Source organism: Paracoccus cavernae, assembly GCF_042430175.1.
GTDB lineage: Bacteria > Pseudomonadota > Alphaproteobacteria > Rhodobacterales > Rhodobacteraceae > Paracoccus > Paracoccus cavernae.
In genome coordinates, this window is record NZ_JBHMDZ010000017.1 from 1 (window position 1) to 55,470 (window position 55,470).

Sequence of the window (55,470 nt, forward strand, 5' to 3'; positions counted from 1 at the left end):
TTCATCGATATCGATACATTGCTCTCGGCCGACGAATTTGCGGATAGCGATCATTACACGCGAACCGGCTACTTCAAGATCGCCGATTTCGTAAACAAACGCGCCGCCGAGATACTGGAAATTGTCCCGATCAAAGCCGTGGTCTGAAATGAGGCGTTACAACCGGCCACAGGATCGCTAGAGGCCTCGGCAGCCTGCGGCAGAGTGTGGCCGGCCATCACTTGGACCATGCAGAATGGGGCGACAATCCGGGTGGCGTCGGGCTTTTGCGGCGTCAGCCCCGAGGTATTTGGAACGACCTACTGACACCACTCACAAAACCATCTGGAAACAGTCCGCCGCACTACGGATAGCAGCCATGCTGCGCGCCAACCTGTGCTCTAAACTAGATACAGAATGGACGAGTTATCTAAGTGACTGATTTTTATGGCGCACCCAAGAGAACCGCAATCAATCCGCAATTTCAATGACCTGAACGGTATCGTACTGCAAGAGTGTGGCACCAGTAATCAAGGCGTTACGGCGGAAAGTGTATCACCTCACGCCCGCCCCATACCCCCGCGGGCGACCGGTCAACACATCCCAATTGATCGGGCGGCGCAGGCAACCGCGCACATGACGCCTGCCGGGCTTCTCGCGCTTCACGACCAGTTCCGTCACGGACGACGAGAGTCGGCTTGACGATAGCATCGCTCTGGCGGCTGCGTTCGGAGCCGAAGCCTTCGTGCACCATGCGGGCTGCGAGGGCGGCGCTACCAACGCCTTGACGTATGCCTTCCTGACCGCACTCATCGACCCCATGTCGCCCGATCTGGACTACCTGCGCATGGACCCTGCCGCAGCGATTGCCGCGCGCGCGAAAGGCGGTGCAGCATGAGCGCCGTGGATAAAGCGCCGGAGATGCCCAACTGGGAAGGCTTCGGCCTTGCCATCATGGAGGATTGGGGTGCGCACTGCGATACCGAAGCGTCTGTCCGGTTTGATCTCGCTATCAAATTCGGCATCCTTCGCCCCATTGCTGGTGGATTTGACCCAGACACCCATGTCGATGATCACGGGGATGCAGAACGGGGCGACCCGTGGTTCGAGCTGAACCGCCGCGCCGATCTCACCGCCCCCTCTGCGCCTGCCGAGGTCGAGGGGCTGCGAAGCATCATCGCCGCGAGCAACAATGTGATCGACGGGCTGACCGCCGAGAATACCGCGCTCCAGTTCGAGAACGCCCGCCTGACCGCCGAGCTTGCGGCGGAGAAGGCGAAGCGCGGGGCGCGGCTTGAGACGGCGGCAGAAGCTTTGGCCGCTAGAAAATACCAAGACGCGGATGAACATGCGGAACATGCTTGGAATGCCGCGCTAGATCGCGGGATTGTTGAAATCCGCGCTCTCGACCCCGACGCCACTGCTGCCCTTGACCAGATCGTCAAGCAGGCCGTGGACGCAGAGACGCGCGCGTGTGCGGAGGTGTGTATGCGGGAGGATATAGGCGTCACTTATGAGTGCTGTCACGCCGCCATCCTCGCCCGCCTCGACCAGCGCAAGGAGGCGGGGGCATGATGAATACAGACGGGGTATTCGCCCTTTTCCTTATCATCACTAACCCCGGCTACTCGGGCGCAACGAAGCACATCACAACCCAAGAGTTCCAGAGTCGGGAGTTGTGCGAATGGGCCAAGGGGGAGATTTTGTCTTTGCTGGGCAAGCCATATAGAGCGGAAGACCCCGTTGGCGTTTGCCTTCCAGTGGAGGTGCGCAAATGACCCCTACCCCGACCGCCGCCGCGCGGGTAAGCGGAACGATCAAGGCGCTGGAATGGACCGACAGACCAGACGCATCGTGGGCTAATGGTTTCGAGTACCTCATAGAGCTGTCGCACAACGGGAGCTGGTACTTTGACCATCTTGGCCCGTTCGAGACGAGAGAGGCCGCCAAAGCCGCCGCGCAGGCCGATTACGAGGCCCGCATCCTCGCCGCGATCCAGCCCGACCCTGAGCCGAAACCGGTGGCGTGGCTTTTCGAAGGGAGTGCGTTCGAGACGGAGGCAGAAGCCAAGCACGCCTGCAACTGCGCCTTGCTGACTTTTGACCGCATCCTACCAGTCTACGCCACCCCGTCCAGCGCGGGCATGGTGAGCGTCGAGGCGGCGGCGAAGCCTGCGGCTGAAATCATCACGCCTGTCGAAAGGACTTTCCTGATCAATATCGCGATGGAAGGTACTGATGCCGATTTCCGACGATATCGGTATCGCTTCGCGAGAGCCCTGCGCGCCCTTGCTGGGGAGGGAGGGCGGTGACGCGCTCAAATCGCGGAATTTTACTTCATTGACATGGATACCGTCGTTCGCAATCAATTGCCGGCACAACCTTAAGGTGAGGTAAGAATGCCCGGACGGATCTTGGACGCATGGAACGTGGAGCTCACCGAGCTTGCTTACCTAAACATTCCCGGATGGACTTTTGACGACAACGCCTATGGCTCCAACGGCCCCCCATATGACCTGACACCACACCTAATACAGGTCGAGATCAACGACGTTGACGAAAGCGGAACGATCACCGTGAACACTGGGGACACGATCACCGTTAACGGCGTCCCTGAACAGATCGGCCTAATTTACTATGGCGATACCGTCGTCATAGACGGCGTGACGGTACAGACCGTCAGCTTCTACGTTGGTCAAGGGAATGCCGTTCCGATCGTCCTCCCCATTTTGAACGGAAAGGTTTCCAGCGCCTTTGGCGGCGACATTACATCTTCCCAAGGAACCGGTTCATTTGGCACGCCAATTCCTTACACGCAATTTGCATGCTTTTGCAAAGGGACGATGATCGCTGCAGAGCAGGGCTTCGTCCCGATCGAAACAATTAAGGTGGGCGATCGTGTCGTAACAAAGGACAATGGCCTGCAAGTGATCAGGTGGATTGGCTCAGCGACAATCGGCGGAAGCCGAGCCGAAATCCCTGACAATCTGCGACCAATTCGTATCGCATCAGGCGCACTCGGCCCCAATGTCCCTAGCGAAGATCTGTTGGTTTCGCCCCAGCACCGCATTCTTGTCCGTTCAAAAATAGCCCGCCGTATGTTTGGCGCCGAGGAGATTCTGGTCGCGGCCAAAAATCTTCTACAACTTGAGGGCATCAACACCGCTAACGATCTGCAGGTCGTTGAATATTTCCACTTCCTCCTCGATCAACATGAAGTTGTCACCTCAAATGGCGCAGAAACCGAGTCTCTTTATACAGGACCAGAGGCTCTCAAGTCAGTTGGGCCGCAAGCAAAGGAAGAGATACTGGCGATTTTTCCTGAACTCGCACAGGCCGACCTCCTGCCAAATCCAGCGCGAATGATCCCTGCCGGAAAGAAAGCCCGGAAGTTGGTCGAACGTCACGCGGTCAACCTCCAACCGTTGTCTTGACCGAGGCCGAAAATCCGGCCGCGCCCGCTCGCTACGGCAACCGGCGCGTGTCGGCACGGGATGTTCCAGCAAAAACAATGGCTAGCTATCCATTAAATAGCTCAGCGATATTTCCATTTACCTGACGAAAAAATCAGATGCACGCGACCTAACTTTGTACACTAAACTAAAGGTGTAGGTTATCGATCTGTTGGTTTCGAAGCGTGTTTAACGAGTGCAGGCAGACACTCACTGAAGGCCCTGGTCAACCAGTGTTGCGATCCGCTGGTTGACCAGACAAGCCTTTTCATCCCCGACCCAACCCTCCATAAACACCTCAGCTCGCAAGTTCCCTACACTTCGAGCGTGGCCAGTCGCTTCAGGGGTTTGCGTTCATTGTGGTGACTGGCCAGCACTCGCTAGTCCTTGACCCAGCCGGGCGTCGTGTCGATCACCTCAACGATTCCGCCCTTCGGCCCGGGCTCGCCGCACCATGCGCAATGGCAGCTTGCGCATGGCGATACAGAAGCCCTGCCCGCGAATTGTTTACATCAATAACAAGGACTAAGCGCTGGCGAACGGGATTTGTCGACTCATTCGTAGCAAATCGGCGCGGACTACCCTATATGACACATGCATCTTATGTTTTTCGGACCTGTTCCTTTCGGCTCAGCTTTCGATCGTTAGCTCTGCCGGACCGCTGCATTCCGTGGGCGGTGTATAAAGGAATATCACAATGGCCAATGGCACCGTGAAATGGTTCAACTCCACTAAAGGCTTCGGCTTTATTGCCCCGGAAACTGGTGGCGCCGATATTTTCGTCCACATTTCCGCAGTCGAGCGGTCCGGTCTGTCCGGCTTGAACGACAACCAGAAAGTGTCGTTTGAGGTCGAAAAAGGCCGCGACGGCCGCGACTCGGCGGTCAAAATCGAGACCCTCTGAAATGAACTGGAAGACCCGCTTAGCGCGGGTCTTTCTGTATTAGGGCATTGCCGTTCTACCATCGCCAGAACACCCGCACCCAGAGCGCTCAAGGCCGTGTAGAGGGTGCCATCGTTTCCCCCTACCTGCATTCGGCAAACCGAGATCGAGAGCGGGAACACCCAAAGCCGTATAGGCAAAACTACCTATGCAAAAACACACATATCTAAGTCGACAAATCGCGACACCTAACCTTGTGCAGTAGACACAAGGCGTGGTCGTTAGATTTTTGTTTCACCGTGTTTTCGAGTAACGATCCGATTTCTTGGCCAACCTGCAGTTCCAATCCGGTAGCTTGGCCAGCTAATGCGTTTAGGCGGCCTTAGAGATTGCACCAGTAAGATGTGCTAGAGCAGCAGCAGCCATTTCGGGGCTGACGCCCTCCGGGCGATAATCAGAGCCCCCGCCAGCAATCTGCTGCAAACGCGAAAGAAGTGCAGCCAATGACACCTCACGACCGTCCGCTACCTTCGCGCAAATCAACCGACCGACTGTGAAGGCAACCATGTCGGGATTTGTTACGTAGTCTAAATCGCCAAATTGACCAACCAAAGCAACCTCCTAAGGTGTTGAGACAATACTCTCCTCACGATAGCGATTGGGCATGAATACGCCAGTCGCTTCAAGAATGCTGCGGCTGGCCACATCTCGAACCCGTTAATCCTTGATCCAACCGGACGTTGTATCGTTTACCTCAACGCTCACCCCCTTCGCCCCCAACCTACCGAACCATGCGCAACAGGAACGCTCCAAGAACTGATCGCGCGGGATGAGCGGACTGCCGACCGGCGCGTAGCGGACATGGCCGCACTCGCACTCGCACTCGCACTCGCACTCGCACTCGCACTCGATGTGGTAGCGATAAGGGAGCGCCTGGGAAGAAGCCACAGCTGACCGGCTCACCAGCGCCATAGCGGAGGACCGGCCTTTGAAAGCGGGCTCACCGGATTGGCAATGCGCCGAACGTCATCGATCACCGTCTGGGGGATGGTCATCTCAACTTCGCCTCGCGCGCGACAGACCTTGCACCGCAGGGCAAACTGTAGATCGCGGATGCGCATGTTTGGCGTCGCGACCGTCCGAAGGCGAAAGTCGCCCTGATAGATATAGGTCTTGCCGCAGCCGGTGCAACGGATCTGCAACGCCACCCCTTCCGCTATCAGATCTCGAATCGTTATGCCCGCCACGCCGAGAACATACAGTGAACATGTTAAGAGATCCAGCGGTAGCGATGCGGGGCCTTGCCGCCGTTCGCAGGCGCGGTACAGAAGCAAGCTTGTATGACCGCACGATCGCCCCCTGGGGCGGAGTGCCAACGGACAGCGTTGCGCCATTACATCATCAAATCGGGCGTGCGGTCACTCAAACGGCGCGCAGTGATCTCAGACACGAGGGCCTCGAGTTGGCTGGCTTTTTCATACCAGGGATTGTTAGTGCGATCTGGCTGCGTCATTTGTCGACATGACTTAGATAATTACCTCGTGTAGACATGCCCCTTATGTCCCGCTAACCTGCAAAAAATTTTCTCCAGCCTGTAATTCATGAGGCACATTATGGCGAGTGAAACCGATGTCGCCCACAGCGCGCCATCTTGGTTTGTAGGACCAGGCGAGACGGACTCTTTGGCATGGATCGCTATTGCAGTACTTTTTCTGGCGATCTTTGGCCTTATTTCCTTGTACGCTGCATTTGATCGTTGGGCCGAACATCGCTCAAAGGGCACGCCGCTTGCAAAGACGATTCCTACTATGCTGACGATAGCGCTGATTTACGAGGTGTTCCCAGTTGACCACTTCAGTCTGCTGTTGCCACTTAGCGCAATCTTAATCTCGCTTATGGCGGATTGGTCACGCTTTCATTCATTGGTAGATGTGCGCACGTTCGTCACTGCAGCGGCGGCTCCGACGGAAGCTGAGTCCGCATCTGTCGCACCAAATACAAAGCAAGTTCAAAGTACAACCGCGGCGCCAGAGCCACGGGATTCTGTTAGTGAAACTGCCGGGACTGAGCTGCAACACGTTGAAGCCACAATTGCCCCTGCCGTACCCGAGAAGGGGAACTGAACTGTGCTCGAACTGCTGCTGACGTCTTTCCCAGTCATCATTCGCTACTTCCAGCTCAAGCGACGCGGCGAGGCGATGTCCGTCTGGAACATGAGAACCGCGTTCTTCCTTTGGGGCATCATGGCCTTTGCCCTGTTCGTGATGATTTTTTACTTCCACCCGAAATCTTACTCGGGTGTGTTACCATTCCGCACGGTCTCGGTGGTGGCCCAGACAAACGGCCCTGTGACAGAGGTGAATGTCCGCAATGGCCAGCGCGTGTCGAACGGCGACTTGTTGTTTCGGATCGAGAATAGTGCCCAACTTGCGGAGTTGAAGCGGGCTCAAGTTGGCTTGGAGGCGCTGAAAGCTGACGAGGCCAAGGCAGGAAACCAGCTCTCTGCTGCAGAGGCGAGCGTCGTTGAAGCAGCTGCCTCACTGGAGCTAACGCGAGAAGACCTGGAACAGGCTACCCTGCTTGCTGATCGCAAGGTTGGCACACAAGATGCGGTTCGCACTCTCCAGGCCGAAGCAACTGTCGGCGAAGCTCGCCTGGCAGCGGCGCAGGCCCAAATTGCTCTGGTACAGACAGAGCTGAATGACAGCATTCCGGCGAGACGTAAATCCGCTGAGGCCGCGCTGGAGGCCGCTCAGGCTGCGCTGGACAAAACCGAAGTCCGCAGCTTCACGGACGGTGTGGTAACGCAAATGGTGCTGGGCGCAGGAAGCCCGGCTTCGCAGCTCATTCTTAGCCCGGCAATGGTCATCATTCCTGACCGCGATCCAGAGGTTCCGGTACGAATCACAGCGGGCTTTCCCCAAGTGGCTCGCGCGGCGCTTTATGAAGGAATGCCTGCTGAAATTGCCTGCGGCGCGAATATGGGCCTGACATTCAAAAATAGCGTTTTGCCAGCGCATATATCCTCCATCCAACCTGCGGTCGCTGCAGGGCAACTTGTTCCTGGCGGACAACTGGTCGAGCCGCGCGCAGCCATGACCCAAGGCTCGCTGCTCGTCTATTTCGAACTGGTTCACCCCGAACATGCCTCGATCATGCTCGATGGCAGCGGCTGTATCGTCCAAACCTATACCAACAACCTTCCCGGCTTTGGTGGCCATGTTATTTCTGCCACCGGAGTTATTAAGGCGATCGGCTTACGACTGAAGGTATGGGGAGCGTTGATTTCCGGAATCGGTCTGTCAGGTGGCGGCGGGCATTGATCGTCGTCGTATCTTCTGTAGAGCTTTAGCAAGGGCTGGTTTGCCCTATCGTTGTGCCGTGCTTGAACGGTGGCTACGAGGAAGGGCGCATCGCGCTTCGACCGCAGGCAGACGTCCCCGCGCTCCACTGCATTTGCGAACGGCTAGGCCATGCCCGAGCTTAGACGAATGTCGGTGATGGGCTCCGACGTCGATCTTGCCGTTGCCGATCCTATCTCCCACAGGCCGGCGGCGGTGGCGGTGGCGGCAGCGATGCAGGGAGAGCTTCCATTTGCAGGCACAGCATGGGTGTCAGCCGGAGCTGCCACATGGTCGTCCAGCGGGGCGGACTGTAGACTTCGCGCCACAAGGCACGAATAGCACCCAAGGACCTCGGGGCTATTCTGTCGACCCAATGCGCCCGCTCATTGGTACATATGCGACAAGGATGATATGCCGCTCTGGCGGAGGCGCTTTCATGACTAACACTACATTTCGGACCAGATGGCGCGTGCTGATCCCGGCAAGCTTGAGCCTGACGGTGTTCATTCTCATCGCCATTCTGGCTTCTCCCCTGCACGAGCTAATGGGCGAGCGGCTGAAGCCTATCTTGACCACTGACCTTATCCGGCAAGTCGCCGGTTCGCTCTCGCTGTTTGCTGGGGCGCGGCTGATCATGCTGTTTCTGCGTCAACGGCTGCAGATCCGAAGCAAGGGCCAACGGCCCGTTCCGAAGGTGGTCTTGGATGTCCTCAGTACGGTGATCTACACGCTGGTCGCCATCGTTAGTTTGTCGCTGTTCCTGCGTGACGACCTCTCTGGACTGTTGACGGGATCGGGGCTGGTCCTGGCGGTTCTAGGCTTTGCCATCCGCAACGTCGTGGCAGACATTTTCTCGGGCCTCGCGCTCAGCATCGAGGCACCGTTCAGGATCGCCGACTGGATTCAGATCGACACTTTGGGGCGGGGCCGTGTCGTCGAGATCGGCTGGCGGACCTCGCGCCTGGTCACAAGGGACAGCACCTACATTATTCTGCCAAACAGCCAGATCTCGCGGCAGAAGATCACCAATTTCAGCGCACCGCGCGAAGAGTATCGTGACGCGATCGAGATGACCCTTCCGGCGGAAATTTCGGTCAGCGAAGCACGGAACCTGATAAAGCTGGCACTGCGCGGAGTCAGATCTCTGATCGCGGATCGAAAGACCGATATTCACGTCCTGCGCTATAGCCCGCAGGGCATAACCTATCAGGTGAAATATTGGGTCCCCCGACATGATCGGGAAACGGATTGTCGCAACGAGGTCTTCATCGCCATCGACCGCGTCCTTCGAGAGCGCGGCATCCGCATCGCCATGGCACCACTGAGCCCATTGCCTGAAGCGGATGCGAATGAGGCGCCAGTTAACGACTGAACGGGCAATGATCTCTTGCAGGCTTTAAATATCTATAGCAACCCGTGCCTTTTCCGTCGGCTTTCTAAAAATTTCACTTCGTACAGCGAGGATTCTCTGAGCCCGACGGGCGAGCCTATCAGGCACCTTGCCCCCAATTGTCGAGCAAAGTGGGGCAACTGTGGCGGAGGTGCGGCGTCTGTTATGCGGACAAAGCTGACCTTCGGTATGTCCCTGCCTGCATGGTGATGCGGCAGGGAATCTCGCTTATTCGGCCAAGATGCGGGTGATCAGGTCGTAGGTAGCGCGCACTCGGGCTTCGTTAGGATAATTGCGGTTCGCGAGGACCACGACGCCCAAATCCTCGCTTGGCACCATAGCGACGTAGCCACCGAAGCCATTAGTGGACCCGGTCTTGTTCAGGATGACGTCGTGATCGCGCGCCACTTTCATTTCATCCATCGGTTGAGGTTCAAGGATGAAGTCGTAGCCGTTCCCCTCCACCATTAGTTCCGGATCGACCGGCCAAGTATATGCTTCCCAGATCATTGACTGCGTGAACAGTCGCGTCTGAAACTGCCCCACCTGTGTGCGGGCCGCTGCCTCGCGGATCTCGGGCGAGGCATTGCCTTGCGCAAGCTCTACATCCAGCAAAGTTAGCATGTCGCGGGCCGACGATTTCACGCCATAGGCCTCGTCGTCGAGCACGCCGGGCGTCACGCGGATTGGCGCATTTGTCTTGCGGTCGTAGCCGAAGGCATAAGAACCCATCGCATCTGCTGGGACATCAACCCATGTGCTCGTCAGCCCGAGCGCGGGAAAGAGGTTCGTTTGCAGAGCATCAGCATAGCTCATGCCCATCGCGTCGGCAGTAATGTAGCCCAGTAGTCCGATGCTGATGTTGGAATAGCTGCGCGCACCCGGCTCCGGCGACTGCCAGTCCTCCAGCCAATCGATGAGCTGATCAACGTCTTTCGCCTCATCCGGCACCTGCAAGGGCAGACCGCCCGAATGGTGCGTTGCAAGATCCGTCAGGGTCAACTCCCCTGCCGCGGAGCCTTGCAAGGACGGCAGATAACTCGCGACCGGGGCATCGAGCGACACCTTGCCCTGTGCCTCGGCCATGGCGGCCAACGTCACGTTGAAGATCTTGCTGATGGACCCGAGTTCGAAAAGGGTGTCGGGAGTTACGCTCCGTCGATCCTCGCGCGATGCCAGACCCGTCTGATAGAAGCTGTGCTTTCCGCCATGGGTGACGCCCACGATAAGGCCGGGAATATCATATTCCTTGATGGCGCTTTCAAAGGCTGCAGCGGCTTCATCTTCGAGCTGCTGACCGCTGTCTTGCGCGAGTGCTGGCGTCACCGAGGCCGTCATGAGCAGGATGGAGAGGATCGAAACGTGGTTCATGTCTTGTCCCATGTGATTTTTGGAGCAGACATAGCCGATCTCAACCGCAAAGGGCAGACGAGCTGAAGGGTCACATGCCTCAATGTCTGGTTTGGGCTCTTCGCGATCGCGCTATACAGTCCGTAGCGTCCCGTCCCGCAGGGGCCGCTGGAGCGCCTTTGCCTGATCCCATGGCAAACAGAGCCACGCCGCCCATTCGTCCGGTTCGGTCAGGACCACCGGCATTGCTTTGGGATGAATAGCGCCGACCTCCGCATTCGGCGGGCAGGTCAGGAAGCCGAACAGATCGTCCACCGTTGCTGTTCTTGACCTTGCGCACCGAGGTCCAGCCCTGAGTCTGGATGCCCGCGAAGAACATCGGCTGCCCATCGACCGGCACGAACCAGACGGGCCTGTGATCGGCCGCAGGCTCGGAGAAGCGGACCACTGGCACGAGACAGCGATGGTCCGGTCCGAGCCAGCGCCGCCAATGCGGGCTGCTGGTGTTGCGGATATTGGTCACCCCCGGATCGCGCGCGGTCTTGAGGTACATCGGCGGCGTCGGCATGCCCCATCGGGCCCGTGCCACCGCCAGCTCGTCGCCGTCATGCCGGACGATCGGCGCGGTGCGGTCGGGATAGACATCCTCCGGCCACGGCTCGTTGCCGGTCAGATCGCGCAGCGGCTCGCGAAATAGCTGCGCGACAAGATCGGCGGACTTCGCGGTCTGGTAGAGGTTGCACATGGTGTCAGAAGACGTTGAAAAAATAGAGCAGGATGATCACGAAGATCGGGACGCCGAGCAGCCAAGCAATAATGCCTCTCATCTCTTTCTCCTCATACACTGATAAGGAAACAACGAGATAGCGGCGACAAAGTTCACAACATGTCTTTAATTAAGCATGACGATTGCGCCATTGAGCAAGGTCGCGAACACAACCCACGCCGCGTAGGGCAGGAACATTAACGTTGAGGCTGGGTCAACTTTTCTCGCCCGCACGATGAACAGAACAATAGTCGCCAGCAGGAAGAGAATAATGACCAAGCCCAAAGCAGGTTTCTCAGCACCGAAGAAAGCCGGTGACCACAGAAAGTTGAGAAACATCTGCGTTACCCAAAGTGCCTTTAAGTCCGCCCTCATCGAGATGAACCACGAACGCCAACCCACGACTGCTATCAGCACATAAAGCACAGTCCAGACCGGCGCGAATATCCAGTTGGGAGGGTTGAACCAAGGCTTACTCAGACCCGCATACCAAGCTCCCGGGACATTCAGATATCCAATGATCAGCCCGAGGCCGACGACGGCAAAAATGAATAATGCCAGATACTTCGAACGAGACATATGCGCATTCCTTCATTTGGTAGCTCGTAGATCCTTCCAACCAAGTTACATAGATAAATGTCCACAGGTTGAGGACCGAAATATCGGAATGTATCAAAATCAGGAAAGCAAGTCTTTGCTACCAGCCTTCCAGACGAGCCCTCACCGTTCTTTCTTCCGCGCTCGTTGTGACGCAGCGCACGGTACCGTCATCGTGAATAAGAGAAATACGGCACCCACCAATCCCACATTTCAGCTTTTTCAAGCGCCAAGGGGGAGTGCTAAAAAGTAGAGTGCGGCGAGATTCTGCATCGGTAATTGCGATAGTTTTGTTCATTCGCGGCTCCTCTGCAACAGGTGGCCATGCGACGACCGTTTCGCGCCCTTAGAATGAAGAAAAGTTTTGTGGGGGTCAATCGCTGGCAGCCGCCTGCCGTTGGTTTCGTCGCCCAAATTGTGTTCGTACCTGCTCCGATAAAGCAATGTTGTTAAAATCCCGAGCGCTGCCACTTCGAACTACAAGCCTATGTGCCATGTATTCATGCTTGCGAGTTTACTGCGAGGCTGACTATCGACACTCTGCAAGATCTCTTCTTGCAGGAGACGCGATGGGTAGACCTGTTGGATTGATGGCCATCGCTGCGAAGTATTTTAAGTCGCTGAATCAATGTAAGAATACTACAACAAATGTAGCGCAGAGCAGCAACGCAACACTGCCGTGCCCCCTTTTCTGACTTTTGACTGTCGGAAAAAACTCCTGCGCTCACCAAAAGTTCAGAAACCACATAAACTACTATTTATAAACAAAAATAGCCATCTTTCCTAGTCTGACAAAACCCGCTCAAAACCGTTTTCGGAACCGCTCTGCACTTCCCCCTGTTGTTTCCCCGATTACCGCAATCACACAGCCAAGGAGGAACCCATGAACTGGGACATCATTCAAGGAAAGTGGGAGCAGCTCAAAGGCGGCGTCAAAGAAAAGTGGGGCGACCTAACCGATGATGAGCTGACGGAAATCTCGGGCAAGCAGGACAAGCTCTCGGGCAAGCTGCAGGAAAAATACGGCTGGACCAAAGAGCGCGCGAATGAAGAGATCAATCGTTTCTTCGCGGATAAAGACCGCGCGTAAGAGTGCCCTTGCCCCGTAAAAGAATTGAGGAGAAATCCGATGAAAGACCGTATCCTGTACCCGCTCATTGCCACCGTCATGCTCGGCGGCACCGCCTTTGCGCAAGGCACGGGTGAAACGCCAGGCACCACCGCGCCCGCCGCGACTGAGCCTTCCGGCGCAGAGGTTGCTCCGGATCCCGCGGCCACCGTGCCTGATGCAAGTACCGACACGGCATTGACACCGATGGGCACGCCTGCCGACGTGGTGATCACCGTTCCGGAAGGCTACGCCTTGACCGAAGTCGCCACGATGACGGCTGATCAACTGAAGGGCGTCGACATCTATGATCCGAGCGATACAAAAATCGCCGAAGTTGCAGATGTCGTAATTGGAGCCGACAATGCCGTCACGGGGATCGTCACGGATGTCGGCGGCTTCCTGGGGATGGGCGAACACCGCGTGTCTTTGGCGCCGGACAAGGTCACCATCTATAAAAATGCCGATGGCGATATGCGCGCCTATGTTTCAATGTCGAAGGACGAGCTGAAGGCTCTTCCCGCTTACGAGGCACCAAACCCTTAAAATGCTTAAGAGGGGCGCGACAGTTGTCGCGCCCCTCGTGCTTTGCCAGTCTCTGTAGAACAGTGGACAGCAATGCTATTGCCGTACCGCCTCTCGCAGCTTCGCCTGCGCGAGACTGTCCAGAACCTCAGCCCGCGCATCCAGAGCAATCACCGCATCGGGCACGCTGATCTGCACATGCTTGAGGATTTCGGCCACCGCTGCCTGCCCGCCAAAGCCGCGCTCGAGCGCCAGCCGCGCGCCGTTGAGGAGCGCCGATTGCAATGCCTCGCGGTGGCGGGCCTCAATGTCGATGCCCCATTTGCGGCGCGCGGTATTGGCGGCCCAGCCAATCAGCGAGGCCAGCAGGATCCCGAAAATTTCCAGAAGATGCGGCAGCAGTGCCGCTTTGATGATGTCCATGATCACTGCCCCTTGTTGAGTTTTGCCCAGGTCTGCGCACCGACGATCCCGTCGGGCTTCAGGCCGTTGAGCTTTTGAAAGATCCGCACCGCGGCATCGGTGCGCTCGCCGAAATCACCATGGTTGCGGTCAGCGAGCCGGTCGATTGGTCAAGGCCGATCGAGACATGCCCGCCACCCCCACTATTCGCAGCCTGATCCGCCATGCGCTTGCTGATGTCGTTGGGGATGATCTGGGTGCCTTTCGGCAAGTTGAGGATCTCGCCGCCCCGCTCGTTCACGCGCGTCATCCCGCCGCGCCAGTTCGGCGTGCCATTGGCATTGGCACCGATGCCGATCCACGAAAGGAACGAACCGGACATGGCGTCACCACCCAGCCCTTTCCAGATACTGTCGAAACCGACGCTGGCGACCATTTCGGCGAGCTTGGAAATGATATTGCTCAGACTGTCGCGGAAGCTGGCACCCTTTGCCACGAAATCAGTGAAGGCGGATTTGACCATGTCTCGCCATTCCTCCGTGGCGTCCTTGAGCTGCTTCATGCCCTCGATTTGACGAGTAAGATTCGCGATTTCCTTGCCCGAGGCCGAGCCGGCCGAGACCTTGGCCTTGTCGAGGTTGTCCCAGATTGTGGCATCGGTCTCGCTCATCCAAAGCGTGGTCTTGAGCTTGGCCGCTTCCTCGCGCAGCGATTTGAGCACGGTCTGCAACTCGGACATCTTCTGCTTGGCTCCTGGGCGACGACGCGCACCACAGCAATCAACGCGTCGATCACCATGCGCAGCGCGCTTCCCTTGGTCATGAGCGACACGAAGGTCTGGGCAAGAGACTGGATCACCGGTGCGAAGGCCGCGCCCATCTCGTTGCGCAATCCTCGCATGACGACCCCGACTTCGGACAGGCTGGTCTTCATCCCTGCCCACGAAAGCATGGGCATCGCTGTTGCTCACGACCGAGGTCTCCTCGAGGACACAGTTGCGCTCGCGATTGCGCAAAGCCGCGATCACCACCGCCTCGACCACCTCGCTATCGGCGTCGAGATTGTCCTCGACCTCGTCATGGCCGATCCGTCGCAGCGCGACCTGCAACAGCGTGCCGCGCGTCGTCGTGGTCTGGGTATCGGGTGCGTTACGCTCTTGCGGCGTCAGGACGCCGATCACAGGCAGCGTGGCCGCATCGATCGAGCCGGGCCAGACCCGCATCACCGTAAAGCCCGCGAAACGCGGATGGGCGGTAAGCGCCTCGCGCACCAGCGTGCGGTAGTCGGATCGGTAATGGCTCATGGCGCAACTCCGGCATCAAGGGCATGCAGCTCGCAGATCCAGAAGGCATCCGCGCTCGGCGAGCCGTTCTTGTGGACCACGATCACGCGGAAAGCGCGCCCGTCCGGCACCGTAATGGCGTCGCCGCGCGCCACCTCCGGGGCGAGGTCACGCGCGACCCGCCATGTCGGGGCTTCGATCATCAGATCCTGCCCGTCGGCACCGGCAACCTCGATCGGGGTCTCGCGAAAGATCGAGCGGATCTCCCGCGCGGGCCCCGAACGCGGCTGAAAGGTCACGCGATCACCGAAGGCTCCAGCCAGAAGGCGGGTCATGCCGGTGAACAGCGCGGTCATCAGGCAAAAGCCGCCGCCGGCACTGCACCATTCAGGCGCACGACGCCGGAACCCGAGGGGTTCGCCGCCGCCTCGATCGCCGCACCGATAAAGATCGCCCCTGCCGCCGGCGCATTGGTGCAAAGCCCGCTGGCCGGAGTGACATAGATCGCCTGTCCGACGGTCCAGGCCTGCGCCGAAACCTTGCCGAGACGATAGACGCCTTCGAGATGGACCTCGACCGGCGCGCCCGGGTCCGCATCATGGCCGGCCACGCCCGCAAGGACACCGGCAACCACCAGATCACCCGAGGCAACCGCTTTCGGGGCGGGGATCGAGACGCTCGTCCCCTTTTGCAGATAGCTTTTCATCGTCAACTCCCGTGACTGTCATGAATGACAAAAGCCGCCCATCAGGCGGCTCTTGTCGGGAAAGCGGAAAGGTTTGGCCTTTAGGCGCCGGCGTTTTTGAAGCCGCCGCGATAGTCGGCTGCGCCGAAGCCGAAGTCGTGCTCGACCGTCATCGAGAAGCCCTGCGTGCCGAACGGCTCTTCGGTGCGCACCCGCGGCGCTTCCTGACCGTCGAGGAAGCCGTAGACCCAGCACGGTGCCCGCTCCGAGAGCAGATACCACGATTCGTCTTCGATTTCGGTGGTCACCACCGGCTTCAGCTTGCCCGAGAACGGGTTGACCGCGCCGGCATCGGTGGGCGTGATCTGCGCCACGATCATCTCGGCCTCGGTTTCCATGTCGGGACCGACCAGCAGGATCGAAGGCGCGAGGTTCAGGCGCTGGCCGTCGATCGATTCCTGCTTGCGCATCGCGGCACGGCCCTCGGAAAGCGCCGCGGCCGTGATCCCGCTGCCCGCAGCCGCGAGGTTGCCGCGCGTGGCGTCGAAGAGTGCATCGCCGTCCGACAGGCGCGCAGTCAACGCCTGAGCGTAGAAGGTACGCTCTTCGAAATGGGCGATGGTTTCGCCATAGCTCGAAAGCATGTCGTTGATCGCGCCGAGGTCGTCGTTGATCAGCATCTGGCGCGAGATGGTCAGACCGCGCGCGTAAGGCACGATCACGGCTTCCTCTCCGCTTTCGCCAAAGGTGCCCCATTTGATCTCGCCCGTCTCGCCCACCGGCAGAAGCGTCGGGAAGTCACCGGCCCGCACCAGAGGCATCGGACGGAAATCGCGGAAATTCTTCTTCTTGGCGATCGCGCGATAGGTCGGGGTGAATTCGCTGTAACGCTCGAGCAGCACCTTGTTCAGCGCATTCTGGAAGATCGCCGGATAATCCGAGGTCGAATGCGAGGCGTCCATGAAGACGTTGACCTTGTCGCCCGCCGAACGGATACGACCGCGATGCCCGATGGTGGCCGCCGCCATTTCCACGAGCGACATCTCCATAAAGGGGCGTGCCGCCGCCGTCGCCGGATCGCGGCCGACAATCTGGGCATGGAGCGCATCAGACATCGCCGCGCGGCGCGTGCTGCGCTCGTCGCGCAGGATGCGGGTACGGGCAGCGCCGGGGCGGGCTTTCGTCATCGTGTGACCCTTCTGTTTCTTGAACTCGGCAATGGCCTGCTTGGCGGTCAAGCCGCGGCTGATCCAGTTGGCTTCCATGTCGCGGCCGATCTTGCGCGAGGCGCAGAAGCGGCGGATGCCGAGCGCATTGGCCTTCGTCGCGGCCGGCTCGTCTTCTTCGAGATCCGCGTCTTCTTCTTCGGCCTCGTGGTCGAGCTCGTCGTCCTCCTCGAGATCAACCTCGTCTTCGAGATCGCCTTCGAGATTGGTCTGATCATCTTCTTCCGAGGTGATCGGCTCGTCTTCTTCCATCTGGTCTTCGTCGTCGCCTTCGACCTGAGCGGCCGTGCGTTGGGATTTGCGGCTCATCGCCTTCTCCTTCGGTTTCGGATTGGATGCCCCGGCCATCATCGACCGGATCATCGACATGCCGGCGCGCTGGCCGAGCTGGTTGCCGACTTCGCGCAGCCCTTTCGGGGCCTTGGGATAAAGCCGGTAGTCAAAGAGCGCTGCCGCAGCAGCATCGGCGCTCTCGTCGGTCGAGGTCGCAAAGCCCGCCGCAACCGCCGCAGGACCGTCGAAATAGGTTTCCGCACGCATGATCTCGCGGGCCTCTTCGGTGCCGAACCGTACCGAGCGTCCGCCAATCGACACGCGCGGCGGGTTTCGCCCCACGCCAACGCCCAAAGCATCGAGATTGCCGCGGCGCACCAAATGCCCCGACACCACCGCCCTGCACACACCTGCCGCGGCAGCGACCTCGGACTGTCGGCGGTAGATCTCGCCGCGCCACTCGTAGCGCGACGCGTTCCAGACCCCGAGACTGTCGAGATTGCCGTTCACGCGCAGATGGTAGAGAACCGTACTGCGCGTCACCCCTGCGGCGGCGGCCACGGCTTTCAGGCCGTAATAGTCCTGCCCGTTCCAATAGTAGCGGCATCGCCCACGGCCGGGCTCGCCGATGACGGGTGTATCGGCGACACATGCGGAAAGAGTGGCAGAAACTGCTGCGTTCATCATCATCACCTGTCCCTTGCGCATTCGCGCTTGTTTATAAAAATGCGGGGCGATCGAGCAGCGACCGCCCCGCCAGTGTCGCCGGCAGCGCCATGAGGTGGCGCGCGGCGGCGACACTGGCGGGCTATGGGCGCAATCTCAAAGATCGCGCCGCGCCCCCTTGATCCGTTTGAAAAACTTTTCAGACTGCCGCTTGAACCGGTCGGCATCCGCTGCCGATTGCTCGGCCACGCGGGCGGCCCGCCGGTGGCGGGCCTCGTAATAGCGTTGCGCCATGCGCCAAAGGATCCGCATCAGCGCACCTCCGGATCGATGATCTGGAACACCGTCTCGGCACCGACCAAAGCGATCACCTTGAGCACATAGCGGAAATGCGGGGCGTTCTCGCGGCGCAGCCAGTTGCGCACCGTGCGCGATGTCACCGGCCGACTGTCCGAGGTCAGCACATCCGCCGCCAATTCCGCCAGCTCGTTTTCGGATTGCGCCTCGGGAAACGCCCGCCACAACAGGCCAGCGAACCAGACACGTTCGGCCTCTTCGCCGCCGCATTTTCGGAAAGACATTTCAGAAGGTCCTGTGCTGTTGTGTCCTCGTGCAGAAGGACATTCATCAGAACGGAGAGAGGATGCAGCAGGGCGATACCTCATGCCGCATCCTCGGGAGGCCTGCGCTTGGAGGCTCGCGCGAGTGCAAGGGTAGAAAGTGTAAGTCGGCCACCTCTACGGCGCGCAGCATCGATCAGGGGCAAATCGTATTCGGCAGGAATGCGCCCCCGTCGCTTCCACGCAGCGACAGTTTGGTAGCTCATGCCAAGGTCTGCCGCGAGATCGGTCATCTTGGGCCAAATCTGAAAAATATGCTCCATGCATATTCTTGTGCACGATGCATTTTTTTTACGTCAATGCGCTACGCATACTTTTACGCTGTAGACATCTCACATGGACACCGCACACAGCAGACTAAAAGAAGCACGCCGCCAAGCCGGATACCGATCAGCAAAGGCTGGGGCTGAGCGTGTTGCACAGCCCTACCCTACCTATGCAGCACACGAGAATGGAAGCCGTGCGTATGATCGCAACGATGCGACGCGATACGCGAAAGCGTTTGGTGTACGGCCCGAGTGGTTGCTATTCGGCGAGCTCGGCGCTGAGCCTATCACCCAGACGCAAGATCCGCAGAGTCCGCTAGCGCCAATAGTAAAGGCCATAACGGATGCCCTGGACGGGCTGACCGAAGAAGAGCAGCGGATGATAGCAATTGTTGTAAAGCGTCAACGCGATCTTTTCCGGCCGGAAGAGAGCTGACCTCCAACAGCGCTAGCAGGATCAACTCCATGTCCTCTCCATCTGAGCCACCGACCATTACCCGCCTCCCTTACACTGCGCGGAACGTTAGGCGAACACAGAGCTAAGACAACCGGTTGACGGCACTGCAGGTGATAAAACTTGAGGGCGAATCTGTGGATAAGATTTCACTCTCTGGATGCTTGGCATTGCCCTGCCCGCACCTCTGCTGCCCACTCCAGCGCACGCTGTAGAGGGATTTTTCAGCTCCCACTCATCAAATGAAATATGAAAAAGGCGCGGACCTAAGCGTGATCCGAATCACGCACCAAGACCGTATCGCATATTTATATGCACATCGCATTGACATAAATTATGCGTTGCGCATAATAATATCCATCTCGACCTTGCCGGATGGAGCCAGCCCATGCACATTCCCACCGTCCTTTCCGTCAAAGACGTGGACGAACACCTCTCCGCACCGCGCCTCTTTGATCGCGCGGCCGTCGATGTCGGCGACACTCCTTGCGCCGAGATCCGCCGCGCCCTGCACGCCGGCCGCAGCCCCGCGCGCACCACGCCGCTGAACCACCCCGTCGCCACCAGCGGCCCGAGCACGCTGCTATTTGCTCTCGGCGGCATCGCGCTGGCCGTGTTGATGATCGCGATCTTTCACATCATCGCCTTCGCGCTCGACTTGTCCGATGTCCGCGACTTCGTCGCGCCCACCGCTGCCGAAGCGCGCGCCCACGGCTGGCAGGCCCTGTCCGAGAGGGCCGCGCCGTGAAGCTGTCACCTACCCAAATGATGGGACCAGACTTCGCGGCGCAGCTGCCCTTACTCGCAGTGCGCCTTCTGATCACCGAAGATCTGCTGCGCCGCGTCTGGCACGAGCTCCCCGAGCTGCGCGACACGGATCTCGGCAGCGCCATTCACACGACCATCACCTTCCCGAACGATCAGCTGATCGAGGGCGCGCGGTGATGAACTGGTGGCGCAATGAGCCAGTCGGCCCTGTCGTCACGACCGCGCTGAACTAGATGCTGCGCGGTGACCGCGCCGCCCCTGCCCATCGGGTGATGCCGACCCTAAACCGTGGCGTTGCTATAGCGCCAGATAGGGCGACCAACGCCGCGCTTATTGCGGCCGGCCTGCACAGAGCGAGCTGGGAGGATCTGCATCCTTGCCCGCGCCAAGAAACCGAGCCGGATCGACCAGACGGACGAGTCTATCCGCAAGATCCACGTAGAACTCATGGCTGATCGCGCCGCCTGACCCATCCGTCACCCGACCGTTACACCCCGCAAAAGCCAGCAAAGGCAGGCAAGTCACATGAAGAAACAGCGCCTTGTCCGGCAACCCTCGATGGACGCACGGTGGAACCGCTTCACAACTGCCGAGGAAGATCAAAGGCTTATCAAGCTAAACGAGCGGATTGATCGCTCCGCATCGATTTTGTCCCGAACCATCGCAGAGCGTCAGGCAATCATGAAGCGCGCCCAGAAGCGCGGCGACCGGGTGGTGAAGTACCACCGCGCGACCGGCGTTCGCTTGCCCGATCTGCCAGAGCTGCATCCAGATTTCATCGCAGCCTGGGCGATGGCGCAATCTCAGATTGGCTCCATACAAGCCAAAGCATCGCGTGGCGCGAGCGCGGGATCTGTCGCGGCTGTCATCAACAGTTTCCTGGCGTCTCAGGACTTTCTGTCCGGCAGCCCTGTCTATCGTGCGATTCTCAAGCGCAACGCAGACCAAATCAAGGAGGCATATGCCGACGTCCAGTTTCGCCTGATCGAATCGCGGCACATCGAAGCGGATCTTGCGAAACTCCCGCCTAACCCTGCCAACGCGCGCCTGAAGACCTGGCGCAAGCTCAGCAAATTCGCGAAGCGCACCGGCAATGGAGACAAAGATGCAGCCGCCTTGATTGCGAAGCGCAAAGAAAACATTGTCGGCCACAAAAAATGGTCGGCAGACGACATTGCCGCCTACCGCAGTCGGTGGCCTTTGAACACTGTTCAGCGCGCTTGCTTCGAGCTGGTTTACTGGACCGCGGCCCGAACCATCGATGCGGTGAAGCTCTCGCCTTCGCATGTCGGCAAGGACGGCATTCTGACCTTCATCCAAAGCAAAACCAAAGGGCCCGCCTACATCCCGTGGAATGCCCCTCTGCCTGAATTCGCCGCCTCATGGCAGGCAGAGCGCGAAACGGTCCATCTGGCTGTAGAGAACCTCAAGGGCGGATTCACCTTTCTCGCGACCTCAAATGGGAAGGTGCGCAGCCACAAGGGCCTGTCAAACGTGATTGCAGATGCCGCGAAGGAGGCCGGGCTTCAGGATTGCACCGCCCACGGGCTCAGGAAATCGCGCCTGACCGATATTGCCGAGGCAGGCGGAACCGCGCATGCGATCATGGCCTGGGGCGGCCACAAAACCCTGCAAGAGGTCGAGCAATATACCCGCGCGGCAGAGATGAAACGACTGATCAGCGGGGCTGGAACAGAACGGAACATTGTATCGAAAGCCGACCACGATACAAAAATCGCGAATAGTCTTTATTTTTCAATGGGAGATTAGGCAAATGGCGCACCCAAGAGGATTCGAACCTCTGGCCTCTGCCTTCGGAGGGCAGCGCTCTATCCAGCTGAGCTATGGGTGCGGACTGCTTTGTGATTAGCGGGAAAAACCGCGGGCTGCAATGGGGGTCAGGCGAAAAGCTCGCGACAGAATTTCAAACCGTCGATCAGCGCATCGACTTCGGCGGTCGTGTTGTAAAGACCAAAGCTCGCCCGCGCCGTTGCGGTTTTGCCGTAGAAGTCCAGAAGCGGCATCGCGCAATGGGTCCCTGCCCTGACCGCGATCCCGCGTTTGTCGAGGATGGTGGAGACGTCATGGGCATGCGCGCCCTCCATCGTGATCGAAAAGATCGCGCCCTTGTCCGGCGCGTCGCCCTGCACTTCGAGCCAGTTGAGGGCGCGGAGTTGCTCGCGGGCATAGTCGCGCAGCATATGCTCATGCGCCGCGATGTTCTCCATCCCCAGCGCTGTCAGATAGTCGATCGCAACGCCGAGACCGATCTGGTTGACGATTCCGGGGGTGCCGGCCTCGAACTTCAACGGCGCATCGGCGTAATCGATCGTGTCGCGGGTCACGGTGCGGATCATGTCGCCGCCGCCGAGGAAGGGCCGCATCTCGGTCTGACGCTCGCGCGAGATCCAGATCGCCCCCGAGCCCGACGGGCCGTAAAGCTTGTGGCCGGTGATCGCATAGAAATCGACGCCGAGCGCCGCGACATCGACCGGCGTATGGACCGAGGCCTGACTGCCGTCGACCAGCACCGGCACATCGGTACCCCGCGCCACGGCGCCGACATCGACAAGCGTGCCGGTCACGTTCGACATATGCGTCAGCGCGACCAGACGGGTACGCGGGCCGATCGCCTCGAGGACCTTCTCGGGAGGCAGGCTGCCGTCGGGCTCGGGCTCGACCCATTTGAGCACGACACCCTGACGCTCGCGCAGGAAATGCCAGGGCACGATATTCGCGTGATGTTCGAGCAGCGACAGAACGATCTCGTCACCGGCCTGCAGGCGCGGGGCGGCCCAGGCATAGCTGACCAGATTGAGTGCCTCGGTCGCGCCCGAAGCGAAAATGATCTCGTCCTCGTGGTTGGCATTGAGAAAGCGCGCGATCTTGCCGCGCACCGCCTCGTAATGGTCGGTCGCGAGGTTCGAGAGGTAATGGAGACCGCGATGGACGTTGGCATATTCCATCGAATAGGCCTGCGAGATCGCGTCGATGACGACCTTCGGTTTCTGCGCGCTGGCGCCGTTGTCGAGATAGACCAGCGGGCGGCCGTTCACTTCGCGCGACAGGATCGGGAAATCGGCGCGGATTTTGGCGATATCATAGGTCATTGGGCGATAATCTCCGGCAAGAGGCCGAACGCGGCGGCAAGGAAGGTCAAGGCAAATCCGAGGACGAACATCGTCCCGATCAGCCCGAGGATCACCATGAACGGATTGGAAAAACCGTGGAGCGCCTTGGTCAGCATCACTGTGAGGTAGAGAAAGAGCCCGAAGGCCACGATCGAGGTCAGCTGGCCCGACCCCGGAAGGACCAGCACCATCACCAGCTGGACCGCCTGCACGCCGACCAGCAGCGTCTCGATCCAGGCGGTGACCAGAAGCGCGTCGGCAAAGCTCCCGTAGCCGCCGAACATCCGCCCGACATTGGCCATCAGGAAGGCCGAGACCGTCAGGGCGACGAACTGGATGACCACCAGCGTCCCCGGTGCGGTCAGCAGCGAAAGCAGCGGACTCGCCGCCTCGGGCGGGAGCGGGATCAACATGTTCGCGATCCCGCCGACCAGCGTCGACAGGCAGACCGCCAGAGCCATCGCCATCCACCTTGCGCCCATCGGCAGGTTCAGCCCCTGTAGGGCGCGCAGGCCCTGTTCGGGCTCTTTGACGGTCAGGACGGCAAGGTTACCCAGCGAGAGATCGGTCATTTATGTCCTGCAACGGCGCGCAGACCCGCGCCCCAGATGAAGAGAAAACCCAGACCTGCGATGCTCTGGGTGATGGTCAGCGGCAGTCCCTGCCCCAGAAAGCCGCCGGTCATTCCGGCGAGAAGCATGGCCGGTGAAACGGCAAGCAATGCCCAGAACAGCGCGAGGCGCGAATCCTCGGGCGAGACGGGCCGCGGCGTCAGCTTGGACAGCGCCGCAACCAGAGCGGCCAGCGCGAAAGCGATGACCGGCATGATGAACATCACGGCGAGAACCGCCCCGCCGATCCGCGCGTCAAGCGGGATCGAAGGGTCGAGCTCAGCCGCGCGGGCATGGCCCGGAGCCTGCGCCACCAGAAAGATCAGCATGGCCACCATCAAAATGACGATGAGCACCCGATCCGGCGTGCCGCGCATCTCGCGCAGAACCGAACCGGGTTGCCACCAACTGCGCACGATCCGGGGCAGAATGCCCTTTTGGCTCATCCCAGCTCGGCCTGAGCCCGTGCGGTCAGCCATTGCTCGAGCCTTTCTCCGACGCGCAGACGCAGTTCGAGATCCTCGACCTCTTCCAACGCATCGGCGAGGAAAGAGAGCACCAGCAGAACCTCGGCGCGGGCACGCGGCACGCCGCGCGAGCGCAGATAGAAGAGCGCGGTTTCGTCCAGCGCGCCCGTGGTCGAACCATGGCTGCACTTCACGTCGTCGGCGTAGATTTCCAGCTCGGGCTTGGCGAGGAACTGGCTGTTCTCGTCGAGCAAAAGCGCCTGGCTGATCTGGTAGCCGTCGGTTTTCTGCGCACCCTGTTTCACAAGGATCTTGCCTTGGAAGATCCCCGACGCGCCGTTTTTGAGCACCTTTTTATAGACCTGACGGCTTTCGCACCGCTCGGCCGCATGGGTGATGAAGACGGTGTTGTCGTGGTGGAACGGACCGTCCTTGCCGTCGCCAAGCGCGGCTGCAGCGACATGGGCCACCGCGTCGTCACCGACGATATCGACAATGCTCTCGTTGCGCATCATGCGGCCGCTGACCGAAAGCTCGAAGGATTTGAGCAGGCCCTTGGCGGCGACGCGTGCAAAAAGATGCCCGTTTCCGACCTTGGGATAAGAGGCGCGCTTGGCCATGATGTGGTGGAAGCGCGCGCCCTCGCCGATATCGGCCTCGAGCAGGGTATTGGCGCGGGCGCCGACCATGCCGGTTTCAAGCAGCGTGATCTCGGAACCCGGCTCGAGCTTGACGAGGTTGTGCATGATCACATCGGCGGCGGCAGCGCTGCGGCGATAAATGATATGGACCGGACGCTGGACGACACCCGTGACGCGGATCAGGACCCCATCGGTTGCGGCCAGCGTGTTCAGCGCCGCGAAGGGACGCAGAACCGGCTTTTGGCCCGCAGCCTCGAGCGTGCCATAAACCGGCTTGGCCCAGTGGTCGGCCTGCGCATCGGCTGCGGCCAGCGTATCAAGCGTAAAGCCCTCGCCCGTGATCGCATCAGACGCCGAAGCATCGAAACGACCATCGACGAAGACCAGCTTCAGCCGGTCGATATCGTCGAAAAGCGGCGAGTCGCCGGCGTCGGCCGGAATCTCGATCGCTTCGGCCTTGGCCGCGTTGAAAGCGGCCGGCGGGGTGTAGCGCCAGTATTCGTCGCGCGGGCCGGGCAGCCCCATCGCCTGAAGACGCGCCAAAGCATCGGCACGGGCCGCCGCGGTGAAGCCGCCCTTGGGCAGATCCAGCGCAGCCAGTCGCAGCGACAAAGCATCGCCGCCCTTGCCTGCGGCTGCCCCTTGGGCGGCCTCGGCAGTCAGGGTTGCGAGATCGGTCATTCCGCGACCTCCGCGAGCAGTTCGGCATAGCCGTTCTTTTCGACTTCAAGCGCCAGCGCCGGCCCGCCGGTTTTGATGATGCGGCCGTTATACATGATATGGACGACATCGGGTTTGATGTGGTCGAGCAGGCGCTGATAGTGGGTGATCACAAGGAAGCTGCGGTCGGGCGAGCGCAAAGCGTTCACGCCTTCCGAGACCAGACGCATCGCATCGACGTCCAGACCCGAGTCGGTCTCGTCGAGGATGCACATGCGGGGCTCGAGCATTGCCATCTGCAGGATTTCGTTGCGCTTTTTCTCGCCGCCCGAGAAGCCGACGTTGACCGGACGCTTGAGCATTTCCGCATCGATATTGAGCGATTTCGCTTTTTCGCGCACGACCTTGAGGAAGTCGCCCGAGGAGAGTTCCTCTTCGCCGCGTGCCTTGCGCTGCGCGTTCAGCGCGGTGCGCAGGAAGGTCAGGTTACCGACGCCCGGGATCTCGACCGGATATTGGAAGGCGAGGAAAAGGCCCGCGGCCGCGCGCTCTTCGGGGTCCATCGCCAGCAGGTCTTCGCCATCGAGCGAGGCACTACCATCGGTCACCTCGTAGCCGTCACGGCCAGAAAGCACATAGGACAGCGTCGATTTACCCGAACCGTTCGGGCCCATGATCGCATGCACTTCACCTGCGGGAACGCTGAGGCTGACCCCTTTCAGGATCTGTTTGCTGCCATCTTCGAGTTCGGCGTACAGGTTTTTGATTTCCAGCATAATTTCCTCTTACATCTGGGATGGCGGCAGCCCCCCTAGCTGCGACGACCATCAAATTCGTTTGGATCCGCAAGGATCATTGGCGAGCGGCATTTCCGAAGCCGCGTCCGGTTTTGGGGTGACGCTTCAGCGGCTCGCCCCTGCTTTCTCTTTGGCACGAACAAGAAAGTTCTCGTTCACGGCGTAATGCCGGATACGGGCCTCGATCGTGTAGTCGTTTGCCTCCACCCAAGCCAGAAAGGCGTCGGCGTGACGGTTGTCGATTTCGATGAACATCGTGGGACGACGCGCTGCAACGGTCTGGGCGAGCCCCGCGAGGACCTCCATTTCCAGACCTTCGACGTCGATCTTCATGAAATCGACCTGCTTGTTCAACAACGCATCGTCGCCCCGAATAACGGATACCCCGTCCGGATCCTTTCCCGCATTGCGCACGATACGGCCGCCGCCGAGGTTGTTGGGGTTCCAGCGCATGGCCAGATTCTCGTCCATCTGGTCGGACAGACCATAGGTGAAGAAGCTGAAATCCAGCTTATCCATCAAACGGTTGAGGATCATATTGGAGATATAGATCTCTTGGGCCACCGGGTTGGGCTCGAAGGGAATGATCGAGCTCGCACCGAGGATCCGGCCCGCGAAAACACTATGGTTGCCGACATTGGCCCCGATATCGGCGAAAACGCCGCCTGCGGGGAAATGCTGCCGGATGACATCGAGGTCCTCGCGCTCGTAGAACGCCGATTTGGAATGGGCGCGCTGGACGACGTCGAGAGGGTTCACCACGTTGAACATGATCTCGACATCGTCGTGCCGGAAGACGGCGACATGCCCTTGAGGCAAATTGATCCGGCCACGGTCGAAATAGGTCCGAAGCGCACGGGACGCGTCGAACTTCTGTTCGGCCACATCCGTTTTCTCGACCGTTTTGGTATCCTCAAGCGTCATGCCTTGCCCTCCCCGTTGCCGTCGTTATCCGACCGACCCTTCAAGCGAAATCGCGACCAGTGCCTGTGCTTCCATCGCGAATTCCATCGGCAAGGCCTGCAGAACGTCGCGGCAGAAGCCGTTCACCACCAGTGCGACCGCGCCCTCTTCGTCCATGCCGCGGGCGCGGCAATAGAAGAGCTGGTCGTCATCGACTTTCGAGGTGGTCGCCTCGTGCTCGACACGGCTCGAGTTGTTGCGGACCTCGATATAGGGGACCGTATGGGCACCGCATTGATCGCCGATCAGCAGGCTGTCGCATTGCGTATAGTTGCGGCTGTTCGTGGCACGCGGGTGCATCGAGACCTGACCGCGATAGGTGTTCTGCGCCTTGCCGGCAGAAATCCCTTTGGAAACAATGCGCGAACGGGTGTTCTTTCCAAGATGGATCATCTTGGTGCCGGTATCGGCCTGCTGCATGTTGTTGGCGATGGCGATCGAATAGAACTCGCCCTGGCTTTCGTCGCCCCGCAGGATGCAGGACGGGTATTTCCAGGTGATCGCCGAGCCGGTTTCAACCTGCGTCCACATGACCTTGGCGCGGGCCTCGCGGCAATCGGCGCGTTTGGTCACGAAGTTGTAGATGCCGCCCTTGCCTTCCTCGTCGCCGGGGAACCAGTTCTGGACGGTCGAATATTTGACCTCGGCATCCTCGAGAATGACGATCTCGACCACGGCAGCGTGAAGCTGGGCGGTATCGCGTTTGGGCGCGGTACAGCCTTCAAGATAGCTCACATAGCTGCCCTTGTCGGCGATGATCAGCGTGCGCTCGAATTGGCCGGTGTTTTCCGCGTTGATGCGGAAATAGGTCGACAGCTCCATCGGGCAGGTCACGCCCGGCGGGATGTAGACGAACGAGCCGTCCGAAAAGACCGCCGAGTTCAGCGTCGCAAAGAAGTTGTCGGTCTGCGGCACGACCGAGCCGAGGTATTTCTTGACCAGCTCGGGATGTTCGCGGATCGCCTCGGAAATCGAGCAGAAGATCACGCCGGCCTTGGCCAGCTCGTCCTTGAAGGTGGTGCCGACCGAAACGGAATCGAAAACCGCATCGACCGCGACCTTGCGCGCCTCGGCAGGGGCCTCCTCGGCGCCTTCGACACCGGCAAGGATCATCTGCTCGCGTAGCGGAATGCCCAGTTTCTCGTAGGTCGCCAGCAATTTCGGATCGACCTCGTCCAGCGACTTGGGCTTCTCGATCATGCTTTTGGGGCGCGCGTAGTAGAACTGGTCCTGATAGTCGATCTCGGGATAGTTCAGCATCGCCCATTTGGGTTCGGTCATGGTCTGCCAGCGGCGGAAGGCCTGCAGGCGCCATTCGGTCATCCATTCCGGCTCTTCGTTCTTTTCCGAGATCAGACGAACGATGTCCTCGTTCAGCCCCTTGGGGGCATATTCCATCTCGATCTCGGTATCCCAGCCGTATTTGTAGCTGCCCATGTTCTGGACAGTTTCGACGGTCTCACGGTCCACGCCTTCGCGAACCTCAAGCTCCGGGGAGGTAGCCAGATCAGCCATGGTCATCCTTTCCTGCGGTTTCCCGCCCTCTGTTCCGTTCACGCCAGCGTTGCCACGAGGCAAGCCACGCGTCGGCAAAACGCATGACATCCCGTTCAGCCGTGCTCGGGCCGAACGAGATGCGGATCGCGTCGCCCGCTTGTTCGGGGTGGATCCCCATGGCCTGCAGCACACCGCTGGCCCGGACCTTTCCCGAGGAGCAGGCCGAACCTGCCGATATGGCAAATCCGGCGAGATCCATCTGCATCACCTGCGTCTCGCCACGCCACCCTGGGGTGAGCATCGACAAGGTATTCGGCAAGCGGCGGGATTCGCGCCCCAAGAATGTAACACCTTCCGCCCCGTTTTCCAGAGCGCCCAGCAACGAATCACGGGTTTGGGCCACTTTGTCCCACAAACCTTGATCCAGATCATTTTGCGCGGCCTTGGCGGCTGCCGCGAATCCCATGATCCCGATCAAATTCTCGGTTCCGGCGCGCCGTCCCTGCTCTTGTCCGCCGCCCTTGATGCGCGCCTCCAGATCGGTGCCGCGCTTCACGACCAGCGCCCCCACCCCCTTGGGCCCGCCAAGCTTGTGGGCCGAGACGAAACCGGCGGTGATCCCCAGCCAGTTGAATGCCATCGGCACTTTGCCGAAAGCCTGCGTCAGATCGCTGACGGCCAGACCTTCGGGCAGTTTCTGCAAAACGCCGGTCTCGGAATTGGCAAGCTGGAGGCTCGACCGCGCCGGATCCGCGACCGTGACGATGCCGCCCGCATCGGTGCCCAGATCGGCGCGGCACCAGGCCTTGACCGCGTCATGTTCGACACCGGAACAGTGAAAATCGCGCCCCTCCAGCGCAAGCGCAGCCGCCTCGGTCGAGCCCGATGTGAAGATCACATCCGCCCCTTCCGCCCCCAAGGCCCGCGCCACGTCTTCGCGCGCACGCTCCAGCGCCATTTTCGCCGCCCGCCCCTCGGCATGGACCGACGAGGGGTTTCCGACGATTTCGGCTGCGGCAATCATGGCGTCGCGCGCCTCGATGCGCAGCGGTGTCGTCGCGTTCCAGTCGAGATAGATCCGGCTCACAGCCCCGCCTCCGGCAATTGGCGCGCCTGCCGGTCTTCCTTGAGCGCCTCTTCCGAGCAAATTTCTTCGGCGATGCGGTCGGCCAGCTTGTCGGCCACGGCGCTTTTGGCCATGCGCGGCCAGTGCTCCGGCCCCTGTTCGGTGATCAGGATCACGGCATTCTCGCTGCCGCCCATGATGCCGGTCGAGGGGTGGACGTCATTGGCAACGATCCAGTCGCAGCCCTTGCGCAGCCGTTTCGCGGTCGCATGGGCGAGAACATCGTCGGTCTCGGCGGCAAAGCCCACGACAAGCTGGGGCCTGCCCTCTTCGAGATGGCTGATCCAGGCGAGAATATCGGGGTTCTCGGCAAATTCGAGCGCGGGAATATGGCCGCTGCCGTCCTTTTTGATCTTGCTGTCGCTTGCATTGGCAACCCGCCAATCGGCAACCGCCGCCGCCATGACCGCGACATCCGCAGGCAAGGCCCGCTCGACCGCCGCGCGCATCTCGGCCGCGGTCTCGACCGGCACGACCTCGACGCCCTCGGGCGCGGGAATGCTTGCGGGACCGGTCACGAAGGTTACGCGCGCGCCCAAATGGCGCAAAGCCGAAGCAATCGCCGTGCCCTGCGCACCGGAAGAGCGGTTCGCGATATAGCGCACCGGATCGATCGGCTCATGCGTCGGCCCCGAGGTCACGATGACATGTTTGCCCGCCAGAACGCGGCGCGAGGGCAGCTTGACCACGGCCTCGGGCGGCAGACGCAGCGGACGCTCCTCTTCGGGCTCCTCGTCGTTGCGCAAAAGCAAAGGCGCAAGCCCCGTCGCAGGTGCGGCAACGGGCCGGCCCAATTGCGCGCGGATCGCCTCGAGAATGGTCGCAGGCTCGGACATGCGCCCGTCGCCATATTCGCCGCATGCCATGACACCTTCGCCCGGCCCCACGAAAAGGATGCCGTCCTGCTGCAACTGGCGGCGGTTGCGGCGCGTCGCGGGATGTTCCCACATGCGCACATTCATCGCGGGCGCGATCAGGACCGGCTTGTCGGTCGCAAGCAAGAGCGTCGTGGCCAGATCATCGGCCAACCCCGCGGCCATCCGCGCCATCAGATTGGCGGTCGCGGGCACCACAACCACCAGATCGGCCGAGCGCGAAAGCTGGATATGTCCCATCTCGGATTCGCGGGTCAGGTCGAAAAGCTCTTGATGACAGGGGGCCTCGGCCAAGGCCGACAGGGTCAGAGGCGTCACGAACTGCGCCCCCGCCTTGGTCAACACCGGCGTCACCGCCATGCCGTCCTGTCGCAAAAGCCGGATCAGCTCGGGCACTTTGAAGGCCGCGATACCACCTCCAACGACCAGCAGAATACGATTGCCCTGCATCGCGGACCCCTCTTTTGTCACTGCATGACAGGACATAGGCCGAAGCGGGCTCCGCGACAAGCAAGCTGAGCAAAACCCTTGGGCGAAAAAGCGTGTTAACCCTTTCTTAAAATCCGCCGGATAACGCTGTTGCGAAAGCGGAGAAGCCCATGGTCGCCATCGCCTATACCCTGGCTTTCGAAGGTCTCGAGGGCCGGCTTGTCGAGGTGCAATGCGCGATCGCGGCAGGGCTGCCGGCCTTCACCATCGTGGGCCTGCCCGACAAGGCCGTGACCGAGGCCAAAGAGCGCGTCCGCGCCGCCTTTTCCGCCCTCGCCATCGCCATGCCAGCCAAGCGCATCACGGTGAACCTCTCCCCCGCCGACATCCCGAAAGAAGGGTCGCATTTCGATCTGCCGATCGCTCTGGCGGTGCTCGCGGCACTCGAGATCATCCCCGCAGAAGAGCTCGAAAGCGTCATCGCGATCGGCGAGCTCGCGCTTGACGGCCGTATCGTCGCCGTCGCGGGTGCGCTGCCCGCCGCCCTCTCCGCCTCGGAATTCGGGCGCGCGCTGATCTGTCCCGAAAGCTGCGGGCCCGAGGCGGCATGGATCGGGACGACGCCGGTCTTCGCCGCGCCGTCGCTCAGGCAGGTCACCGACCACCTCACGCATCGCAATCCGCTGCCGCGCGCGCAACCGGGCGAGGCAAGCCCGCAGGCCGGCGGCCCCGATCTGGCCGATGTCAAAGGGCAGGAGCGTGCGCGCCGTATGCTCGAAATCGCTGCGGCAGGGCGCCATCATATCATGCTGCTCGGCCCCCCGGGCGCGGGAAAGTCGATGCTGGCGCGCCGCCTGCCCGGCCTTTTGCCGCCGCTGAGCGCCGCCGAAGCACTGGAAACCTCGATGATCTATTCGATCGAGGGCAGTCTCAAGAACAAGGGAATGTCGCGCGAGCCGCCCTTTTGCGACCCCCATCACACCGCTTCCATGGCCGCAATTATCGGCGGGGGACGTGGCGCACGCCCCGGTCAGGTGAGCCTTGCCCATAACGGCGTGCTCTTTCTCGATGAACTGCCCGAATTTTCGCGCGCCGTCCTCGAGACCCTGCGCCAGCCGATCGAGACGGGCGAGGTCGTGGTCGCGCGCGCCAATGCCCATATCCGCTACCCCTGCCGCTTCCTGCTGGTCGCCGCCGCCAATCCCTGCCGCTGCGGATACCTGAGTGACCCGCGCCACGCTTGTTCGCGCGCGCCGGTTTGCGGGGCGGATTATCTGGGCAAGATCTCGGGGCCGCTGCTGGACCGTTTCGACATGCGCATCGAATTGTCCGCCGTCCCGCTCGCCGATCTCGATATCCGCACTCCGTCGGAGCCCAGCGCGCCGGTCGCGGAACGGGTCTCCGCCGCGCGCAAAGTCCAGGCTCGGCGCTACTCGGGATCGAAGGAAATCAAAACGAATTCCGATCTATACGGAAGCTTCCTCGACGAAGTCGCAACGCCGGATCCCGAAGGTCGCGATCTACTTTTGCGCGCAGCCGACAAATTCGGCTTCACCGCTCGCGGCTATCACTGGGCACTGCGATCGGCACGCACCATCGCCGATCTCGCGGGCTCCGAACAAGTCCGGAGCCCGCATATCGCGGAGGCGGTCGGCTACCGCCTGCTTCTCGTCAATGGCGGCTAAATTGCGGGGCCGTCGGCGAAGGCCAAAGCCTCAGCGAGCGGCCAGACGCCGCTCGATCGCTTCCCAAATCAGACCGGCACCATTGACTCCGTCGAAGCGCTCAAGCTCCTGCAGGCCGGTCGGCGAGGTGACATTGATCTCGGTCAGCCAACCGCCGATCACGTCGATCCCCGTGAAGATGAGGCCTTTTTCGCGCAGAACCGGCCCGATCCGCGCGCAAATCTCGGCCTCGCGCTCGGTCAGTCCGACTTTTTCGGGACGCCCGCCAACATGCATGTTCGAGCGCGCCTCGCCCGCCGCAGGCACGCGGTTGATCGCCCCGATCGGCTCGCCATCAACGAGAATGATCCGCTTGTCGCCTTTGACGACGGCGGGCAGATATTGCTGGGCAATCACCGGCTCGCGACTGCCGCTGGTGAAAACCTCCATCAAGGAGGACAGGTTCGGATCCTCTGGCCGCAGATGGAAAACACCGGCCCCGCCATTTCCGTAAAGCGGCTTGACGATGATATCGCCATGCTTTTCACGGAAGCTGCGAATATCCGCGATATTGCGGGTGATCAAAGTCGGCGGCGTGAGATCGGGAAAATCCAGAACCAGCAGCTTTTCGGGCGAGTTGCGCACCCAGAAAGGATCGTTGACGACGTAGGTGTCGGGATGAACGCGGTCGAGCAGATGGGTCGAGGTGATGTAGGCCATGTCGAAAGGCGGATCCTGACGTAGCCAGACCACATCGAAATCTGCCAGATCGACGGTTTCCCACTCGCCAAAACCGACGTGATCACCCTTTTGGCGGCGCAAAGTGATTTTGCGCCCGTAAGCCATCACCCGTCCTTCACGATAGCTCAGATCGTCGACCGTATACTGGAACAACCGGTGACCGCGCGCCTGAGCCTCGAGTCCGAGACGGAACGTGCTATCGCCATCGATCGAAACATCTTCGACCGGATCCATCTGCAAGGCGACATAAAGGCTCATGGCCATTCTCCCATCGACAATTTGTCGAGGTTGTCGCCCGAGCGATAGGGCAATGCAAGTAGGCTGGTGGGTGGATGATGCGAACTAGTTCTCGCCAAAAGCGTTCGGGATGATCCCGATCATGCCCTGGGCATCGACCAGCGCCGCATCAAAACGCATCTCTGTCAGCATACCTTCGGGCAGTCGCGAAACATAGTCGCATGCAGCCAGACAGATCCGGTCCATTTGCCGCCGCGAGATCCGCGCAGCCGCCTGATCATAACTGCCCGCGCTTTTCACCTCGACGAAGACCACGACGCCGTCCTTGGTCAGGATAAGGTCGATCTCGCCGGCGCGGGAACGATAACGGGTTTCGAGCAAAAGATAGCCCTCCGCCACATATCGGGCGGCAACCCCCTCTTCGGCCAGTCGCCCGCCCGAATAAGCGACAAGGCCGCGGATCGAGCGCGTGTGGTGGTTCAGGTCAGCCGTCGTCATCTTCACTCTCTTCCTTTGCCCCTTTGGCCAGATCGAGCGCCAAGGCATATACCTCACGTCGCGGCAGCCCCAAACGGGCTGCGACCTGTGCCGAAGCGTCTTTCACCGACATATCCTTCAGCAGCGCCACAAGAGCATTGCGGATATCCCCTTCATCGGCGGGTTTGACTTGCGGCGGGCCGAACAGGACCACAACCTCGCCCCGCAAACCCTGTTCGGGGATGTCCCTGGCAAGACCGGCTGCCGTTCCGCGCATTACCTCTTCGAACTTCTTGGTCAGCTCCCTGCAAATCACGGTATCCCGCTCCGGATCAGATTCGCACATAATCTCCAACAATTCCTTAACGCGCTTGGGGCTTTCGAACAAAACCACGGTCGCTTCGACACCTGCCCAGCTCTCGATCCAGCGGCGCTTGGCGCCTTTGGCCGCGGGGGGAAAGCCCACGAACATGAAGCGGTCGCTCGGCAGGCCCGAGACGGTCAGCCCCGCGAGCAAAGCCGAAGGCCCCGGCGCGGAATGGATGCGGTAGCCCGCCTCGGCAGCGTCTCGGGCAAGCCGGTAGCCCGGATCGGCGACGAGCGGCGTGCCCGCATCCGAGGCATAGGCCACGCTTTGCCCCTCGGCCAAGGCGCGCATCAGCGCGGGACGCGCACGTTCGGCATTATGGTCGTGATAGGCGACCACGCGCCGACCGCGCAAAGGAATGCCGTGGATTTCCATGAGATGGCGCAGGGTGCGGGTATCCTCGGCCGCCAGCACATCCGCACCGTTCAGCGTATCGAGCGCGCGCAAGGTGATATCGCGCGCCGTACCGATCGGGGTCGCGATCAGATGCAATCCCGCCTCGGGTTTCACACCCAGAATTCTGGCTGCAAGCGTATCCGCGGGTTGCGCCTGGGGCAGGCGCGAGGAGCTCCCCGAACCATCGGCCGGATCTTGCATGGGATACCCTTTCACTGTTTTGGCACAAGTTGCCATCAGCCCAATATGCCAATAACCTGCCGACGTTAAGCCTCCAGCACTGCCAATAGGGAATCACCGCAATGTCCGTCACCCAAACGTTCCGCGGCGCCATGAGCCTGCGCCGTCCCCTCGCGCGGATCGGCGCTGCGGTTTCGGCCATGTTTCTGGCCGCCTGTCAGCCCATCGGCGATAGCGCTTCCGGCCCCTCGACCGGCCAGATGATCGACCCGAGCCAGCCGGTTCCGGTCGCGCTTCTGGTGCCGGCCGGTTCGGGCAGCGCCGATCTTGAATGGTTGGCGCGCTCGCTGACGAATTCGGCAAAAATGGCAGCGGCGGATGCGCAGGGCGCAACCATCGATCTGCGCATCTATCCCGCCGGCTCCGAGCCTGCCCAGGCCGTCGCCCAAGCCAACAAGGCCGTCGACGAGGGCGCGAAAATCATCCTCGGGCCGCTCTTTGCCGATTCGACCAATGCGGTCGGCAATGCCATGGCTCCGCGCGGCGTGAACGTGCTGTCCTTCTCGAACAACCCCGATATCGCGGGCGGCAACGTCTTCGTTCTCGGCAATACGTTCGACAACGTCGCCAACCGTCTGGTGCGCTACGGCGTCAAGAACGGCAAGAAGCGCATCCTGATGGTTGCCGAAGACGATGCGGCCGGTCAGGTCGGTGCACGCGCGATCCAGCGCGCGATCGAAAAGAACGGCGCGACCCTCGCGGGCACCGCGAACCATTCGGTTTCGACCAGCGGCATCGATGCGATCGTGCCGAATGTCGTCTCGGCGGCGAATTCGGGCAATGTCGATGCGGTGTTCATGACCGCCAACCAGGGCGCGGTACTGCCCTACCTGCTCGACAAGCTGAATGCGGCCGGCGTGAACTCGGCCACAACCCAGATGATGGGCCTGACCCGTTGGGACCAGCCGACCGCGCGCCTGCAGCTTCCGGGCGTTCAGGGCGGCTGGTTCGCCATCCCCGACAATGCCCGCAAAGCCCAGTTCGACCAGCGTTACCGCGCCGCCTACGGCGAGGCGCCCCATGATCTCGGCTCGCTCGGCTATGACGGCGTTGCCGCGATCTCGGCGCTGGTGCGTGCCGGCAAGCGCAATGCGCTGACCACCGCGGGCCTGACGCAAAGCTCGGGCTTTGCCGGCATCAACGGCGCCTTCCGTCTGCGTCGCGACGGCACCAACGACCGCGCCCTTGCGGTCGGCACGGTGCGCAACGGCCAGGTCGTGATCCTCGATCCCGCACCCAAAAGCTTCAACGGCTTCGGGTTCTGATTTTGGAGCAAGGATCGCCCGACGATCTGCAACAAAGCGCCCCGGCACTGCCCGGGGCGCATTCTTTGTTCTCGCCCGATGTGTTCATCCCCCATCTGGAAACCGCTCTGGCGGGCCTCGGCGAGGCCAAGGCCATCCGCGCCACCACCGTCGCGATCCTGAGCGAGGCCCGCAACGAGGCCATGGCGGCGATCGTCACGGGCTTCATGAGCCACCCCCGCGCCGCGCGCGAAACCGTCCGTGCCATCGCCAGCCTGACCGATGCCACGGTGACCGCGATCCATCATGTCGCGACGACTTTTCTGCATCCCCAATCCAATCCGACCGAGGCCGAGCGCCTCGCCGTCCTTGCCATCGGCGGCTATGGCCGCGCCGAAATGGCGCCGCAATCGGATGTGGATCTGCTGCTTCTGACGCCGTGGAAGGTCACGCCCTGGGCCGAAAGCGTGGTCGAGAGCATGCTTTACATGTTGTGGGACCTGAAGCTGAAGGTCGGCCAATCGACCCGTTCGGTCGACGACTGCATCAATCTGAGCCGCGAGGATATGACGATCCGCACCAGCCTGTTGGAGCATCGTCTGGTCTGCGGCCATGCCCCCACCGCCGAACTGCTGCGCGAGCGCCTTTGGCCCGAGCTCTTCGACAATACCGTCCCCGAGTTCATCGAAGCGAAACTGGCCGAGCGGGCCGAACGCCACCGCCGTCAGGGCGGCCAGCGCTATGTGCTCGAACCCAATGTCAAAGAGGGCAAGGGCGGGCTGCGCGATCTCCAGACGCTGTACTGGATGGCGAAATACATCCACCGCGTCGACCGCGCCATCGAGCTCGTCGATCTGGGCTTTTTCACCCGCGACGAGCATCTGACCTTCTGGCAGGCCGAGGATTTCCTTTGGGCCGTGCGCTGCCATCTCCATCTGATCGCGCGCCGTCCGGTCGACCAGCTGACCTTCGACATGCAGGTCGAGGTCGCCCAACGCATGGGCTACCGCGATGCGGGCGGGCGGCGCGCGGTCGAGATCTTCATGCAGGATTACTTCCTGCACGCCACCCGCGTCGGCGAGCTGACCCGCGTCTTTCTGGTCGCGCTCGAAAACCGGCATCTCTACAAGGCCCCGATCCTCAATATCCTTTTCCGCAAGCGCCGCCGCATTCGCCCGGGTTTTCGCGAGGAACGCGGCCGGTTGAACGTCGTCGACGAGGCCGAATTCCTCAAGGACCCGCTCAATATCCTGCGCCTCTTCGAGGAGGCTTTGCGCACCGGCATCCTCATCCACCCCGAGGCGATGCGGCTGGTGACCTCGAACCTCGATCTGATCGACGACGGAATGCGCTCCGATCCGGAAGCCGTGCGGATCTTCCTTGATCTGCTGCTCAAACACGGCAATCCCGAACGCAGCCTGCGCCGCATGAACGAGCTGGGCGTGCTCGGTGCCTTCATTCCCGAATTCGCGCCGGTCGTGGCGATGATGCAGTTCAACGTCTATCACCACTACACGGTCGACGAGCATTCGATCCAATGTGTCGCCGCTTTGGCCGCGATCGAGCGCGGCGACCAGACCGACGACCTGCCCCTTGCCAGCGAGATCATCCGCGGCGACATCAACCGCCGCGTCCTGACGCTGGCGGTGCTATTCCACGACATCGGCAAGGGCCGCCCCGAGGATCACTCGATCGTGGGGGCCAAGATCGTGCGCCGCATCGCCACCCGCTTCGGCCTGCCCGCCGACGAGGTCGAGACCATCGAATGGCTGGTGCGCAACCATCTGCTGATGTCCGACGTGGCGCAGAAACGCGACATCTCCGACCCCCGCACGCTGCGCGATTTCGCCAAAATGGTGAAAAGCCGGCGCAGGCTCGATCTGCTGCTGATCCTGACCGTTTGCGACATCCGCGGCGTGGGGCCGGGCACTTGGAACAACTGGAAGGCCATGCTGCTGCGCCGCCTCTACGAGGAAACCGCGCGCGCCCTCGACAGCGGCCTCGAGGAGCTGAACCGCGAGAAACGCACCGGCGAGGCGAAGCGCTCGCTGCGCCACCTGCTGATCGCCAAGGGCTGGGACGCGCGCGAGATCAAGGCCGAAACCGCCCGCCACTACGAGAACTACTGGGCGGGTCTTCCGACCGACACGCAGATGGTCTTTGCCGAAATGCTGCGCGAGCCGCCGCAGGACCACGAGGTCAAGATCAACCTCCATCCCGATACCGACCGCGATGCGACGCGCGCGACCTTCGTTCTGGCCGACCATCCGGGGATCTTCTCGCGGCTTGCGGGGGCCTTGGCGCTGGTCGGCGCGAATGTGGTCGATGCGCGCACCTATACGACCAAGGACGGCTATGCGACGGCGGTCTTCTGGACGCAGGACGCCGAGGGCCGCCCCTATGACGCAGACCGCCTGCCCCGCCTGCGCCAGATGATCGAGCGCACGCTGAAAGGCGAGATCGTGGCCCGCGCCGCCTTGGCGGGCAAGGACAAGGTCAAAAAGCGCGACAGCCAATTCCGCTTTCCGACCCATATCACCTTCGACAACGAAGGCTCCGACATCTACACGATCATCGAGGTCGATACCCGCGACCGCCCCGGCCTGCTTTACGACCTGACGCGGACACTGGCCGAAAACCATATCCAGATCGTCAGCGCCGTCATCGCGACCTTCGGGGCGCAGGTGGTCGATACATTTTACGTCAAGGATGCCTTCGGTCTGAAGCTGCATCAGGAATTGCGCCGCGAGACGCTGGAAAGCCGTCTTCGTCAGGCCATCCGTGAAGGCGCCGAGCGCGCGGGGAGCTAACATCATGCAACCGATCCGTCTGATCCGGGGCTTTTTGTCCGTCGGGGCATGGACGCTCGCCTCGCGCGTCGTGGGCTTTATCCGCGACATGATGATCGCGGCCTTCCTTGGAACGGGGCCGGTGGCGCAGGCCTATCTGGTGGCTTTCACCTTGCCCAACATGTTCCGCCGCTTCTTTGCCGAAGGGGCCTTCAACACGGCTTTCGTGCCGATGTTTTCCAAGAAGCTCGAAGCGAGCGAGGATCCGCGAGGCTTTGCCGAAGAGGCCTTCTCGGGGCTCGCGCTGGTCGTGCTGGTCTTTACGGTACTTGGCAACCTCGCCATGCCGTGGTTGGTGCTCGTGCAGGCCGCCGGTTTCAAAGGGGACGAGCGCTTCGATCTCGCGGTGATCTACGGCCGGATCTGCTTCCCCTATATCCTCTTCATCTCGCTGACCGCGCTTTTGTCGGGGCTTTTGAACGCTGGCGGCAAATTCGTGGCGGCTGCGGCGGCCCCCGTCCTGATGAACTTCATCCTGATTGCCGCCATGGTCATGGCCGACCGCTTCGGCTGGGACATGGGCCTTGCGATGGCTTGGTCGACGCCGGTTTCGGGGATCGCGCAGCTGGCGACCGTCTGGTGGGCCGCCAAGCGCATGGGCTTCCCGCTGCGCCTGCGCCGCCCCCGCCTCAGCCCCGAAATGAAGCGGCTGCTCTCCATTGCGGCACCTGCGGTCCTTGCGGGCGGCGTGGTCCAGATCAACCTTTTGGTCGGCCGCCAGATCGGCTCTTTCTTCGAGGGCGCGATCGCTTGGCTGACCTATGCCGACCGGCTCTACCAGTTGCCGCTCGGCGTTGTGGGCATCGCGATCGGGATCGTGCTGCTTCCCGACATCTCGCGCCGCCTCAAGGCCGAGGATCACGAAGGCGGCCGCGCCGCCTATAACCGCGCCACCGAATTCGCGCTGTTCCTGACCATCCCCTCGGGCGTGGCGCTGGTGGTTGCCGCCTATCCGCTGATCTCGGTCCTGTTCGAGCGCGGCGCTTTCAAGGCCACCGACGTCGGGCCGACCGCAATCGCCTTGGCGATTTACGGCGTGGGGCTTCCGGCTTTCGTTCTGCAAAAGGTGCTGCAGCCGCTTTATTTCGCGCGCGAGGATACCCGCAGCCCCTTCCGCTTCGCGGTGGTCTCGATGGTGGTGAATGCGGTCTGCGCCTTGGGCCTTGCGCCGCTGATCGGCTTTTCGGCGGCGGCTTGGGGTACGACCATCGCGGGCTGGATCATGGCTTGGCAGCTTTGGCGCGGCACCCGCGACATGGGCGAGGCGGCATCCTTTGACGCGCGCCTCAAGCACCGCCTGCCCCGCATCATCGCGGCATCCGTGGTGATGGGCGTCGTGGTCTGGGGGCTGATGCTGTTGTTGGGCGACCGGCTTGCACCGGGCGGGCCGCGCTATCTGGCGCTGCTGATCCTTGTCGCGGGCGGCATGGCCGCTTACGGCGCGGCGGCAATCGCGCTTGGCGCAATCCGCCCCGCCGATCTGAAAGCGGGGCTGCGCCGCAAGCGCTGAAACAAAAACGCCGGGGAACCAACCCCGGCGTTTTTCATTCCCGCTCCCTTCGCCCCCTCAGCGCTGGCGCAGCTGGGCCATCAGATGACGGATGCCGCCCGGCACCAGAACGAAGCACAGCAAAAAGCCCGTGGCAAAGCCCGCGAGCTCGGCGATCCAGGTCATGCTCTCGCTTTGGAAGATGATGCCGAAGACCAGCTGGAACAGCAAAAGCATGCCGATCAGGCTGAAGGCACGCATGCGGTTCGCATTCTGCTGGCCGAGCCGGATCCAGAGCAGGAAGGTGAAGGCACCGACCAGACCATAAACCGCGGGATACCCCCCCATCAGCGGCTGGAAACGGACCTGCGGAAAGATGCCCGCGAAAAGCGTATAGACCAGCGCCCCGCCGATCGCCGAGCCGAAGAACAACACCACGACCGACAGCGCGCGGAACTGGTTTGCCACCATATTGCCGAGCGCCAGCGTGAAGACGATCACGAAAACCGCATTCACCAGCGAGACATTGACGAAGGAATAGGTCAGAAGACGCGCAAGCTGCTCGGGAAAAACCGTGCCGGTCGACCACATGCGCAGAAGCATCTCGGGGACATAGGCGGTCTTCTCGACGGCGATCTGCCGCATGCCGATCCCTCCGCCCCCGCCACCATTCATGAAGCCAAGCTGGCCGAGCCCGAAAACCGCTTCGACCGCGATCATCGGCAAGGCCAGAATCCAGACGATCGCGGGCACGGGATTGAGTGGCGATTCCTCGAAGCCAGAGCGCATTCAACGGTCCTTTCCAGTCTGGTCCTGTCAGGGCGGTTGCGCCCGGTACGGGCAAGGGGTAAGCCAGCGAAAGTGATTTTCCAAGCAGGTAACGCAATGACGACAAGCTTCAAACCGCGTATCTTCTCTGGAATCCAGCCGTCGGGTGGCCTGACTTTGGGCAACTATCTGGGCGCATTGCGCCGCTTCGCTGGCTTTCAGGGTACTGGCCCCGAGACGATCTATTGTGTCGTCGACCTGCATGCGATCACCGTCTGGCAAGACCCCGCCGAACTGACCCGCCGCACCCGCGAGCTTGCCGCAGCCTATCTCGCCTCGGGTGTCGATCCCGAGCAATCGATCCTGTTCAACCAGAGCCAGGTTCCGGCCCATGCCGAATTGGCTTGGCTTTTCAACTGCGTGGCACGTCTGGGCTGGATGAACCGGATGACCCAGTTCAAGGACAAGGCCGGCAAGAACAGCGAGAATGTGAGCCTCGGGCTTTACGCCTATCCCTCGCTGATGGCCGCCGACATCCTGACCTATCACGCGACCGCCGTTCCGGTCGGCGAGGACCAGAAGCAGCATGTCGAGCTGACCCGCGACATCGCGGCCAAGTTCAACCACGACTACGGCACCGAGTTCTTCCCCGCGCCCGAACCCCTGATCGAAGGGTCGGCCACCCGCGTCATGTCCCTGCGCGACGGCTCGAAGAAAATGTCGAAATCCGACCCTTCGGACGCGAGCCGCATCAACTTGACCGACGATGCCGATACGATCACGCAAAAGATCCGCAAGGCGCGCACCGATGCCGAGCCCCTGCCCGCGACTTTCGAAGGTCTCAAGGACCGTCCCGAGGCGCGCAATCTGGTCAATATCTACTCGGCACTGACCGACGAGCCGGTGAATGCGGTCCTCGGACGTTTCGAGGGTCAGGGCTTTGGTACGTTCAAACCGGCGCTGGCCGAGGTGGCCGTCGAGGTTTTGGCCCCGATTACCGCCAAGATGACGCAATTCATGGCTGACCCCGCCGAAATTGATCGTATCCTCGGCAAAGGCGCCGACCGCGCCCATGCGATCGCCCATCCGATCGTCGAGCGCACCAAAGAGATCATGGGAATGATCCGCTCGCGCTGAAGCCATCGACTGCCGGTCCTGAACAGGGCCGGCGGGCCCTTCTCTAAGCTGGAGGAATCCCTTTGGGACCCGATCCGCTGAGCCTGCTCCTGGAGGAACGCGATTGGCTTTTGGCCGACGGCGCGACCGGGACGAATCTTTACAACATGGGCCTTGCCCCCGGCGAGGCGCCGGATCTGTGGAATGAAAAGCACCCCGAAAAGGTGCTCGCGCTTCACCGAGCGATGGTCGCTGCGGGGTCGGACCTGATCCTGACAAACAGTTTCGGGGCCAATGCCTGCCGCTTGCGGATTGCCGGCGCGGCCGACCGTGTCGCCGCGATCAATCTGGCCGCCGCACGGCTGGCGCGACAGGCCGCCGACGAGGCCGGCCGCAAGGTGCTGGTCGCGGGATCGATGGGCCCGACCGGCGAGATCATGGCCCCGATGGGCCGCCTGACCGAAGCCGAGGCCGTGCGCATCTTCACCGATCAGGCCGAGGCCCTCAAAGAGGGCGGCGCCGATCTGCTCTGGGTCGAGACGATCAGCGCGGTCGAGGAATTGCGCGCCGCCAGCGCCGCCGCAAAGGCGGTCGATCTGCCCTGGTCGGGGATGATGAGCTTCGAGCCGGGCGGCTGGACCATGATGGGCGTGACCCCGCCCCAGCTGGCCGCTCTGGTCGAACGCCTGCCCCGCCGCCCCGTCGCTTACGGCGCGAATTGCGGTACCGGTCCGACCGAGCTGCTGGTCGCCGTCGCAAACTTTGCCGCCGCCGGCAGCGAGCGCCCGATGATCGCCAAGCCCAATGCGGGCGTGCCGCGCTATCAGGACGGCGGGCTGATCTATGATGCGACGCCCGAAGTCATGGCCGAATTCGCGGTTCTCGCGCGCGATCTGGGTGTGCGCATCGTCGGCGGCTGCTGCGGCACCACGCCCGCGCATCTGGCCGCGATGCGTCAGGCGCTCGAAAGCCGCCCGCGCGGCAAACGCCCGACGGCGGATATGATCTCGCAGAAAATGGCCGCGGTCGCGGCTCAGGCCACAGCGGGCTAACGCCCGCGAAAATCACCGCGGCAAACGGGCGGGGGGGCAGGCCGGGCGAGAAGCCCGTGCCTGCCCCCCCGCCCGCAATTCAGAACAGCGCCAATTGGTCGCCCGCGCGCGGCGGGGCTGCAAAGAGACTGCAATCGAGCGTCTCTCCCGCCCGCTCCAGCCCCGCGCGTTTGCGCGCCAGCCGGAAGCGCTGGTGCATGAGATCGGCAAACATCCCCTCCCCGCGAAAACGGCTGCCGAAATTCGGGTCGTTATCCTTGCCGCCGCGCATATCCTGCACCCGCGCCATGACATGCGTGGCCTTCCCGGGGTGGTGTCGCTCCAGCCAGTCGCGAAAAAGCGGCGCGACCTCATGCGGCAGCCGCAGGGGAATGATGCTGGCGTAACGCGCCCCCGCCTCGGTCGCCGCTTGCAGGATGCTTTCCATCTCGGGCTCGGTCAGGACCGGAATGACCGGCGCGACCATGACCCGCACCGGAACCCCCGCATCGGCCAGAGCACGGATCATCCGCAGCCGTGTCGCGGGCGCGGGTGCGCGGGGTTCGAGCTGTCGCGCGAGCGTCGCATCCAGCGTCGTGACGGAAACGCCGACCATGACCTGCCGCCGCGCCGCCATCGCGCCCAGCACGTCGAGATCGCGCAAAATCCCGTTGCCCCGCGTCACGATGCTGAGCGGATGGTTCCAGTCATGGAGCACCTGCAGGCAGCCGCGCATGATCCCGAGCTTGGATTCGACCGGCTGATAGGGATCGGTATTGGTCCCGAATGCGATGGGCGCTACGCGGTAGCTGCGCCGCCCGATCTCGGTTGCGAGCAGCTCGGCGGCATTGGGTTTGGCGATGATGCGGGTTTCGAAGTCAAGCCCCGGCGACAGGCCGAGATAGGCATGGCTCGGCCGCGCGAAACAATAGATGCAGCCGTGCTCGCAACCGCGATAGGGATTGATCGAACGGTCGAAAGGGATATCGGGCGATTGGTTGCGGGAGATGATGCTGCGCGCTTTCTCCTGCGTGACCGAGGTGCGCAGAAGTTCCGCCTCTTCGGGGATGTCCCAACCATCCGGTTCCCTGACCGTCGTATAGGGATCGAAACGCACGGCCGGTCGGCTGTCCGCACCGCGGGCCTTGAGGATTTCGTCAGGATTGCGTGGAGGCAGCATGGCGGTCAATCGCGAACATAACAGGAACAATTAACCGCAATCCGCGCCTTCCGGCAAGCCCTTAGCGCCCTGTCGCAGCGTCAATCCGCCGGTGCACGCATTTTTGCGCGGCCCTGCCCTTCCCCCCCGCCTGATCTGCACCCATAATTACAGGGAAGATAAGGAGTGACGAGGATGCCTCTGCCCCAATTCCTTCTGATGCTGGTCGCGGTGATCATTGCCGCGGCGGTTACGGTTTGGGTCGCCCTTTCCGCAGGTGTGCCGCCTCTGGCTTTGGGGTTGATCGCCCTGATCGCAGTCGCGGCCCTGCATCTTGCGCTTCGCGACAAAGGCGACGACGGTCACGCCAAACACGCCCATCGCAAGCATCACCACGGCAAACACCACTAAGAAAAACCCGCGTTCTGGTCCAAAGCTGCAAGGCCGCCCCTGACGCTCAGGCAGCCGAGACCTGTTTGGGGTTGTCGCGCAGCCATTCCAGCAAAGTCTCCGGGGCGGTGGTGCCATAGGGATCGCTCGGGCAGTCATCCACCCGACCCGGCTCTTCGAACCAGGCCTCGACAACGCAATCGTCGATGATCGCGGCATAGCGCCAACTCCGCGCGCCGAAGCCGAGATTATCCTTGCGTACCAGCATCCCCACCCGCTCGGTAAACTCGCCCGAACCGTCGGGAATGACCTTGACGTTTTCGAGCGCCAAAGACTTTGCCCATTGGTTCATAACGAAAGCATCATTGACCGAGAGGCAGTAAATCTCGTCGAGCCCGTGACGCTTGAGCTCTTCCGAAGCGGCTTCGAAGCCGGGAAGCTGGTAGGTGCTGCAGGTCGGCGTAAAGGCCCCAGGCAGCGAAAACAGCAGCACCCTTTTTCCCTTGAAGAAATCATCGGTCGTCATGCCCTGCCAGCGGTAGGGGTTCGGCCCCGACACCGAGGGATCGTAAATCCGGGTTTGAAAAGTGACTTGAGGCAGTCTATCACCAATCAGCATCATAAATCCTTTCGCCGCAGGATCGGGCAAGAGAGCCCAGATATCGCGGGCGTTTAATCACCTTCAAATCATTGTGGTGGTGCGCTGCCGTTGATCAAGCGACGATAAGGTTCTAAGTTAACCGGGAATTACCCGAGGGAACCCGCCATGGCCGATCTGCCGCCGCAGTTGCGTCACCCTGAAAAGGCCCACCGGCCCGACCAGGACCAGCCCAAGAAACCCTCCTGGATCCGCGTGAAAGCGCCGACCAGCGAAGGTTACAAGCAGACCCGCGACATCCTGCGCGAGAACCGTCTCTCGACGGTTTGCGAGGAGGCGGGTTGCCCGAACGTCGGAGAATGCTGGAGCCAGGGTCACGCCACCATGATGATCATGGGCGAGATCTGTACGCGCGGCTGTTCGTTCTGCAACGTCAAGACCGGCCGCCCCGATGCGCTCGATGTTTTCGAGCCGGGCCGTGTCGCCCATGCCGTCCAGAAGCTGGGCCTCAACCACGTCGTTCTGACATCGGTCGACCGCGACGATCTCGATGACGGCGGGGCCGACCATTTCGCCCAGACCATTCGCGCGATCCGTCACCGCTCGCCCAGTTCCACGATCGAAGTGCTGACGCCCGACTTTCTCAAGTCGAAACCGGGCAGCCTCGAAACCGTGGTCGAGGCGCGTCCCGACGTCTTCAACCACAACCTCGAAACCGTGCCGGGCCTTTATCCGACCGTGCGTCCGGGCGCGCGCTATTTCCACTCGCTGCGCCTGTTGCAGCGCGTGAAAGAGCTCGATCCGGCGATGTTCACCAAATCGGGCATCATGGTCGGTCTGGGCGAGGATCGTCAGGGCGTGTTGCAGGTCATGGACGACATGCGCGCCGCCGATATCGACTTCATCACCATCGGCCAGTATCTCCAGCCGACGCCCAAGCACCACCGCGTCGACCGCTTCGTCACCCCCGAAGAATTCGAGGGTTACCAGCGCGCCGCCTACGGCAAGGGCTTCCTGATGGTTTCGGCCACGCCGCTGACCCGCTCGAGCTATCATGCCGGCGACGATTTCGCCCAATTGCGCGACGCGCGACTGGCCAAGCTCGGCCGCGCCTGAGTCGCGCTCATCAACGAATCCGGCCCCGAAACCGCATCTGGATGCGCGGTTTCGGGGCCGCTTTCATTCCGGCAGGGCGGTCGGTCCCGCAGCGCGCAAATCTTGCGAAAAAGCGCAGAACCCATCTTGCGCCTCGGGGGCTTGGTGCGATAAGTCCTTGTCCAAGCTTATGCTTGCCCGAGTGACGGAATGGTAGACGTAGCGGATTCAAAATCCGCCGCCGCAAGGCATGTCGGTTCGAGTCCGACCTCGGGTACCAACTTGTTTTAAACAAGTTTTCTGCAATATCCCCAAAGAATGCGATGTCCACGCCACCGCCACCAGCGCTTGGTTCCGGGCGATTGCAGGCTTGTCTCATTTGCCGCCCCTGCCCTCGGCCGTTATTCATCGACGCTTGCGCAGGCAAGCGCGCGCGCTTTTCGTGCGGCACGCGGGCGGCGCATCAGCACCGCCATCCCGACAGTGCCACCCGCCTCAGCCGATCATCGGAGAGCCGCTGCCATAGGCATTGTTGTAATGCTGTTCGAGCCGCATCAGCGCGAGTTTGAGGACGATCTTGCCCGAACGCGCAGACCAGCCCAGACGGCGCTCCGTGCACTCGATCCCCTCGAGAAAACAGCAGACCCGCAAACACAGATCCCCCATCCCCGGCCCCAGTTCGCGCAGGGCCAGCGTCACACGGTTGCGCGCGCTTTCCGAGCCGCCCGAACCGCTCCGCCCCGAAAATCCGGTGCTGCAACCCGAGGTCAGAAACCCGTCCCAATTCTGCGTCACACGCGGGCCGAGCTGCGAGAGCTCGTAATCCTCGCGCAGCCGCTCGGCCGCGGCGACCATGCCCGCGCTCAGGAAAGGCGTCCCTTCGGGGGTCCGCCTGCGCGCAAGCAGCCGGATAGGGCTTTCGGCCTGATTGATGCGCATGCGGCGGATGCCCTCGCCATCGGGGGCCTCGATCTCTCGCTCGTCCCAGACGCGGTGCTGCTCGGCGTGATCGAAGCCTGCGGGGGCTGCCTCGGCCATCTCCTGCACGGGGACCGCAGCGGCGTCCTGGAAAGCCTCCTGACGCGGCAGAACGCCTGCCGGCCCGTCCGCCTGCTTGCTGCGCGCTGCCGCCCTCAGCACCTCGCGCCCCGCCGCCGAGATCGCGTAATGGCGCATCCGCCCCATGGCCTTGAGCGTGAGCCAGCCGTTCATCGCCATCCGCTCGGCAATCTCGCGGTCGAGCACCGCCGTGCGGATGTCCTGCCGCACCACGATCGCCTTGGCCATGCCCTCGGAGACCAGCAGCATCGCGCCGTTTTCGCACAAGCGGCGCAGGATGCGGCGGAATTGCTCGGTCTCGCGCCGAGAGGCATGTTCGGCCTCGCTGCCGCCACGCCTGCCGCTGGCCTGTTCCAGCGCGCGGTCGACAAGCGGATCATCGCGGCGCTGCTCGATGCGGCGGATGCGGCGCAGGATGGTCGAGGCATGGCATCCGGCTTCGCGGGCAAGGGCGCGGATCGACAGCCCGTCCTGCACATGGCGCAAATAGTAGTTAACATCGTCGGGATGCGGATATGAGTCGCGCTGCTCCTCCCCCTCGTGATCCGCGCCCCCCGATGCATGGATCTGAATACAGGAAATCGCACTCTTTACGGCAAAGTCACCCGTCAAAGCAGTCATAAAATAGCCCTTTATCCAGCAGGGGACTGCGGCAGAAATCCCCTTTAGGTTGTTAATATTTCCCCGGCTCTCCGCGGCACCATTACGATTTCCGTAATACTTCCTAAGAATTCCTAAAGATTGGTTGCTGTTGCGCACGCTGCTTTGACCTTCGCGGCAACACCCCTCGGGAATGGGCTTTACTGCTTCCTGCCACGACAGGGAGACCGTGATGACTTTCATGCCGAACCACAGCATTTTCGACGAAAGCCGCGCAGCCGGCAGCACCATCCGCCGGCCGGCCTTGCTGGTCGCGGCCGCCCGCGCCGGACAGGCCGGTTGGCGCCGCGAGCGCGGTTTGCGCGGGCTTTTGGGGGCAGAGCAGCACGCCCTGCCTGCCGCGCGCATCCTGCCCCTGCTGCGCTTTGAAGAGGAGGCGCTGGATCTCGCCAGAAGGCAGCGCGCCGCAGATTACAACCTGCAGCGCCATATCCTGTTTCTCATCGCGATTCTCGCCGAGACGAACCTGCAGGCGGCCGAAAAAGCCGCAGCTGTCGCTTCGGCAGCCCCGCTCAACGCCCGCGGAAAAGCGAGCCGAGCACGCCTCTGACCAAGGCCTGCCCGCTTTTCGTCCCCAATTGGCGGGCGAGGCTTTTGCCGAAGGTCGTCGCAATCGAATCGCTGGCGCGGGTGGCGCGGGGTTTGGGCTCGGCCTTGGTATTGGGCTGATAGCGCCGGCCCTGGTTATACTCGCCGGGCATCGACCACAGATCGTCGTCGCCCGCCTGTCCACCCGCCTGCCTGCCCGATTTGGCGGCCTTTTGCGCCTCGGCCTGTTCTTTGGCGGCCCGAGCCTCCTCCGCCGCAGCTTCGGCGCGCTTGGCCAGCAGCTCGAAGGCCGATTCGCGGTCGACGGCTTTGCCGTATTTCAGCGCCATCGGCGAAGCCTGCATGATGGCCGCGCGCTCGGTATCTGAGATCACCCCCATCCGCGCGAAAGGCGGCCGCACGAGGCTGCGCTCGACGATCCCCGGCACGCCTTTGGCCTCCAGCAGCGAGGTCACCGCTTCGCCCGTTCCGACATGCTGGATCGCCTCGGCCGTATCGAAAGCGGGGTTCGGACGGTAGTTTTCCGCTGCAAGCCGCAGCGCTTTCTGGTCCTTGGCGGTAAAGGCGCGCAACGCATGCTGGATGCGGTTGCCGAGCTGGCCGAGGATGCTTTCAGGCACATCGGCGGGATTCTGGGTGATGAACCAGACGCTCACCCCTTTCGAGCGAATCAGCCGCGCGACCTGTTCGATCTTGCCGATCAAGGCGGGCGATGCGCCGTTGAAAAGCAGATGCGCCTCGTCGAAGAAAAAGGCGATCTTGGGTTTGTCGGGGTCGCCGACCTCGGGCAATTGCTCGAAGAGCTCGGACATCAGCCACAAAAGGAAAGTCGCATAGAGCGTCGGCGCATTCATCAGCCGCTCAGCGGAGAGGATGTTGATCATCCCCTTGCCCGAAGCATCGGTGCGGATCAGATCGGCCAGTTCGAGCGCAGGCTCGCCGAAGAGGGAATTGCCGCCCTCGTTCTCCAAAACCAGCAGCGAACGCTGGATCGCCCCCACCGAAGCGGTCGAGACATTGCCGTATTTCAGGCTGAGTTCTTTTGCATTCTGCCCGATCCAGACCAGCATGGATTGCAGATCCTTGAGATCGAGCAGCGCCAGCCCTTCTTCGTCCGCGACGCGGAAGGCGATGTTGAGCACGCCTTCCTGCACATCGCTAAGCCCCATCATCCGCGACAGCAAAAGCGGGCCGATATCGGCAGGGGTCGTACGGACGGGGTGGCCCTTCTCGCCCCAGATATCCCAATAGGTCACGGGAAAATTCTGGTAATCCATCTCGATGCCGATGGTTTCGGCGCGGCTTTGAAAGCTTGCCTCGAGCTTGGCATCGCCACCGCCCTTCTGGCTCAGACCGGCAAGGTCGCCTTTGATATCGGCCAGAAAGACCGGCACCCCCGCGAGCGAGAATGATTCGGCCAAGGTCTGCAAAGTCACGGTCTTGCCGGTGCCGGTGGCCCCCGCGATCAACCCGTGGCGGTTTGCATATTTCAAAAGAAGCTTTTGGGGCGAGCGATAACCCTCGCCGCCTCCACCCAAAATCAGGGTTCCCGCCTCAAGGTCCACAACTTTGGTCATATTTTTCACTCCCGATCGGCAGAAAAGCGCGGATTTCAAGGAATGAACAATACAAACTTCATCTTCTTGTGCCAGTCTGTGTCTATCGCTTTGTCGTTTTCGGCACGGCGATACTTCCTCCCTGTTGGACTGTCGCGCCCTTGGGCGCGACTTTTTTTCTTGCAAGGCGTGTATCGGCGCACCGCCACTCTGCCCGCCGACCTGACTATTCAGATAGTTGACGCAGGCGACGCGCAATTCTAGCTTTTCCTCAATAAAGACCGGCAAGTCCGGCAGGGATGGAAAACGGGTCCGGCAGTATTGCCGGACCTTTCTTCATTTGTGGCACTGCCCTTCATACGGCCCGCCGCCTATGAGCGCTCTATCCCCATATACGGTCGCGACCGACATGCGCAAGAAACAGCCGCTAACCCCGCAGAATGACGCGAATCTGTGATGGGCCGCCATGCGATCCGTCCTGACAAGGCTTTGTGGCCGTGGTAGGACCGTGGCCAGAGCTTTGACCAAAGGAAGAGGACCATGGTTAACAGGACTTCCCCCGCGCTGATCGCAGCAATCTTCACCATCGCCGGCAGCGCGGGCATGGCGTTCGCTCAAACCTCGAACGACGCGGCACCCGCTGCTCCGGCGACCACCGAGGCACCGGCAGCAGAAGCCCCCGCAGCAGCGCCTGCAGAGGCCGCACCCGCCGAAGCACCGGCCGAAGCGGCTCCGGCAGCAGCACCGGCAGAAGGCGCCGCGCAGAACGGCCGTCCGGCAATTCCGGGTAGCGCCGCCGAGGCACAGGTCGGCCAGACCTATCTGAGCGCGACCCATGGCGACTGGTCGCTGCGTTGCGTCAAGACCGCAGAGAACCGTGACCCCTGCGAGCTGTACCAGCTTCTCAAGGACGATCAGGGCGGCGCGGTTGCCGAAGCCTCGGTCGTGCCGGTTCAGGGCAATGTGCAGGCGATCATCACCTTCGTCGCCCCGCTGGAAACCGATTTGCAATATGGTCTCCACCTCCAGGTCGATACCAACAAAGAGCTGGCCTATCCCTTCATGGTTTGCGCCCAGATCGGCTGTATCTCGCGCGTCGGTCTGAACGAAACCGAGATCGGCACGCTCAAGCGCGGCAAAACCGGCACGGTCACGCTGCGTCCCTTCGGTGCGCCCGAGGACCAGCTGGTCAAGCTGAACGTCTCGCTCGCAGGCTTCACTGCAGGCATCGACGCGGCGACCGCCGTGATGCGCGAGCTTGCAGCATCGGCACCTGCTGCTCCGGCAGCAGCGGCTCCGGCACCGGCTGCGCAATAAGCAAACGGCCCAAGCACAACGGGCCTCGGCCTTGCAGAAAACAAAAAGGGGGCGCCGAGCGTCCCCTTTTCCTTTGCGTGGCCTGTCGCGTGCGGCCCATCCCTTCGGCTTGCCTGCGAAGCCCGTCGGGCGACGACTGACCTCCTGCGGTTTCGGGGGCTGAACGTCCGCCCCCGATCCCTCAAGGCTTATTGGCGCGGCTCGATCGGAAGAGCGACGAAGCGCGGCTCGCCTGCACGGCGCACGAGGATCAGGATCGATTTGCGGCCGGCATCGCGCGATTGCGCGATCTGGGTCTCGAGATCGGCAAGGCTTGCCACCGGCTGCTGTCCGGCCTCGGTGATGACATCGCCCGCAGCCAGCCCCTTGTCGGCGGAAACACCTGCCGGATCGACCGACTGCACCACCAGCCCCGTCATATCGCGCGAAACGCCCAGCTCCGCCGCGATTTCGGGGGTCAGCGGCGCAACCGTCATCCCCAGAAGATCCGAGGCGGTATTGGTCGCCGAATCGACCGTTGTCGACGTACTGCCGCCTTCGGCCAATTCGCGGCGGCCAAGCGTTACCTGAAGATCAAGCGGACTGCCTTCGCGCAGAACCGTCACATCGACCTTTTCGCCGACCGGCGCATCGCCGACACGGCGCACCAGCTCGCGCATGTCCTTGACCTCCCCGCCGTCGAATTTGGTGATGACATCGCCCGCCTTCATGCCGGCATCCAGCGCGGGGCCGGTCGGCACATCGGTGACCATCACGCCGCCCGCGGCATCAAGTCCCAGCGAGTCGGCGATATCGGGGGTGACGTCCTGGATTTTGACGCCCAGCCAGCCGCGCCGCGTCTCGCCGAATTGCTCGAGCTGCTGCACGACTTTGGAAACGACATTCGACGCCATCGAAAAGCCGATCCCGATCGAGCCGCCGTTGGGCGACAAGATCGCGGTGTTCACGCCGACGACCTCGCCCTCCATGTTGAACAAGGGCCCGCCCGAGTTGCCGCGGTTGATCGCGGCATCGGTCTGGATGAAGTCGTCATAGGTGCCGGTCAAAGCGCGGTTGCGCGCGGAAACGATGCCGGTCGAGGCCGAAAAGCCCTGCCCCAGCGGGTTGCCGAGCGCCAGAACCCAATCGCCGACGCGTGCCTTGTCGCTGTCGCCGAAGGTCACGAAAGGCAGCTGCTCGGTGCTTTCGACCTTGAGAACCGCAATATCGGTTTTCTCGTCCTTGCCGATCACTTTCGCGGCCAGACGCACGCCGGAATAGAATTCGACCTCGATCTCGTCGGCGCCTTCGATGACGTGGTTGTTGGTGACGATCAAACCGTCAGCCGAGACGACAAAGCCCGAACCCAGCGCATTCGAGCGCTGCTCGGCCTGAGGTCCGCGCTGGCCGGGGCCGCCAAAGGGGCTGCCGGGAAAGCCGAAGTCGCGGAAGAGATCCGAAAACGGGCTACCCTCGGGGAAGGAGGGGCCGCCTGCGGTCGGCGCGGCAACCGTCGCGGTCGTCGTGATATTCACCACCGCCGGGCTGACCTGTTCGACCAGATCGGCAAAGCTCGGCATGATGGTGCGGGTCGGTGCCGCGGAAAGCGACGCATTGTCATTGGCCGCCCCCGGCGCGGTTGCCGCCTCCTGCGCGGCAAGCGGGGCGATGGTCAGAGCAAGGGCAACGCTGGATGCGGTCAGCAAGTAGCGCGGGAAACTGGTCTTCATCAGGAGACGCTCCTTTGGATGTCGAGGCGATGGGCAAATCATTCGCCGCCATGCCTATGTCTTGAAAGAGAAATGAGGTGCCGTTGCAAATAAATCACCATCTCGGCGGATGAACTCATCGTGACTTGTGCGCGATCCGGAGAACCGCCGTCAGGCCGTCAACGGCCCCTGCCCTGCCTGCAAGGAAACGCCAAAAGACACGCCGGTGCAACCGAAAGGGCCGCTTGTCCGCCAGTTTCTCCGGCTTTGGATGCTTGGGGAAAGATCGCGAATGGGCGAATGAAAAACGCGGCCCCGATCACGGGGCCGCATTCTGTGTCGCAAATTCCGCATCCGGGGCGCGAGGCCCGAGATGCGCTTTTAGTTCGGTGCGCCGACTGCGGGTGCGTCGGGCGTGAGCAGCGCAGGTTCCTGCGGCGGGGTCGCCAGCTCTTCCGGCATGGGCGTGAGGGTAACCCCTGCATTCTCGCCCAAGGGCGTTCCGTCCTGCGTCGTGGCCGTCGGTGCGGTCGCGGTATCGCCTTGGGTTGCCGGTTCCTCGGGCGCAAGGGAGCTGGCCGGACGCGGTGCCATATTGGGATTGGCGCGGTCGGCGTGATCACTGCGCAGATAGTCGAAGAACTCGCCATCGGGGCTGATCACGAGCGAGCTGTTCTCGCCTTTCAACGAACGCTCGTAAGCGGTCATCGAGCGGGTGAAGGCGAAGAACTCGGGATCGCGGCCGAAAGCGTCGGCATAGATCGCGTTGCGGCGGGCATCGGCTTCACCGCGCACCACTTCCGAGCGTTTGCGCGCCTCCGAGGTCAGCTCGACCACCGTACGGTCGGCAGCCGCGCGGACGCGCTGTGCGGCCTCGCCGCCCCGCGCGATCTCGTCCGCGGCCTCACGCTCGCGTTCGGCGCGCATACGGGCATAGGTCGCGTTGAGGTTCTGCTCGGGCAGATCCGTCCGCGTCAGACGCACGTCGATGATGCGCACGCCGAGCTCTTCGGCCTCGGTGCGGGCAATGTCGCGGATCTGGTTCATCAGGCCGGTCCGGTCATTCGACAGAACCGTGGTCGAGGGCACCGAGCCCAGCACCTGACGGATGGCGTTGGTGATGATCGGGTCAAGACGGCTCTGCGCCGCATCGATGCCGCCATTGGTGATGGCACGACGGAACCGCGCGACATCGACGATCTGCCAGCGCGCGAAAGCATCGACCATGAGACGGCGGTCATCCAGCGGCGTGACCTCCATCGGGCGGGTCAGAAGACCGAGGATCCGCGCGTCATAGCGGATGACCTGATCGATAAAGGGCACTTTGACATAGAGGCCGGGGGTCTCGCGGACCTCGACCACCTCGCCGAAGCGCATGACCAGAACGCGCTCGCGGACATCGACGATATAGACGGCCGCAACCACGACGAAGCCCACGACGACGATGATCGGCAGCGCAAGCGTTTTGAGAAGGCGTTTCATCAGTTGCTCCCTCCGGTCTGGTTACCGGCCGGCGCGGATTGCCGGCGCAACTGGTCCAAGGGCAGA

The 55,470-nt window shown here is 61.8% G+C and carries 56 protein-coding genes and 2 tRNA genes (1 of these 58 only partly in view); 24 read left to right on the forward strand and 34 right to left on the reverse strand.

The window, feature by feature from the left end:
• Positions 1-873 precede the first annotated feature (873 nt).
• From ACFFUC_RS12005 to ACFFUC_RS12025, 5 genes are all read left to right on the forward strand, one after another.
• Complete coding sequence (locus ACFFUC_RS12005) at positions 874-1,554, forward strand: hypothetical protein (protein WP_377686535.1); 681 nt, start codon at positions 874-876, stop codon at positions 1,552-1,554.
• Complete coding sequence (locus ACFFUC_RS12010; protein WP_377686537.1) at positions 1,551-1,757, forward strand: hypothetical protein; 207 nt, start codon at positions 1,551-1,553, stop codon at positions 1,755-1,757. The genes ACFFUC_RS12005 and ACFFUC_RS12010 overlap by 4 nt, the downstream gene beginning before the upstream one ends.
• Positions 1,754-2,290, forward strand: coding sequence for a hypothetical protein (locus ACFFUC_RS12015; protein WP_377686539.1), 537 nt, complete (start codon positions 1,754-1,756; stop codon positions 2,288-2,290). The genes ACFFUC_RS12010 and ACFFUC_RS12015 overlap by 4 nt, the downstream gene beginning before the upstream one ends.
• 87 nt (positions 2,291-2,377) lie before the next feature.
• On the forward strand, positions 2,378-3,412 hold the full coding sequence (locus ACFFUC_RS12020; RefSeq protein ID WP_377686540.1) for a Hint domain-containing protein: 1,035 nt from the start codon (positions 2,378-2,380) through the stop codon (positions 3,410-3,412).
• A gap of 715 nt (positions 3,413-4,127) precedes the next feature.
• Positions 4,128-4,334 (forward strand): cold-shock protein, encoded by a 207-nt coding sequence (locus ACFFUC_RS12025; protein ID WP_377686542.1) that lies wholly within the window; start codon positions 4,128-4,130, stop codon positions 4,332-4,334.
• Positions 4,335-5,272: 938 nt separating this feature from the next.
• Here ACFFUC_RS12025 and ACFFUC_RS12030 read toward each other — a convergent pair.
• Complete coding sequence (locus ACFFUC_RS12030; protein WP_377686544.1) at positions 5,273-5,515, reverse strand: hypothetical protein; 243 nt, start codon at positions 5,513-5,515, stop codon at positions 5,273-5,275.
• A gap of 411 nt (positions 5,516-5,926) precedes the next feature.
• On the opposite strand from ACFFUC_RS12030, the gene ACFFUC_RS12035 reads away from it, so the two are divergent.
• The 3 genes from ACFFUC_RS12035 (at position 5,927) to ACFFUC_RS12045 (ending at position 9,029) form a co-directional block, all read left to right on the forward strand.
• Positions 5,927-6,436: a hypothetical protein gene (locus ACFFUC_RS12035; protein WP_377686546.1), complete on the forward strand. Its 510-nt coding sequence runs from the start codon at positions 5,927-5,929 to the stop codon at positions 6,434-6,436.
• Positions 6,437-6,439: 3 nt separating this feature from the next.
• Positions 6,440-7,636, forward strand: a complete 1,197-nt coding sequence (locus ACFFUC_RS12040; RefSeq protein ID WP_377686547.1) for an HlyD family secretion protein — start codon at positions 6,440-6,442, stop codon at positions 7,634-7,636.
• Positions 7,637-8,126: 490 nt separating this feature from the next.
• The gene (locus ACFFUC_RS12045) at positions 8,127-9,029 is read left to right on the forward strand and encodes a mechanosensitive ion channel family protein (RefSeq protein WP_377686549.1); all 903 of its coding nucleotides are present in this window, start codon (positions 8,127-8,129) and stop codon (positions 9,027-9,029) included.
• 246 nt (positions 9,030-9,275) lie between these two features.
• On the opposite strand, the gene ampC is transcribed toward ACFFUC_RS12045, so the two are convergent.
• The 3 genes from ampC to ACFFUC_RS12060 all read right to left on the reverse strand — a co-directional run bounded on the left by ampC (position 9,276) and on the right by ACFFUC_RS12060 (position 11,742).
• The gene (ampC, locus tag ACFFUC_RS12050; RefSeq protein ID WP_377686550.1) at positions 9,276-10,418 is read right to left on the reverse strand and encodes a class C beta-lactamase; all 1,143 of its coding nucleotides are present in this window, start codon (positions 10,416-10,418) and stop codon (positions 9,276-9,278) included.
• Positions 10,419-10,497: 79 nt separating this feature from the next.
• Positions 10,498-11,142: an SOS response-associated peptidase family protein gene (locus tag ACFFUC_RS12055; RefSeq protein WP_377686552.1), complete on the reverse strand. Its 645-nt coding sequence runs from the start codon at positions 11,140-11,142 to the stop codon at positions 10,498-10,500.
• A gap of 147 nt (positions 11,143-11,289) precedes the next feature.
• On the reverse strand, positions 11,290-11,742 hold the full coding sequence (locus tag ACFFUC_RS12060) for a TspO/MBR family protein (protein ID WP_377686554.1): 453 nt from the start codon (positions 11,740-11,742) through the stop codon (positions 11,290-11,292).
• Between the two features lie 901 nt (positions 11,743-12,643).
• On the opposite strand from ACFFUC_RS12060, the gene ACFFUC_RS12065 reads away from it, so the two are divergent.
• Together ACFFUC_RS12065 and ACFFUC_RS12070 are read left to right on the forward strand one after the other, a co-directional pair.
• Entirely contained in the window at positions 12,644-12,850 is a 207-nt protein-coding gene (locus ACFFUC_RS12065) for a CsbD family protein (RefSeq protein WP_377686556.1), read from the forward strand.
• Between the two features lie 39 nt (positions 12,851-12,889).
• Entirely contained in the window at positions 12,890-13,414 is a 525-nt protein-coding gene (locus ACFFUC_RS12070; protein ID WP_377686557.1) for a PRC-barrel domain-containing protein, read from the forward strand.
• 75 nt (positions 13,415-13,489) lie between these two features.
• Here the strand turns inward: ACFFUC_RS12070 and ACFFUC_RS12075 are convergent, their stop codons facing one another.
• The 9 genes from ACFFUC_RS12075 to ACFFUC_RS12115 all read right to left on the reverse strand — a co-directional run bounded on the left by ACFFUC_RS12075 (position 13,490) and on the right by ACFFUC_RS12115 (position 18,810).
• Entirely contained in the window at positions 13,490-13,816 is a 327-nt protein-coding gene (locus ACFFUC_RS12075; protein WP_377686558.1) for a hypothetical protein, read from the reverse strand.
• A gap of 2 nt (positions 13,817-13,818) precedes the next feature.
• Positions 13,819-13,905, reverse strand: coding sequence for a peptidoglycan-binding protein (locus ACFFUC_RS12080; RefSeq protein WP_377686682.1), 87 nt, complete (start codon positions 13,903-13,905; stop codon positions 13,819-13,821).
• On the reverse strand, positions 13,875-15,098 hold the full coding sequence (locus ACFFUC_RS12085; RefSeq protein ID WP_377686559.1) for a hypothetical protein: 1,224 nt from the start codon (positions 15,096-15,098) through the stop codon (positions 13,875-13,877). The genes ACFFUC_RS12080 and ACFFUC_RS12085 overlap by 31 nt, the downstream gene beginning before the upstream one ends.
• A complete protein-coding gene (locus ACFFUC_RS12090) occupies positions 15,095-15,433 on the reverse strand; it encodes a head-tail joining protein (protein ID WP_377686560.1) in 339 nt (112 codons plus the stop codon). Before ACFFUC_RS12090 ends, ACFFUC_RS12085 begins: the two co-directional genes overlap by 4 nt.
• Positions 15,433-15,783, reverse strand: a complete 351-nt coding sequence (locus tag ACFFUC_RS12095; RefSeq protein ID WP_377686562.1) for a DUF2190 family protein — start codon at positions 15,781-15,783, stop codon at positions 15,433-15,435. The genes ACFFUC_RS12090 and ACFFUC_RS12095 overlap by 1 nt, the downstream gene beginning before the upstream one ends.
• A gap of 80 nt (positions 15,784-15,863) precedes the next feature.
• Complete coding sequence (locus ACFFUC_RS12100) at positions 15,864-17,951, reverse strand: phage major capsid protein (protein WP_377686564.1); 2,088 nt, start codon at positions 17,949-17,951, stop codon at positions 15,864-15,866.
• Positions 17,952-18,083: 132 nt separating this feature from the next.
• Entirely contained in the window at positions 18,084-18,239 is a 156-nt protein-coding gene (locus ACFFUC_RS12105; RefSeq protein WP_377686565.1) for a hypothetical protein, read from the reverse strand.
• Positions 18,239-18,508: a hypothetical protein gene (locus tag ACFFUC_RS12110; RefSeq protein ID WP_377686567.1), complete on the reverse strand. Its 270-nt coding sequence runs from the start codon at positions 18,506-18,508 to the stop codon at positions 18,239-18,241. Before ACFFUC_RS12110 ends, ACFFUC_RS12105 begins: the two co-directional genes overlap by 1 nt.
• 80 nt (positions 18,509-18,588) lie before the next feature.
• Positions 18,589-18,810 (reverse strand): helix-turn-helix domain-containing protein, encoded by a 222-nt coding sequence (locus ACFFUC_RS12115; protein WP_377686568.1) that lies wholly within the window; start codon positions 18,808-18,810, stop codon positions 18,589-18,591.
• 845 nt (positions 18,811-19,655) lie between these two features.
• On the opposite strand from ACFFUC_RS12115, the gene ACFFUC_RS12120 reads away from it, so the two are divergent.
• The 3 genes from ACFFUC_RS12120 to ACFFUC_RS12130 all read left to right on the forward strand — a co-directional run bounded on the left by ACFFUC_RS12120 (position 19,656) and on the right by ACFFUC_RS12130 (position 21,805).
• The gene (locus tag ACFFUC_RS12120) at positions 19,656-20,015 is read left to right on the forward strand and encodes a hypothetical protein (protein ID WP_377686570.1); all 360 of its coding nucleotides are present in this window, start codon (positions 19,656-19,658) and stop codon (positions 20,013-20,015) included.
• A 17-nt stretch (positions 20,016-20,032) separates the two neighbouring features.
• A complete protein-coding gene (locus ACFFUC_RS12125; RefSeq protein ID WP_377686572.1) occupies positions 20,033-20,212 on the forward strand; it encodes a hypothetical protein in 180 nt (59 codons plus the stop codon).
• A gap of 348 nt (positions 20,213-20,560) precedes the next feature.
• Positions 20,561-21,805, forward strand: a complete 1,245-nt coding sequence (locus ACFFUC_RS12130) for a site-specific integrase (protein WP_377686574.1) — start codon at positions 20,561-20,563, stop codon at positions 21,803-21,805.
• Positions 21,806-21,810: 5 nt separating this feature from the next.
• Here ACFFUC_RS12130 and ACFFUC_RS12135 read toward each other — a convergent pair.
• From ACFFUC_RS12135 to ACFFUC_RS12180, 10 genes are all read right to left on the reverse strand, one after another.
• Positions 21,811-21,887: transfer RNA gene (locus tag ACFFUC_RS12135), tRNA-Arg, on the reverse strand.
• Between the two features lie 46 nt (positions 21,888-21,933).
• Entirely contained in the window at positions 21,934-23,145 is a 1,212-nt protein-coding gene (locus tag ACFFUC_RS12140; RefSeq protein WP_377686576.1) for a cysteine desulfurase, read from the reverse strand.
• Positions 23,142-23,738, reverse strand: coding sequence for a YIP1 family protein (locus ACFFUC_RS12145; protein ID WP_377686578.1), 597 nt, complete (start codon positions 23,736-23,738; stop codon positions 23,142-23,144). Before ACFFUC_RS12145 ends, ACFFUC_RS12140 begins: the two co-directional genes overlap by 4 nt.
• A complete protein-coding gene (locus tag ACFFUC_RS12150) occupies positions 23,735-24,223 on the reverse strand; it encodes a hypothetical protein (protein ID WP_377686580.1) in 489 nt (162 codons plus the stop codon). The genes ACFFUC_RS12145 and ACFFUC_RS12150 overlap by 4 nt, the downstream gene beginning before the upstream one ends.
• Positions 24,220-25,566 (reverse strand): SufB/SufD family protein, encoded by a 1,347-nt coding sequence (locus ACFFUC_RS12155; RefSeq protein WP_377686582.1) that lies wholly within the window; start codon positions 25,564-25,566, stop codon positions 24,220-24,222. Before ACFFUC_RS12155 ends, ACFFUC_RS12150 begins: the two co-directional genes overlap by 4 nt.
• Entirely contained in the window at positions 25,563-26,321 is a 759-nt protein-coding gene (gene sufC / locus ACFFUC_RS12160; RefSeq protein WP_377686583.1) for a Fe-S cluster assembly ATPase SufC, read from the reverse strand. Before sufC ends, ACFFUC_RS12155 begins: the two co-directional genes overlap by 4 nt.
• A gap of 126 nt (positions 26,322-26,447) precedes the next feature.
• The gene (locus ACFFUC_RS12165; protein WP_377686585.1) at positions 26,448-27,266 is read right to left on the reverse strand and encodes an FkbM family methyltransferase; all 819 of its coding nucleotides are present in this window, start codon (positions 27,264-27,266) and stop codon (positions 26,448-26,450) included.
• A 24-nt stretch (positions 27,267-27,290) separates the two neighbouring features.
• Positions 27,291-28,820 (reverse strand): Fe-S cluster assembly protein SufB, encoded by a 1,530-nt coding sequence (sufB, locus tag ACFFUC_RS12170; protein ID WP_377686587.1) that lies wholly within the window; start codon positions 28,818-28,820, stop codon positions 27,291-27,293.
• Positions 28,813-29,889, reverse strand: a complete 1,077-nt coding sequence (locus tag ACFFUC_RS12175; RefSeq protein ID WP_377686588.1) for a cysteine desulfurase family protein — start codon at positions 29,887-29,889, stop codon at positions 28,813-28,815. The genes sufB and ACFFUC_RS12175 overlap by 8 nt, the downstream gene beginning before the upstream one ends.
• Complete coding sequence (locus ACFFUC_RS12180) at positions 29,886-31,253, reverse strand: bifunctional phosphopantothenoylcysteine decarboxylase/phosphopantothenate synthase (protein WP_377686590.1); 1,368 nt, start codon at positions 31,251-31,253, stop codon at positions 29,886-29,888. The genes ACFFUC_RS12175 and ACFFUC_RS12180 overlap by 4 nt, the downstream gene beginning before the upstream one ends.
• A gap of 149 nt (positions 31,254-31,402) precedes the next feature.
• On the opposite strand from ACFFUC_RS12180, the gene ACFFUC_RS12185 reads away from it, so the two are divergent.
• Positions 31,403-32,917 carry a YifB family Mg chelatase-like AAA ATPase gene (locus ACFFUC_RS12185; RefSeq protein ID WP_377686592.1) on the forward strand — a complete coding sequence of 505 codons (1,515 nt, stop codon included), beginning with the start codon at positions 31,403-31,405 and terminating at the stop codon, positions 32,915-32,917.
• 30 nt (positions 32,918-32,947) lie between these two features.
• Here ACFFUC_RS12185 and gshB read toward each other — a convergent pair whose 3' ends face one another.
• From gshB to rsmI, 3 genes are all read right to left on the reverse strand, one after another.
• On the reverse strand, positions 32,948-33,895 hold the full coding sequence (gene gshB, locus ACFFUC_RS12190) for a glutathione synthase (protein ID WP_377686594.1): 948 nt from the start codon (positions 33,893-33,895) through the stop codon (positions 32,948-32,950).
• An 84-nt stretch (positions 33,896-33,979) separates the two neighbouring features.
• On the reverse strand, positions 33,980-34,372 hold the full coding sequence (locus ACFFUC_RS12195; protein WP_377686596.1) for a YraN family protein: 393 nt from the start codon (positions 34,370-34,372) through the stop codon (positions 33,980-33,982).
• Positions 34,359-35,315: a 16S rRNA (cytidine(1402)-2'-O)-methyltransferase gene (gene rsmI, locus ACFFUC_RS12200; RefSeq protein WP_377686598.1), complete on the reverse strand. Its 957-nt coding sequence runs from the start codon at positions 35,313-35,315 to the stop codon at positions 34,359-34,361. Before rsmI ends, ACFFUC_RS12195 begins: the two co-directional genes overlap by 14 nt.
• Positions 35,316-35,416: 101 nt before the next feature.
• Between rsmI and ACFFUC_RS12205 the strand changes: the two genes are divergently transcribed.
• From ACFFUC_RS12205 to murJ, 3 genes are all read left to right on the forward strand, one after another.
• Positions 35,417-36,619 carry a penicillin-binding protein activator gene (locus tag ACFFUC_RS12205; RefSeq protein ID WP_377686600.1) on the forward strand — a complete coding sequence of 401 codons (1,203 nt, stop codon included), beginning with the start codon at positions 35,417-35,419 and terminating at the stop codon, positions 36,617-36,619.
• Positions 36,620-36,684: 65 nt separating this feature from the next.
• A complete protein-coding gene (locus ACFFUC_RS12210) occupies positions 36,685-39,408 on the forward strand; it encodes a [protein-PII] uridylyltransferase (protein WP_377686602.1) in 2,724 nt (907 codons plus the stop codon).
• Between the two features lie 4 nt (positions 39,409-39,412).
• Complete coding sequence (murJ, locus tag ACFFUC_RS12215; RefSeq protein WP_377686604.1) at positions 39,413-40,957, forward strand: murein biosynthesis integral membrane protein MurJ; 1,545 nt, start codon at positions 39,413-39,415, stop codon at positions 40,955-40,957.
• Positions 40,958-41,014: 57 nt separating this feature from the next.
• Here murJ and ACFFUC_RS12220 read toward each other — a convergent pair whose 3' ends face one another.
• A complete protein-coding gene (locus ACFFUC_RS12220) occupies positions 41,015-41,725 on the reverse strand; it encodes a rhomboid family intramembrane serine protease (RefSeq protein ID WP_377686606.1) in 711 nt (236 codons plus the stop codon).
• A 96-nt stretch (positions 41,726-41,821) separates the two neighbouring features.
• Between ACFFUC_RS12220 and trpS the strand changes: the two genes are divergently transcribed.
• Both trpS and bmt read left to right on the forward strand, forming a co-directional pair.
• A complete protein-coding gene (gene trpS / locus ACFFUC_RS12225; RefSeq protein ID WP_377686608.1) occupies positions 41,822-42,841 on the forward strand; it encodes a tryptophan--tRNA ligase in 1,020 nt (339 codons plus the stop codon).
• 62 nt (positions 42,842-42,903) lie between these two features.
• Positions 42,904-43,872: a betaine--homocysteine S-methyltransferase gene (gene bmt / locus ACFFUC_RS12230; RefSeq protein ID WP_377686610.1), complete on the forward strand. Its 969-nt coding sequence runs from the start codon at positions 42,904-42,906 to the stop codon at positions 43,870-43,872.
• A 79-nt stretch (positions 43,873-43,951) separates the two neighbouring features.
• Here the strand turns inward: bmt and ACFFUC_RS12235 are convergent, their stop codons facing one another.
• The gene (locus tag ACFFUC_RS12235) at positions 43,952-45,031 is read right to left on the reverse strand and encodes a PA0069 family radical SAM protein (RefSeq protein WP_377686612.1); all 1,080 of its coding nucleotides are present in this window, start codon (positions 45,029-45,031) and stop codon (positions 43,952-43,954) included.
• Positions 45,032-45,205: 174 nt separating this feature from the next.
• Here ACFFUC_RS12235 and ACFFUC_RS12240 point away from each other — a divergent pair, with 174 nt between their 5' ends.
• The gene (locus ACFFUC_RS12240) at positions 45,206-45,421 is read left to right on the forward strand and encodes a hypothetical protein (protein ID WP_377686614.1); all 216 of its coding nucleotides are present in this window, start codon (positions 45,206-45,208) and stop codon (positions 45,419-45,421) included.
• Positions 45,422-45,467: 46 nt separating this feature from the next.
• Here ACFFUC_RS12240 and ACFFUC_RS12245 read toward each other — a convergent pair whose 3' ends face one another.
• A complete protein-coding gene (locus ACFFUC_RS12245) occupies positions 45,468-46,019 on the reverse strand; it encodes a peroxiredoxin (protein ID WP_377686616.1) in 552 nt (183 codons plus the stop codon).
• A 147-nt stretch (positions 46,020-46,166) separates the two neighbouring features.
• On the opposite strand from ACFFUC_RS12245, the gene lipA reads away from it, so the two are divergent.
• Both lipA and ACFFUC_RS12255 read left to right on the forward strand, forming a co-directional pair.
• The gene (lipA, locus tag ACFFUC_RS12250) at positions 46,167-47,114 is read left to right on the forward strand and encodes a lipoyl synthase (protein WP_377686618.1); all 948 of its coding nucleotides are present in this window, start codon (positions 46,167-46,169) and stop codon (positions 47,112-47,114) included.
• A gap of 175 nt (positions 47,115-47,289) precedes the next feature.
• Positions 47,290-47,373 (forward strand) — tRNA-Leu (locus tag ACFFUC_RS12255).
• 215 nt (positions 47,374-47,588) lie between these two features.
• Here ACFFUC_RS12255 and ACFFUC_RS12260 read toward each other — a convergent pair.
• Positions 47,589-48,773, reverse strand: coding sequence for a DUF6456 domain-containing protein (locus tag ACFFUC_RS12260; RefSeq protein ID WP_377686619.1), 1,185 nt, complete (start codon positions 48,771-48,773; stop codon positions 47,589-47,591).
• Between the two features lie 211 nt (positions 48,774-48,984).
• On the opposite strand from ACFFUC_RS12260, the gene ACFFUC_RS12265 reads away from it, so the two are divergent.
• Positions 48,985-49,362, forward strand: a complete 378-nt coding sequence (locus tag ACFFUC_RS12265; RefSeq protein ID WP_377686620.1) for a DUF6477 family protein — start codon at positions 48,985-48,987, stop codon at positions 49,360-49,362.
• Here the strand turns inward: ACFFUC_RS12265 and ACFFUC_RS12270 are convergent.
• Complete coding sequence (locus ACFFUC_RS12270) at positions 49,325-50,938, reverse strand: helicase HerA-like domain-containing protein (protein ID WP_377686622.1); 1,614 nt, start codon at positions 50,936-50,938, stop codon at positions 49,325-49,327. The two genes, ACFFUC_RS12265 and ACFFUC_RS12270, sit on opposite strands and share 38 nt — an antisense overlap.
• Before the next feature lie 519 nt (positions 50,939-51,457).
• Between ACFFUC_RS12270 and ACFFUC_RS12275 the strand changes: the two genes are divergently transcribed.
• A complete protein-coding gene (locus ACFFUC_RS12275) occupies positions 51,458-52,234 on the forward strand; it encodes an invasion associated locus B family protein (RefSeq protein ID WP_377686624.1) in 777 nt (258 codons plus the stop codon).
• A gap of 188 nt (positions 52,235-52,422) precedes the next feature.
• Here the strand turns inward: ACFFUC_RS12275 and ACFFUC_RS12280 are convergent, their stop codons facing one another.
• The 3 genes from ACFFUC_RS12280 to hflK all read right to left on the reverse strand — a co-directional run.
• Positions 52,423-53,943 carry a DegQ family serine endoprotease gene (locus tag ACFFUC_RS12280; protein WP_377686625.1) on the reverse strand — a complete coding sequence of 507 codons (1,521 nt, stop codon included), beginning with the start codon at positions 53,941-53,943 and terminating at the stop codon, positions 52,423-52,425.
• A 360-nt stretch (positions 53,944-54,303) separates the two neighbouring features.
• A complete protein-coding gene (gene hflC / locus ACFFUC_RS12285; RefSeq protein ID WP_377686627.1) occupies positions 54,304-55,404 on the reverse strand; it encodes a protease modulator HflC in 1,101 nt (366 codons plus the stop codon).
• On the reverse strand, positions 55,404-55,470 hold the 3' portion of the coding sequence (hflK, locus tag ACFFUC_RS12290) for an FtsH protease activity modulator HflK (protein ID WP_377686628.1). 1,160 nt of this gene lie beyond the right edge of the window; only the last 67 of its 1,227 coding nucleotides appear in the window; its start codon lies off the right edge, out of view; it ends in the stop codon at positions 55,404-55,406. The genes hflC and hflK overlap by 1 nt, the downstream gene beginning before the upstream one ends.

Excerpts from the sequence above, each read along its gene's own strand:
- ACFFUC_RS12005 (WP_377686535.1), top strand. The coding sequence starts at position 874 with ATGAGCGCCGTGGATAAAGCGCCGGAGATGCCCAACTGGGAAGGCTTC.
- ACFFUC_RS12010 (WP_377686537.1), top strand. The coding sequence starts at position 1,551 with ATGATGAATACAGACGGGGTATTCGCCCTTTTCCTTATCATCACTAAC.
- ACFFUC_RS12015 (WP_377686539.1), top strand. The coding sequence starts at position 1,754 with ATGACCCCTACCCCGACCGCCGCCGCGCGGGTAAGCGGAACGATCAAG.
- ACFFUC_RS12020 (WP_377686540.1), top strand. The coding sequence starts at position 2,378 with ATGCCCGGACGGATCTTGGACGCATGGAACGTGGAGCTCACCGAGCTT.
- ACFFUC_RS12025 (WP_377686542.1), top strand. The coding sequence starts at position 4,128 with ATGGCCAATGGCACCGTGAAATGGTTCAACTCCACTAAAGGCTTCGGC.
- ACFFUC_RS12035 (WP_377686546.1), top strand. The coding sequence starts at position 5,927 with ATGGCGAGTGAAACCGATGTCGCCCACAGCGCGCCATCTTGGTTTGTA.
- ampC (WP_377686550.1), bottom strand. The coding sequence starts at position 10,418 with ATGAACCACGTTTCGATCCTCTCCATCCTGCTCATGACGGCCTCGGTG.
- ACFFUC_RS12055 (WP_377686552.1), bottom strand. The coding sequence starts at position 11,142 with ATGTGCAACCTCTACCAGACCGCGAAGTCCGCCGATCTTGTCGCGCAG.
- ACFFUC_RS12060 (WP_377686554.1), bottom strand. The coding sequence starts at position 11,742 with ATGTCTCGTTCGAAGTATCTGGCATTATTCATTTTTGCCGTCGTCGGC.
- ACFFUC_RS12065 (WP_377686556.1), top strand. The coding sequence starts at position 12,644 with ATGAACTGGGACATCATTCAAGGAAAGTGGGAGCAGCTCAAAGGCGGC.
- ACFFUC_RS12070 (WP_377686557.1), top strand. The coding sequence starts at position 12,890 with ATGAAAGACCGTATCCTGTACCCGCTCATTGCCACCGTCATGCTCGGC.
- ACFFUC_RS12075 (WP_377686558.1), bottom strand. The coding sequence starts at position 13,816 with ATGGACATCATCAAAGCGGCACTGCTGCCGCATCTTCTGGAAATTTTC.
- ACFFUC_RS12085 (WP_377686559.1), bottom strand. The coding sequence starts at position 15,098 with ATGAGCCATTACCGATCCGACTACCGCACGCTGGTGCGCGAGGCGCTT.
- ACFFUC_RS12090 (WP_377686560.1), bottom strand. The coding sequence starts at position 15,433 with ATGACCGCGCTGTTCACCGGCATGACCCGCCTTCTGGCTGGAGCCTTC.
- ACFFUC_RS12095 (WP_377686562.1), bottom strand. The coding sequence starts at position 15,783 with ATGAAAAGCTATCTGCAAAAGGGGACGAGCGTCTCGATCCCCGCCCCG.
- ACFFUC_RS12100 (WP_377686564.1), bottom strand. The coding sequence starts at position 17,951 with ATGATGATGAACGCAGCAGTTTCTGCCACTCTTTCCGCATGTGTCGCC.
- ACFFUC_RS12105 (WP_377686565.1), bottom strand. The coding sequence starts at position 18,239 with ATGCGGATCCTTTGGCGCATGGCGCAACGCTATTACGAGGCCCGCCAC.
- ACFFUC_RS12110 (WP_377686567.1), bottom strand. The coding sequence starts at position 18,508 with ATGTCTTTCCGAAAATGCGGCGGCGAAGAGGCCGAACGTGTCTGGTTC.
- ACFFUC_RS12115 (WP_377686568.1), bottom strand. The coding sequence starts at position 18,810 with ATGGAGCATATTTTTCAGATTTGGCCCAAGATGACCGATCTCGCGGCA.
- ACFFUC_RS12120 (WP_377686570.1), top strand. The coding sequence starts at position 19,656 with ATGCACATTCCCACCGTCCTTTCCGTCAAAGACGTGGACGAACACCTC.
- ACFFUC_RS12125 (WP_377686572.1), top strand. The coding sequence starts at position 20,033 with ATGATGGGACCAGACTTCGCGGCGCAGCTGCCCTTACTCGCAGTGCGC.
- ACFFUC_RS12130 (WP_377686574.1), top strand. The coding sequence starts at position 20,561 with ATGAAGAAACAGCGCCTTGTCCGGCAACCCTCGATGGACGCACGGTGG.
- ACFFUC_RS12140 (WP_377686576.1), bottom strand. The coding sequence starts at position 23,145 with ATGACCTATGATATCGCCAAAATCCGCGCCGATTTCCCGATCCTGTCG.
- ACFFUC_RS12145 (WP_377686578.1), bottom strand. The coding sequence starts at position 23,738 with ATGACCGATCTCTCGCTGGGTAACCTTGCCGTCCTGACCGTCAAAGAG.
- ACFFUC_RS12150 (WP_377686580.1), bottom strand. The coding sequence starts at position 24,223 with ATGAGCCAAAAGGGCATTCTGCCCCGGATCGTGCGCAGTTGGTGGCAA.
- ACFFUC_RS12155 (WP_377686582.1), bottom strand. The coding sequence starts at position 25,566 with ATGACCGATCTCGCAACCCTGACTGCCGAGGCCGCCCAAGGGGCAGCC.
- sufC (WP_377686583.1), bottom strand. The coding sequence starts at position 26,321 with ATGCTGGAAATCAAAAACCTGTACGCCGAACTCGAAGATGGCAGCAAA.
- ACFFUC_RS12165 (WP_377686585.1), bottom strand. The coding sequence starts at position 27,266 with ATGACGCTTGAGGATACCAAAACGGTCGAGAAAACGGATGTGGCCGAA.
- sufB (WP_377686587.1), bottom strand. The coding sequence starts at position 28,820 with ATGGCTGATCTGGCTACCTCCCCGGAGCTTGAGGTTCGCGAAGGCGTG.
- ACFFUC_RS12180 (WP_377686590.1), bottom strand. The coding sequence starts at position 31,253 with ATGCAGGGCAATCGTATTCTGCTGGTCGTTGGAGGTGGTATCGCGGCC.
- ACFFUC_RS12185 (WP_377686592.1), top strand. The coding sequence starts at position 31,403 with ATGGTCGCCATCGCCTATACCCTGGCTTTCGAAGGTCTCGAGGGCCGG.
- gshB (WP_377686594.1), bottom strand. The coding sequence starts at position 33,895 with ATGAGCCTTTATGTCGCCTTGCAGATGGATCCGGTCGAAGATGTTTCG.
- ACFFUC_RS12195 (WP_377686596.1), bottom strand. The coding sequence starts at position 34,372 with ATGACGACGGCTGACCTGAACCACCACACGCGCTCGATCCGCGGCCTT.
- rsmI (WP_377686598.1), bottom strand. The coding sequence starts at position 35,315 with ATGCAAGATCCGGCCGATGGTTCGGGGAGCTCCTCGCGCCTGCCCCAG.
- ACFFUC_RS12205 (WP_377686600.1), top strand. The coding sequence starts at position 35,417 with ATGTCCGTCACCCAAACGTTCCGCGGCGCCATGAGCCTGCGCCGTCCC.
- murJ (WP_377686604.1), top strand. The coding sequence starts at position 39,413 with ATGCAACCGATCCGTCTGATCCGGGGCTTTTTGTCCGTCGGGGCATGG.
- ACFFUC_RS12220 (WP_377686606.1), bottom strand. The coding sequence starts at position 41,725 with ATGCGCTCTGGCTTCGAGGAATCGCCACTCAATCCCGTGCCCGCGATC.
- trpS (WP_377686608.1), top strand. The coding sequence starts at position 41,822 with ATGACGACAAGCTTCAAACCGCGTATCTTCTCTGGAATCCAGCCGTCG.
- ACFFUC_RS12235 (WP_377686612.1), bottom strand. The coding sequence starts at position 45,031 with ATGCTGCCTCCACGCAATCCTGACGAAATCCTCAAGGCCCGCGGTGCG.
- ACFFUC_RS12240 (WP_377686614.1), top strand. The coding sequence starts at position 45,206 with ATGCCTCTGCCCCAATTCCTTCTGATGCTGGTCGCGGTGATCATTGCC.
- ACFFUC_RS12245 (WP_377686616.1), bottom strand. The coding sequence starts at position 46,019 with ATGCTGATTGGTGATAGACTGCCTCAAGTCACTTTTCAAACCCGGATT.
- lipA (WP_377686618.1), top strand. The coding sequence starts at position 46,167 with ATGGCCGATCTGCCGCCGCAGTTGCGTCACCCTGAAAAGGCCCACCGG.
- ACFFUC_RS12260 (WP_377686619.1), bottom strand. The coding sequence starts at position 48,773 with ATGACTGCTTTGACGGGTGACTTTGCCGTAAAGAGTGCGATTTCCTGT.
- ACFFUC_RS12265 (WP_377686620.1), top strand. The coding sequence starts at position 48,985 with ATGACTTTCATGCCGAACCACAGCATTTTCGACGAAAGCCGCGCAGCC.
- ACFFUC_RS12270 (WP_377686622.1), bottom strand. The coding sequence starts at position 50,938 with ATGACCAAAGTTGTGGACCTTGAGGCGGGAACCCTGATTTTGGGTGGA.
- ACFFUC_RS12275 (WP_377686624.1), top strand. The coding sequence starts at position 51,458 with ATGGTTAACAGGACTTCCCCCGCGCTGATCGCAGCAATCTTCACCATC.
- ACFFUC_RS12280 (WP_377686625.1), bottom strand. The coding sequence starts at position 53,943 with ATGAAGACCAGTTTCCCGCGCTACTTGCTGACCGCATCCAGCGTTGCC.
- hflC (WP_377686627.1), bottom strand. The coding sequence starts at position 55,404 with ATGAAACGCCTTCTCAAAACGCTTGCGCTGCCGATCATCGTCGTCGTG.